A 57,671-nucleotide genomic window follows, 5' to 3' on the forward strand; every position below is an offset into this window, starting at 1 on the left:
TATTTGATTTATTATTTTCAACTAATAATAAAGACAAATATGCGTGATCACTACCTACATCTACACACACATTTGCCTTTTCAATAAAAGAAGCTATTGTTTTAATTCTCATGATTTGATTCAGTAAATCCTTTAAGAACACCAGATTTTGATGGGTGCTTAATTTTTCTTAAAGCTTTTGCTTCTATTTGTCTTACACGTTCTCTTGTTATTTTAAAATGTTGTCCTACTTCTTCTAATGTCATAGGATTAGCATATGGAGTCAATCCATATCTCATTCTAATAATTTTTTCTTCTTTTTCAGCTAAGTTCTTTTTTAGAATATCATCAATATGTTCTCCCATTAAGGCTTTTTCAACATACTGTTCTGGAGTTAAAGCATCATTATCTCTAACAAAATCTACAAATTTTGACTCTTCATCTTTACCAACAGGTTTATCTAATGAAACTGGATCAACATTTAATTTTTTAATACTTATGATTTTTTTAGGAGTAAATCCTGCTACATTACCACCCATTGCATCACTTAATTCTTCAGGTGTAGGATCTCTTCCTAAATCTTGCATTAATTGTCTTTCAGTTTTTGATAATTTATTAATTGTCTCAACCATATGAACTGGTATTCTAATTGTTCTTGCTTGATCTGCAATTGCTCTAGTAATTGCTTGTCTAATTCATCATGTTGCATATGTTGAAAACTTATTACCTAATTTATAATCAAATTTAGTAATAGCTTTCATTAACCCTAATGAACCTTCTTGAAGTAAATCTTCAAGATCAAGACCTCTATTTAAATATTTTTTTGCAATAGAAGTTACAAGTCTTAAGTTAGAAGTCATCAATTGATTAATTGCATAATCTCTAATATATTGATCTTCACTATCAAGCATTGCTCCAATTTCTTTTTCTTCATCAGCTGTTAACATTTTAGATGAACCTAAAACATTTAAAAATGATTTAATACCATCATCAACTTTATCCCTTGTTGTGCTACCATAAGTCACAGGATCATTTACCATTGAGTCAATTCTCTCAGCAACTGTATTTTTTAATGATTTTATAACTGATGAATTTTTAGATTTAAATGGATTTGAATCCAGTGTTAATCCATTAGCCTCAAATCATCTGAATAAATCATCATATTCAGAATCAGATAAACCATATTTATCAAAATGAACTAATATTTCTTCAGCAGAAACTTTCGCTCTTTTTTTCTTCTTATTTAAATGGTCTTTTATAAATTTATTTTTAGCAGCATCTATATCACTTAAATCATGCCCTCTTGAAATATTACCTTCAAGAATACCGCTGCTAATATAATCTTTATTTAAAGTCGCAGATAATTCTTTATCTTTGTTTTTCTTTCCAAAAGCCACATTTGTCTCCTAATTATAATACAAGCATTTTATTATTATAGCATTTAAAACAACAACAAAATCAATAGATTAAATAAATAAAAATATACTATTTTAACCTAGTATATTTCTTAAAACTTCATTAACTATATCTGGATTTGCTTGTCCATTTGTATCTTTCATTACCATACCAATAAAAAACTTTTCTCCTCTTTCAGGTCTTTGTTTATATTGTTCTACCATATTAGGATTATTATCAATATATTTTTGTAAAATATCTCTAATAATATTTTTGTCAGTAATTTGTTTAAAATTATTTTCTTCAATTATTTGTTCTACACTTTTATTTGTTTCATAAATAAACTTAATAATTTCTTTTGCTTGTTTACCATTTATTTTATTGGCTAATAATAAATTAATCATATTACCTATATTGTCTAATTTTTCTACTGACACACTTTTAATAGTTGAATTATTTTTAGCTAATATTCCAACAAGTTCAATACATAATCATTTTATAACTTCTTGTTTATTATTTACAATACCATCTAAATAATTAAATGCATTGTATAAATTGACATCATCTAAAAGTATATTTATAAATTCATTTGATATATTAGATAAAAGCAATTCATTTTTAATATCATTAATATTTGTGTAATAAATATTAATTGATTCATTAATAAAATCAGAACTTATATCTCTAATATATGTATTTGGTTCTGTCATATAATGATAATCTACTGCATCAGTTTTTAATCTCATAAATTCTGTTTGCATTGTTTTATCATTAAACTTTCTTGTTTCTTGCTGAACATTTTTATTAGATAAAATTAAATTAATTTGTCTATTAACTTCATACTCAATTGCTCTTTCAACATTAGAAATAGAATTGATATTTTTTATTTCAACTCTTGTACCATATTCATCTGAAAGAACATGATTAACCGAAATATTAACATCTGCTCTCATTGAACCATCTTCTAATTTTGCATCAGAAATATTATTAAATATTAATATTCTTTTTAATTCTTTTAAAAAATCACAAGCTTGTTTGGCACTTTTTATACAAGGTTTTGTAACAATTTCTATTAATGGCATTCCTGCACGATTGTAATCTAATAAAACATTATTGTTGTCATCAATAAATTGTTTAGCAGTGTCTTCTTCTAAGTGGATTCTTTCAATTTCTATAGATACATTATCATCAATTTGAATAACACCATTTCTTCCTATTGGATTATACTGTTGAGTTATTTGAAATCCTTTTGGTAAATCTTGATAAAAATAATTTTTTCTATCAAAAGATATTGTTTTTGAAATGTCCATGTTTAATGCATATGCTAATGTAATTCCCTTTTGAATACAAGTTTTGTTAGGTTGAGGCATTGTTCCAGGATGTCCTAAATCTATAGGAAAAATATTGTCATTTGGTTTACAATTATGATCAGATTTTGAACTTGAGAACATTTTTGTTTTAGAGTTAATAACAGTATGAACTTCTATTCCAATCACTGTGTTAAATAAATTTTTCATCTTATTAATCTCCATTGTTTAAAATGTAATTTATATGTTTTGCAATTGTTAATAGCTGCTTATCATTATTCATGTAACCCATTAAATTTATACCTATAAAATTATTGTTATTTTTATACATAGGTAATGTAATTGATGGATATCCACTGAAATTAGCAATTTGCAAATAATCATCAATTAATGTGTCATTATATTTTTTTGTTTCAACATCTGTTTTTGTAGGGGCTCATGTAGAACTTCCTGGCATAATTACAAAATCATATTCTTTAAATATTTCTTTAGCTTTCTCTACAATAAGTCTTCTAATTTTTTTAGAAGAAACAAAAAGATCATCATAATTTTCAACAAGTGTACAATAACTACCAAACACAAATCTTCTTTTTAATTCTTTACCAAAATATTTTGATCTAGTATGAGAAATAGTTTCCTGAAAATTTTGTTTAATATCTTTTTGTCCAAAAGGAATTCCAGTAATATTTTGATAACAACTAACAGCTTCAGAGTAACTTATTATTTTATATACTGGTGCAATTGCTTGAATTAATTCAACAGGAAAATTAATTGGTCTAATTTTAATTTTATTACCTTCAATTTTCTTAATACTATCTAAAAAGATATTTTTATTTTCAGATGGCATAAAATCTAAAATATTTTCCAAATAACATATTTTAACAATCCCTTTAATTGGATCATTTAATGATTTATAAAAATTGTGTTTTTCTTGTATTTGACTTGTGAAATCTTGCTCATCATGTTTACAAATGCAATCTGCAACTATTGCAACATCTGTAACTGATTTTGTTAAAATACCTACATGGTCAAGAGAGGGAGAATATGGGAATACTCCAAATCTTGAAATATATCCATAACTTGGTTTATAACCAATTATTCCCAAATAGCTTGCAGGTTTTCTAATTGAATCACCAGTATCTGTACCTAATGCAAATGGGACAGTATCATTTGCAACCAATACAGCAGATCCTGATGAAGAACCTGATGTTATTCTTTCTTTAAAAAATGGATTAACAACATGACCAAATCCAGAAAAAGTTCCTGTTCCTCCTAATCCAAATTCATCAAGATTTGCTTTTGCAACTGGAATTGCACCTGCTTGATTTAATAATTCTACAACATGTGCATCATAAGGACTTATATAATCTTTAAAAAATAAAGAACCACCTGTGGTAATAGTGTTTTGAACATTTATGTTATCCTTTATTGCATATGGAATACCATTTAATAATGATGTTTTATTATTTTTATTATTGCTATATTTATTTACTATATTAATGTAAGCATTAAGATTTTTATTTGATTCTAATGTTTTTAATGTTTGATTTATTAATTCCTGAGAAGTTATTTCTTGATTATTGATTTTTTTATTTAAATTAATAATTTTACTCATAATTAAACCTTAATCAAATTCTTAATAACTTCTTTTGGATGTTTTAATAATGACTCTTTATTTTTAAAATCTTTTATAATATCTTCTCTAAAACCATTACTTGTTTGAATTTCTGGAAAATCTAGTGGTTGAACATTTAATAAATTATATTTCTCAGAATGAAACACAGCCAAATGACTTAAATCATCAACTGATTTCTTTATTTCTTCCTTAATAATTTCTATTTCATCATCACTCATATTCATCATTAAATTTGAAGAAATTTTTTTCATATCAAATATAGTAATATTTTTTTTCATAGTAATTAATCCTCCTGTAATTTAATATGCAATGCTTCACTTAACTCTTTTTCGTAATCATATGTAACTAATGGAGTAACAATTGTATATACTGGATAAATAATAAACATATTTAAAAACACCATAGGAATAAATAAAACAGATCTTATTGCCAACCATTCAGTTGGACCTAAAGATGTTACCTCAGCATCAAAATGAGGCATTGCAAAAACATTAACAAACATTTCTGTTATAACAACACATGTTATTGTTGCACAAAAAGCAATAAATTTATCTGATGTTTGTTTTTTCTTTTTTCTATTTGGATTAGTATTTGAAAAATACTTTCTTTTTTCTATACTATTTCTCACTCATCTTAGATTAAGAAAATAAAAAGTTCATAGAATAATAATGGTAATTCCTGAAAAACTTACCAATATTACAATCATTGTCATCTTTGGAATTAATATATCTGCTCCAAATTTTATTTGCAAACCTGTTTCTGGTGTTTGTGTATAAAAATAATAAAAAGTAATAATACCTGTTAATAATAATGCAATTGTTGAATAAATAGCAAATCTTAATTTATTTTTTGAACTAAAAGTCACAAATGTTCTAATAAGTCCAGCTATCAAACCATATCCAATTGCAGCAACAAAATACCCATAATGAAATATACCAGCTGTCATTAATACAGACAATAAATCTGTAAGCATACCAATAAATAATCCTAAAAATGGTCCAAACAATAATCCTCCAATCTTAATTAAAATACCTTCAATTGTTACCCTGGTACCTGGGAATGCCCTAAATAATACAGAAAACAAATTAGAAGTTATTATTGTCATTAAAATTAGAACTGCAACTGATAAAGCAATAGTCATTGAAATACTTGCTATACCCTTTATACTTGGTCTGGGTATCACAAAGTATTTTTTCTTTAATCAAAATCTATAATAAATTTTTTTAATAATACTTGCAATTACAATTGAAATAAAAAAAGCACAAAATATTAAAACAATACCAATGACATTTAATTGGCCATTAGTATCAACAAACGGATTACCACTCCTAATACTGACATTTAATATATTGTTGTTATTACTCATATTTTACTTCTTTAATATTAATATATTTTACCAAAATATAATACTTTTATTCATTGATAAAAGTAGATTATTAATTTTCGAAAATACTTTTGAATTTTTAAATGATATATGACAACTAAAAGGTGATGGATGAGATGTTTTAATTATAAATTGTTTATTATTAACAATTAATGCTTCTTTACTTATTGCATTATTTCCCATCAATAAAAAAATTACATTTTTTAGATTACAATCAATTTCTTTAATTATATTATCAGTAAAAATTTCTCATCCTTTATTTGCATGAGATAATGGTTTATTTTCTAAAACTGTTAAACAAGTGTTCAAAAGCAAAACATTTTGACTTGCAATATCAGATAAATCACAATTGGTTCTTGTAATATTTAAATCTGTTTTTAACTCATTAAACATATTCATTAATGATTTTGGTTTAATATTAAGACGAGTAGAAAAAGATAATCCATCAGCCATTTGTGGCACATGATATGGATCTTGACCCAAAATTACTAATGTCGTATTTTCAAAATCAAAAAAATTAAAACATCTAAATATATCATCTTTACTTGGACAAACTTTTTTTGTTCTATATTCATTATTAATAAATGACATTAAATCTATAAAATATGGTTTTTTAAATTCATTTTCTAATATTTTTTGTCATGATGTTTTAAGTTTTACATTATTCATAATTTAAGCCTTAACTGTTGTTAAAAAACTTTTAAATTCCTTAATGTTATTAATAAATTTTGAATAATCATCAACTGTATTGATTGATGGTGTAGAAGTTATTTTTCCCATAGCTGTATTAAGTAAATTTGAATTACTAAAATCATTCATTCCATTTTTATCTTTATTTTCATTTAGAGCAAACAATAAAGGTGTAGTTTCTTTTGAAATTGATAAATTAGATACAGGTAAAAATTTTGCTTCATAAAGTCAATTAGAAAATTTATCAGAAGCACCATCTTTATTAAAATCTAATGTTGTTTCATAATGTGCTGTTCCATTATTTGTAATTTCAGTTAAATTCACCAATTTTTTTATCTCATCATCAGTAGGTTTTTGATCCTTAGACTTAATAACATATGAAGAAAATTCAAACTTTGGTCTTAGTGTAATTTGAACATTTACTTTTAAACTAAACTCAGTTTTTGAAGGTTCTACTTCTTTATTTCATGCGTTATATTTATTAACATAATTTTTAATAGGATCAATGCTTGTAATATAATCTTTAAATTTATTTTGATCTTCAGGATAATAATATCTATATGTTAACTGTAAATTCATTGTAGGAGCATCACCAATTAAATACCCTTTATTTGTAAAATATACTCCATTTTGATTTTCAGCTAATTTATATCCATTTGTTTGATCATAAATATAAATTTTTTGATCTTCTTTTAGTGTAATTGGAGTAGATAATTTTTCAACAAATATCTTACTATTAGCACCAGAATCATTATAAGGCAAATAACCATTTGATAAACCATTTATACCAATTTCTGATAAATATAATTTTATTTGATCATTTCTACCTTGATTTAATGTATTAGAAGAAGCATACATAAATTCTTTAAATAATAGGTTAGGAGCATTATTTGTAAGTGTGTCAGATGTATCAAAAACTAGATTTTTATCATATATTAAATTTTGATTTGATTTATCTTCACTAAAGTGTGATAAATTTATTAAACGATCAGCAATTGTTAAAAAAGGCAAAATACCAGTTAAATAGAATTTAACAAGATCCTTTGTTTTAGTTGCTTTTGAATCTAATTGTTCTTTTGTGTCTGCATTATAAATAACATTGTTAGAGCCATAACCAACATAGTATTTTTCAGTACCAATATTCATTTTAACAGCAGGAACATATTGACTTAATTGTCCACAAGAGGTTAATGCAAAAATTGGAACAGCAAGTAAAATTCCACATGAAGAAAATAAAACAACTTTTTTAGACATACTATTATCTCCTAATTATTTTTAAAATTTGTAAATGAAACATCTATATATTTACTTATTGATTTATTAAACACTAAATCAACACTTCCAATTGCTCCATTTCTATTTTTTGCAATAATAAATTCTACTACAACATTATTTAAATCTTGCTTAGAAGAATTATTTTCATTATTAATCATATCCTTATAATTTATAAAGCAAACTAAATCAGCATCTTGTTCAATAGCTCCTGATTCACGCAAATCTGATAGCATAGGTTTTCTTCCTTCTGCTTTTCTTTCTTCTATTTTTCTTGATAATTGAGCTATTGCAATAACTGGTATATTATATTGTCTTGCCAAGGATTTTAATGATCTAGAAATACTTGCAACCTCTTGCTGTCTATTCATATTTATATTAGTTTTTGCTCCCTTTAATAATTGAAGATAGTCAATAACCAGAAGTTTAATTTCTTTATCATTTGACATTTGTTTTATTTTTGACTGTATATCAATAATAGACAAATCACTTGAATCATCAATATATAAAGGAAGATTATATAAATTTGATATTGCATCAGTAATTAGACTTGTTTGCAAAGAATCTAATTGCCCTGTTTTGGTTGCACTTATTTCCACACCAGATTCAATAGAAACAATTCTTTGACAAACTTGCAAATTTCCCATTTCCATTGAAAACATTAATGCAATTTTATCTTTATCATTTTCCTGATTATTTTTGTTTTCTAAAATATTCTTTGTTGCATTAACTAAAAAATTAATTGCTAATGCAGTTTTCCCAACTCCAGGACGAGCAGCTAGAATAATTAAATCACCACCTTGAAATCCATTTGTAATTTTGTCAATTGAGGCATAACCTGATGTTGTTCCAGTCAACAATTCAGTTTGATTAGATATTTGCTCTAATTTTTTACTAAATTCTTGTACTATTTTTCCAATACTTTCAATTTCTTTTGATTTTTTATTATTAGTTATATTTAAAAATTCTTGCTCTAAAGATCATAACTTTTCTCTACTTGATATTATATCAATACTTGTAGAATTTAAAGTTTGAGCAAAATCAACAAATTTTCTTTTAATAGATGCATTTTTAATAATATCTATAAATTGAATAATATTTTGTTGATGAGTAAATTTTACATTAGTTTGAATAATATATTCACGATAATTATTAAATTGCATTTCACTATTATCATCATAATAATTTATTAGACTTAAAAGGTCAAAATCTTTTCCTTCAATTTTAAAATTTAAAAGATTTATAAAAATATTTCTATTTTCATATGAACCAAAATCTGATGGCTGCAATTGCAAAAATATATCTTCAATAAATTTCCCTTTATTTAAAATGTGAGAAAGGACAATTCTTTCAATTTCAAATACTGATTCTTCATTAATGTCTTCTTTAGAATCATTCTTATTTGTATTATTCATAATCCCCTCTCTTTTAAATAAAAATCACTTTAATAATTATATATAAAATAAAACTAATATCTTAAGATATTAGTTCAGTTTTATAAATTCAAATTATTTCAACTAATCACCAAATTTTATAGTATCTTGGATAGTGCCATCAACTTTTCTTATAATAATTGTAGAAGATTTTTTTCCAGCAAGTTCTTTAGCTCTTTTAATTGCTTCATCTTTAGTTTCACAAACTGCTGAAACTTTTTCACAATTTTCCATTTTTACTTCCCATCCAATTTTCTTGCCATCTTCTTTTCTTGCAGAAATATAATATATGTTTCTACCTTTTACATCTTTTTTATCAACCATAGTAAAACTCCTTAAGCAATATATTTATTATATAAAATATTAAAGAAATTTAAAAAAATAAACACCTAATTTAGGTGTTATTAATTAATCTTTTATATATGGAATCAATGCAACAAGTCTTGCTCTTTTAATTGCATTTGATATTCTTCTTTGATGAGATGTACAAGTATTTGTAGATTTCTTTGATAAAATTTTCAAATTATAACTTAAATGCTTTGATAATAATTCAACATCTTTATAATCAACATGTTCAATTCCTTTTGCACATAATTTACAAAATTTAATTCTTTTCTTAAAATGTCTATTAGAAGAATAATGCTTATTTTCATATTTTAAAGGTGCATTTGAAGATGAACCAGTTTTAAATACTTTAGTTGGTTTAACAGTTTCATTTTTTTCTTTTGAATCTGATTTTGTAGTAGAAGTTTTTGCTACTTTTTTACTTTCAACTTTCTCTTCTTTTTTAATTGTAGAAACTTTTTTTGTTGTTTCTTTTTTAACTGGTTCTTCTTTTTTTGCTTTAACTGCAACAACTTTTTTTGTTGTTTCTTTTTTAGCAGTTGTTTTCTTTGTTTCTTTTTTAACTACTGGTTTTACTTCTTTTTTAACAGCAGCTTTCTTTGTAGTAGTAGACTTTTTAGTAGTTTTAGATTCTTTTTTATCAGAACCTAAACCAGATGTAGCCTTTATACTAGTTTTTTTTGTATTAGCCATTCTTTTATTTCCTTTCTAATTAATGTCATTCATTCAATCTAAATCAATAATTTCATCAGAATCTTGATTATTTGATGAATTTTCTAAAAAATCACCATTCTCAAAATTATTGTTTTCAAATTCTTGTAATAAATCTTGAATTTCTTTATCACTAGAATCATTATTAGTTTTGTCAACAACATTTTTTGAAGAAGGAACAAAATCATTTGAATCAACATTTCTTCTTGACCCAAAAGGCTTTATTGTCTCAATAACAACTTCAATGATATATACTTTTTTACCTTCTTTTGAAATATAACTTCTTCTAATTAGTTTTCCATCAACAACAACTGCATCACCTTTTTTAAGATAAGTATTTATAAAATTTGCAGTTGATTGTCATGCAACACAAGGGAAAAAATATGCTTCATTTTTATTTCAATTATCAGCACATGCAATGCTAATTCTTGATTGAGTTATTCCATTTTGTGTAACAAATTGTTGTGGGTCACTTGCTAAACGCCCTGCTAAAAATACTTTGTTCATAATAATTTGTATCCTTTGTTTCTTCAAAATAATATTTATTAAATGTCTGTTAATTTTACACTACTTGTGTCTCTTTCAATCTTAGCTTTTTCTTGTTCTGCCAAAATTGACTCTTTAATTCTTTTATATCTATCAGCTCTAAATTTTGATCTTGCAATCTTTTTAGGGTTAATAGTTGATTTATATGCATAATCTTTTTCAAGATTAATAATTAAGTGACGAAGAACATGCTTGTTTAGAAGAGTTACTCTTCTAAATTCTGCAATTATTGATGGATCATCACAAACAAAATTAAAAACAAAATAAAAACCTTTTTTAATTTTGTTAATAGGATATGCTAAATCTCTTAAGCCCATATTAGTAACTTTAAGTTCTTTTGCATTTTTCAATAAATTTTTAGTTTCAGTAATCACTTGGTTAGATTCTGATTCTTTAATAGAACCATTTACAATAACCATAATCTCATATTTAGCCATTTTATCTCCTCTTTATGGGTATAGCCTTAACTCGGCAAAGAGTGCATTTTTTATTGAATGCATATATATTATACATTTAAGATATAATTTATAGTTACAAAATAATAAAAATCTCATATATTTCTATATGAGATTAAATAAATTTTTAATATTCTTCTCTTCTATTATTTTTTCTACCAAAAAGTCTTTTTCATCATGGAAGTTTCTTTTTAGGTTTATCATCATACTCTCTACTTAAATTAGTTGTAGGAACAGTTCTATTAATTACTGGATTTCCATTACCATATCTTTGATTATCTAAAGTTTCATCGTCATCATCTTCAAATGAATAAGATGAAGTTTTTGGTCTATTATAGTAATCATAAAAATCATTAGATGTTGATTTAATAGGAGACAATGATGAAGTGTCAGAATTTTGAGTTGGATTAGTTTTTGGTGTAGGAAAAACATCTTCTTCTTCCTCTTCACTCAAAGCATTTAAATCAATTGAAGAAGTGCCAATTGCTGGTTGAGATGAAGAAATTTCTTCTTCTTCATCAATTGCACCCAATTCAAATGAACCTGTTAATAAAACATTAATTTGAGCATTTTCATAAACATCATTATATGAAATACCATGGACAATGTTAATATTATTAACTGAAACTAATTCCTTTAATGCACTTCTTGTATTTTCTAAAATAATGCTTGGAACATTTTCATTTAATCTAAAATTAATAAGTGCTTTTTGTGATTCATTGATATTGACATCACTTAATCCCATTTTAATAGCATGTTCCAAAGACTCTTTTATTGCATCCTTTGTATAGTCTGTCAAATCTATTCTCATGAACAAAAAACCATTTTTATCTTCAAAAAAGTTTCTAACATCTGCAAAGTCAATATTAATATCACTTGGTTTTGTAATAATGTTAATAATTTCTTCTACGATTGTTTTTATATATTGATTAGCACCTTCAAATGCTTTTTTAATAGATGTTCTTTCTCTATCTAAAGAAATAATTTTATCATTATTTACTGTTGTTAAGCCATTACATAAATAAGATAATTTTTGTAAACCACTTAATGCATTTGAATATGTTCTATTACCCTCTGCACCAATTGAAGGAAGATTAAATAAACCAATTGTTAAAATTCCAAGTTCTTGAGCAATTTTTGCAATAATTGGAGTAGCACCAGTACCAGTACCTTTACCAAGACCTGCAGTTAAAATCAAAATATCTGTTCCTTTTAACATATCTTTAATTATTTCTGCATCTGCTTCAGCTGCCATTTTACCCACATTAGGATCTCCACCTGAACCATTACCATCAAGTTCTTTAGCTCCTAAAATAAAAATATCAGCTAAATCTCCCATTGCACTTAAAGCCACATAATCAGTATTTAAAGCAATAATTTGAACAAAATCAGGTCATTCTTGTGATGTTTTCATATATTTAACAATATTGTTACCTGCACCACCTATACCAACTACTTTAATGTTAAATGTCTTAGAAAATTGTGTTTTATCCTTAGACATTGTTTGAATAAATGTTCTTTTATTTATCTCTGCAAGAATAGAGTTTACATTTTTCTTTATTTTTATACCATTATTTGTAGGTTCATCAATACTACTATCAAAACCACTACCAAAGTGTTTTTCAATAGTTTTTTCTAATTCTTCAGCATTTTGACCATTAGCAAAAATTCTATCATCATCTGCTAATGAAACTTGTTTTTGTTTAACTTGTGTTTGTGCTTGTCTATAATTTGTATTATTGTCGTTTCTCATATTTTCTTCATTTCTTTGATATTTTGCTTGAGGCATCCTATTAGAATTATTTTTAAACTCTGCTTCAACTTGAGGCATTGGTCTATAGTTTGCTGCATTTGAATTACTATATGTTTTACTAGAATATTCATCTATGCTTGGTTTTTGAAAATTTGCATTTGTTTTAACTCTAGGTGTTTCATCTATTGAATTCAAAATTTTGTCAATGTTACTTTTGTTCATAATTTAACTCCCTAAAAAATTATATTAGAATTTAGCCATAATTTTTCAACATATTCACAATTATACATTTATATATCTTAATATATTTTATTCATATTTATTTATATTCTTTATATTCCTTATCAAAATGCAACATTGTTGCAATTAATGAAAGAAATTTGGACTCACTTACACCAATATATTTTGATTCTAAACATATCACATCAGAAAATTTAACTAATCTTTTCTTAATAAACTCTATTCAGCTATTAAATATATTAGTTGAAGAATAAATATATATCTCATCAATCTCAATTTTCTTTTCTAAAAAGAATTTAATATGACTATTAATGTGATTTATTAATTTTATTATTCAGCTTGTAATTAATGCACTAATATCATTAATTTTTGTTTGAGAATAATCTAAAAATCTTTCTTTAAAATGGTTTACAAGAGGTAAATCATTATCAATTGGAGAAAGATTTCTATATATTTTTAACAACTCAATGGAAGTAATTTCATCTATGTTTGCTGATTCACAAATAGTTGATGTTAGATTTTTTATTCCAAATGGGCAAGTCATTTGATAAGTTAAAATCATATTATCATACAACTCAAAAGAAGTTTCAGAATGACCAATGTTTAGCAATAGTTTTCTTTTTCTTTCAAAATTACCAAATAAGTGACTGATAACCAAACTATCACAACTAAATAGTTTTACATTTAATTTTAGTTCATTTGCAATTTTAAAATATTCTTCCATATTATCTCTATCAACCAAATAATGTCTAGATGTATAAGATATTTTTTCCACATATTTATTAAATGGTATTGGTCAGTAATTATTAGAATTTATTCTCACCAAAAAACACTTCGAATATAATTCTAATAATTTTTTAGATGATTTATTAACCATTGTATTTTTTAAAATTTCATCCCATTTTTTATGTGTAAGTGTATTTTTAAAAATTATTTCATTAGATACATTATCTTTAATATTTAGTTTTTTAATTGGTAAATTAAATATTAATATTGTCTTGTCTAAACTAATTGGAATTCTTTTAATTTGATCACTTAATATTTTTGTCAACAACTCTTTATCAACAATTACTGAGTTACTAAAACAATTTTTTGTTAAAAAACTACTTTTATACACTGGAAATATCTTTCCATTTATAAAATTTGAAATAAGAATTTTAGTTTCATAATTACCAAAAGAAATAACAGCATAAGTTTTAAACATATTAATTCCTTTCAATAACTTTTAAAAGAGAGCTTCTAGCTCTATGATTTTTTTGTATCTCATCATCTGTGGCTCATTTATCTTTAATGTTAATAATTTTATACTCATTTTTTATGTTATTAACAGGCAATTCTTTAGGGTATTCATGATTTAAAATGCTTTTAAACGCTTTCTTAACTTCTTTTTCTTCAAGAGAATGAAAAGAGATAGTAACAATTCTTCCTTTAGAGTTCAGTCTTTTTAATGCTGCAATAATTGCCTTTTGTATTTCATATAATTCATTATTTACTTCTATTCTTATTGCTTGAAAATATTGTCTTGCAAAATGCTTTTTTTTATTCAATTCTTTGATACTAACTGATTTTCTTATAATATTAACAAGATCAATTGTTGTTAAAATTGGTTTATCACTTCTTGACTTAATTATTTCTTTTACTACATAATATGGATTTTTAATATCGCCATATTTTTTAAATAACATTGCTAATTCTTTGTCACTATAGTTATTAATAATAAATTTTGCATCAATTTTTTGTCTCTGATCCATTCTCATATCCAATGGGCCTTCTGACTTATAACTAAATCCTCTAGACCCATCATCAAACATTGGACTTGAGACTCCAAAATCAAAAAGAAAACCATCTACAAAATTAATATTTAAACTGTCCAATATTTTTTCTAAATTTGAAAATGTATCATGAACAAATAAATGATTATCATGCTTTTCAAAATTACTTTTGTAATAGTTAAAAGCTTCTATGTCCTTATCAATAGATATCAATTTCCCGCTTTCATTTAATTTTTTTAATATTTCAATAGAATGTCCTCCTCTTCCAAATGTACAATCAACATATATACCATTTGGTTTAATATTTAATAATTGAATTGCATTATCTTTTTGAACTGATACATGTTTAAAATCATTCATAAATTACCTACTAAACTATTCTAATTTTGTCACTAATAGATGACAATTTAAAATCATTATTCACACATCTTATACCATTAGATAAAAGGACAACATTATAACCAAACTTCAATGCATCAAGTGCTGTTTGCTTAACACAATAATCACCAGCTAATCCTAATATATAAAGATTTACAATATTATTCTCTTTTAAGAAATTATTAAGTTTTGATTCATCATTACCATCATAAAATGCTGAATAATTATCAACATCTATGCTTGTGCCTTTTTTAATAATAATATCGGCATCTTGTTTACTGATTATTTCAACAAACTCACTACCATATTCTCCCTTAACACAATGTTTGGGCCACAATGAAAATGAGCAATGATTGGAAGGATGATAATCTTGAGAAAAAATTATTTTTAAATTTTTTATTTTAAAAAAATAAATTACATCACTTATATAATCAACAATTTCATCACTATTTTTTATCTCTAAACTTCCATTAATATAAAAATCATTTTGCAAGTCAACAACAATAAGAGCTGAATTTTTTAAATATTCTAAATTCATAAATTTCAACTTTATTCTTTTATTTTTAAAAATAAATGCAAATAATAAAAAAGCATTAATAATAATTGATAAACTAATTGCTAATATAAAAAAAATAATTGAGTTATTTCATTGCATAAACATTGATTGTAAAGAAATTAAATATGAATTATTTCCCAAAAAACTCAATATCATTGCTATTGGAGAACCACAAACCAAACCTAATGAAATACATTTAAAAAAATAATAGTATTTTTTTATTAATAAATTAATTGTAAATATACTTGTAACTATACCTAATATAATAAATAAAACAATTAATAACAATAAACCTATATTTTCTAAAGGATTCTGTAATGCAACTCAATAAACATCATCATAAGTTTGTGCCAAAAATAGTATTAAACTGCCACTTATACCAGGAATAAACATACAAAATCCAGATAAAAAACAAGTAAATAATATCAATAATACATATGGATTAAATTGTATTTTATTTCCAATATGTTTTTTTTCTAAAGAGATTCCTCCATTAAAATACAAATATATTCCAATAGAAACAATGATTAAAAAAAATACTATAGTTGTTACAGCTAGATACAATTTCTTTTTTATATTGTTATTTTTTATTTTATTTCAATCAAAATAAATATTTTTTAATATAAAAATTGGAATACAAAAAAAAGAAAAACTAAAAAATAAGATAAATAGTACTATTTGATAATTAGTTCCTTGTTTTGAAATAAAAGAGCTAAACAAAGAAAATAAAATTAGAAATATTATTCATGCAATAAAAAAAGGAAGCAAAGAAAATAGGTTTGAAAATCAAATTGATGATTTATTTTTTTTAAAAAGCAATTTAATTTTATTCATTAACACATCATAGAAATTAAAAAGTGATAGAGTTGTTCCACCTGAATATCCTGGAATACCATCACTTATTCCCATAAATATTCCTAGAAATATTTTTGACACTATATCATAAATCAATTTCTTATTATTTTTTTTTATATTACCTTTATTATTCATAACTATTATTTTAAACAAGATATAGTAAAATTATTAATAAATTGGTAATAATATGGATATCAAAAAAAGATTGGACAAATATCTTGTTGAATATTTAAATGTAAATTCAAGAAATCTTTCTCAAAAATTAATAAATAATAATTGTGTTTTGGTTAACAAAAATATCATTAACAAGCCAAATTTTTTAGTTAATGAAAATGATATTGTTGAAATATTGAAAGAAGAAAAGTATGTATCTAGAGCTGCATATAAACTTTTATTTGCATTAGAAAAATTCAATATTGATATATCAAATAAAATAGTTATGGATATTGGATCATCTACTGGAGGATTCACACAAGTATGTTTAGAAAATAATGCTGCAAAAATTTATTGCATTGATGTTGGAAAAAATCAATTATCACCAAAAGTAAAAGATAATGAAAAAGTGTATTTGTATGAACAAACAAACTTCAAAGATATAAATGCATTGGATTTTAATGATGTTAATTTTATAACTTGTGATGTTTCCTTTATTTCTATACAAAAAATACTAAATAAGATTAAAGAATTAAATTGAAAAAACATAAGTGGAATTTTTTTATTAAAACCTCAATTTGAATTGACCCCAAAAGAAATATCAAAAGGAAAAGGAAAGGTTCATCCAAAATTATTAAATCATGTAATCAATAGTTTTAAAACATTTTGCAAAAATAATAATTTTGATTTAATAAATATTTGCGAATCTCCAATAAAAGGAGCAAAAAAAAATAATATAGAATTTTTAACATACTTGAGGTGATAGAATGGAGTATATAATTTTTCATATTGATATGGATTCTTTTTTTGCATCAATTGAAGAAAATAAAAACATAAAATTTAAAAATAAACCATTAGTTGTAGGCGGAAGAGGAAAAAGAGGAGTAGTCTCATCAGCAAATTATGTTGCAAGAGAACTTGGAATAAAATCTGCAATGCCAATAAGTAAAGCATTAAAAATTTATCCTAAATTAATAATTGCTGATGCTCATTTTGAAGACTATAGTTATTATTCATTTGCAATTTATTCTTTTTTAAAAACAATTACAAAATTAGTTGAAATCGGATCAATTGATGAATGATATATTTCATTAAAGAATACTAAGTATGAATCATGAACCGAAGAAGAATTTGCATATTACATAAAAGAATACATATATAAACATTGAAAATTAAAATGTACTATTGGATGTAGTTGAAATAAATTTTTAGCTAAAATGGCCACTAATTTATCCAAACCTAATGGTTTTGGAATTTTAAACAAAAATAATTTTAAAGACAAAATATATAATTTAGATATATCTAAAATGTATTCAGTGGGAAAAACAACATCAAACACATTAAAAGAACTTGGAATAAATGTAATTGGTGATATTGTAAAAAAACAATACAATGAAAATGAAATTCAAAAAAAAATAGGTTCTCATTGAATAAGCATCAAAGGAAATGCATTAGGATTTGGCAGTCAAAAAATAGAAACATCAGCAGATCCAAAATCAATTGGAAGGAGTCATAGCATTATTGAATATTATGATTTTAATGAATATAAAAAGTTGTTTTACAATATTACAAATAGTTTAAACAAAAATTTAATTGAAGGTAATTATTCTTTTAACAATATAACATTAAAAATTAAATATATATCAAATGATATTGATACAATAAACATAAAAAATAATACAAATCAAAAGTATTTAAATGAAAATAAAATAATTTTTGAATTTGACAAAAATATACCCAATACAAAATATAATCAAATCAAAAATATTAGTGTTTCTTTATGACCAATAAAAAGAAACATATTCACCCAAGAACAGATGAATATGTTTAATGATAACTATAATGACATTGATTCTATAATTGTTAATGTTAATAATAGTCTAAGTAGTAAAGCAATATTTAAGGCTTCAGAATTAAAAAAACATTATTATAAACCATCTAAATAATCTTTACCATATTTAGTAATAGATCTCCCATTACTATCTTTAGTAACAAAATTTAATTGTATAAGATATGGTTCAATTTTATTTATTATTGTTTTTTCATCTATATTTAAAATTTGTGACAATGACTTAATTCCCATTTTTTTATTAGTATTAATTGCTTTTAAATAATTCAAATCGATAGAATTTAATCCCAACTCAAAAATTCCTATTTTTTTTAATATTATTTTTGGTTCTTCTTTTTGATATGAGTAATGATCATTAAATCTAGATAGAATTCTTTTTGAAATACGTGGTATTCCTTTTGAATGATTTGCAATAACATTTAAAATAGATTTATTCATTTTTATATCACATTTGCTTGTTGTAAATTTTAATATTTCATATATTTCTTTATTGCTATAAGGTTCTATATGTTCAACTATTCCAAATCTTTCTTCAAATGGGTCAGGCAAGTTTCCCAGTTTTGTTGTTGCTCCAATAATTGTGAATTTTGGTAATTGTAGTGACACCACTTTTGCATTAAAATCTTTACCAATATTTATATTCATAACAAAATCTTCCATTACTGAATATAACATTTCATAACACATTGGTTCTAATGAATGAATTTCATCTATAAATAAAATGTCTTTTTCTTTAATAGAATATAACAAATTTATTAGATCAACTTTTTCTTTTATTTCTGGACCCTGAATAATTTTTATATTTGTTTTCATTTCATTAGCAATTATCTTAGCAATAGTTGTTTTGCCAACTCCAGGTGGTCCATAAAATAAACAATGATCTAATGTTTTATTATTTGTAATTGCATTAGAAATATAAATTTTTAAATTATTTTTTAAACTTGTTTTACCTTGAAAATCATCAAAATTAGTTGGCCTTAATTGTAGTATGTCCATTTTTGTTTATTATTGTTTTTATTGCTTCACTTACTAAATCATTTATATCTAAACCATTATTAGTATTTGAATTATTTTCAAGTTCATTCAATGCATATTCTATATCTTGTTTTTTGTAACCTAATACTTTTAAAGAATTAACAATATCTGGAATTTTTTCCATTCAATTATTGTCCAACGAATCATTTTCTTGAGAATTTATTGTACTGTTTTTATTATCAATAATTTCATTTCTTAATTTATATCCTAGCTGATTTACAATCATAATAGATAATTTATTTGTGAAACCTGGTAAAGTTTCTAATGTTTTTATATCATTGGATTTTATTAGTTTTTTTAATAAAGAAACATCATTTTTTAAAATAGCCATTGCAGTTTTTGGACCAATGCCATTTAAAGTTAATAATAATTCAAAAAAGAATTTTTCATTAATTGTTTTGAATCCATAATACTCATAAACAAAATTGCCTTTATTATTTTGTGTTACTCTTGTATATAAATAAAGTCTATGGAAAGCATTTAAATCTAAATTATCTATTCCATTAACAAAGACTTTATAACCTATGAAGTTATTTTCTAAAATAACATAATTTGTATTTGTATAATTTATTTTTCCTACTATATATTCATACATTTTAAATATCCCCCATATATAAAAACGAAAATAATTTTGAAAATTATAATTTTTTACTTTTTTTTAAAAGAAATTAATAATATTAGTCTTTACAATATAATGAATTTATGTGTGTTATATAACATTTATAAATTTTGGAGACTATTATGAATAAAATGATAATTATTGTTGGTCCAACTGCAAGCGGAAAAAGTGATTTAGCAATGATATTGGCAAAAGAATTGAATTTGGAAATAATTAATGCCGATGCTTTTCAAATTTATAGAGAAATTAATGCAGGAATTAATAAACCAACTTCACAAGACTTAAAAGAAGTAAAACATCATTTTATTAATAATAAATCCATAAATGATGAATGAAATATAAAAGAATTTCAAAAAGAAATTAATTTATTAATAGAAAATAATCCAAACAAAAATTACATAATATGTGGTGGTTCAAATTTGTATATAGATTCTATAATTAAAAATTATGATTTAAAAGAAATAGACAGAAATATGGAATTTGGGAATATGTCAACTGTTCAATTATGAAATAAGTTGAATGAATTAGATCCTGAAGAAGCTAAAAAAATAAATATAAATAATGAAAAAAGAATAAAACAAGCATTAAGAATTATTTTATCTCTTAAGCAACTTAAATCAGAAAAGGATAAAAAAAATAAAGGATGCATTTTTAAATACATAATTATTTCTGTACACGTGGAAAGAAACAAATTATATGAAAAAATAAATAATAGAACAATAGACATGATTAATATGAATTGAAAGGGTGAGGTTGAAGATTTAATACAAGATTCAAATTACAAAAATAACAATGCATTAAAAGCTATTGGTTATAATGATGTATATGAAGCAATAATTTCAAATACAAATATAAATGTTGAAAAAATACAACAGAAGACAAGAAACTATGCAAAAAGACAAATTACATGAATAAGAAATAAATTTAATGTTGACATTATTTATGACAAAGAAAAAAACAATTTAAATGAAGTTATAAAAAAATGTAAGGATTTTTTAAATGAATAAATTTACAAAACATTTATATATTCATATTCCTTTTTGTAAATATATATGCACTTACTGTGATTTTGTTAGAAAAATTCCAAAAAATGAATTTGAAGTAGAACTATATATAAATGATTTAATTAACAAAATTAATAGAATTCAAAATAAATTCAAAACAATTTACATAGGGGGTGGAACTCCAAATTTTTTGTCTGATTCCTTGTTAAACAAACTTCTTTTATCTCTTCAAAAAAATATTTACTTTAATACTGAGTTTACAATAGAGTGTAATCCTGATTTTATAACAGAAAGTCAAATAAAAGTTTTTAAGTTAAATAATGTCAATAGAATATCATTAGGTGTTCAGACAACGAATAATAATATTTTAAAATTACTAAATAGAAAACATTCCATTCAAGATGCTGTTGATGCAATTAAAATTTTAAAAAAATTTGAAATAAATAATATATCATGTGATTTTATTTATAATTTACCATTATTAAAAAAATCAGACTTAGATGATGCTATTAATTTTTGTCTAAACAACAATATCAATCACATTTCATTTTATTCATTAGAAATTAAAGAAAATTCTATTCTAAAAAAAATGAAATATATTATTAATACAGATGAAGAAGAAAAACAATTAGAATACATAATAAAAAAATTAAAAAAAACAAAGTTTAAAAGATATGAGGTTTCTAATTGATCTATTTCTAAAAAATATAGAAGCAATCATAACCTTGCTTATTGAAATTTAAAGGACTGAATGGCAATAGGTATAGGAGCATATGGATTAGAAAATAAAAACTATTACACTAATGTAGGATCATATCAAAATTACAAAATAAAAAATAACATATTAGACGATAAAGAATACTACTTATACATACTTATGATGGGACTAAGATTAACAGATGGTATAAATTTAAATAGTAGAAATAAAAAAGCATATGAATTCTATAAAAATCAAATTAATAAATCAATGATAAAAATAAAAAACAACAAGTTAATTCTAAAAAACATTAACTTGTTGGATTCATTATTAATTAATCTTATTTAAATTTTGCTTTTTTATATTCTATTAAGTATATTAAATCTAACATTTTTTTATTCACTAAAGTAGATGATGAATTAGTTGCGATATCATCAATTAATCCTATAGAAATGAATTCTTTCATTTTTTGATTATATAAATGTCTTGTAAAATAAATTTCAAATAAATACAGTTTGGGAAAATCTATTATCAATTCGCTTGACATTAATTCTTTAAATTTATCATCATATATTAAATCAATTTTTTCAGTATTATTAATTTCATTAATAAAATTAATAATGTCATTATATATTTCTAAAGTAAAAGAAATAGTTTTAATTAAATTAGATTTAATAAAATTTGAAAAATCTAATAAATTCATTTTTTGAATTTCATTTACTTTCAAAGAATATTCAATATCATCATTAAAAATAAATGGAATTAATAACGTAAAAGAAGAATTTATATCTAAATGATATTTTTTTAATAAAAAACCAAATATTGTAAAAAGAACTTCCAATGATAAGATAGGAGTTAAATAAAAAAATTGCTTCATAATGATTGATATTTTAATTATAGGAAAATCATCTAATTCTTTTGAATTTAAGAAGTCAAAAATATCATCCATTAATTTGTAATAATCAGTGTCTCTATAATTTCTTACAAAATTACTATTGTTTAATTCTTTTCTTATATATTTTATAAACAACTTAGATGATTCAAATTTTGACAAATCAAATTTTGTAAAATTAATTCAATCATTAAATCAAGTGAAATAAGACAATTTTTTTTCAATGCCATTTATTTCTTCTTTATTCACAAGACAATCTCTAGTTATTAATGTTAATAAATCAATTTTATAATTTTGTAGTTTAGAAAAATCATATACTAACAATAGATTATTTATTATTTTTGACACTTTTCTAAATACATAATTATCAAGATAATTAATTTGATTTAAAAAAGATTTTAAATCGTAAAATTTTTCAACTAATTCAAAATCTAAATCATTAAAATAATAATTTAAATCTTTTTTCACTTTATTGGCAACATTGAATAATGATTTAAAAGTAACTCTATCCATAAAGTTTATTACATCCTTACAATCTCTAATAAATTATAATAAAAAAATACTTTTTAAATTATTAAAAAGTATTTTCAATTATAAATATATATTTTTAAGTTTATTTTTTATTTTGTTTTTTATTTGAAGCAGATTTTTTTGTAATTGATTTTTTTGTTTCTTTTGGTTTAGATACTGATTTACTATTTTTTGAAGAAGTAACAGATTTTGACTTATTATTTGTTTTTTTATTTGTTGCTACATCACCACTATTTTTAATAATAGAAATACCTGGCAAATCACTTCCTTCTAAAAATTGAATAGAAGCACCACCACCTGTTGAAATATGGCTAAAACCATTTTCATAACCAAGTTTGATAGCCGCAGATGCTGAGTCACCACCACCTATTAATGTAAAAGCGTTATTTTTACTTCCATATTTAGCAATAGCTTTACAAATGGCATTTGTTCCAGCTGAATAATTATTAAATTCACAAACTCCCAAAGGTCCATTTCAAATAATAGTTTTTGCTTTCTTAATTTCTTTGATAAAAATTTTACATGTTTTTTTACCAATATCCAATCCTTCATAAGATTTATCAAAATTTGTAACTTTAAATCTTTTAGGTTTAGTATCAGCAAATTCTAAAGATGCATTAATATCTATTGGCAATATAATTTTATCTCCATATTTTTTTAATAATTCTCTAGCAACATCAAGAGTTTCTTCTTCAAATATAGATTTTCCTATTTCATACCCTAGTGCTTTTTGAAATGTATAAGACATTCCACCACCAATTAAAATTTTGTCTGATATTCCTGCTATGTTTTCAATTGATTTAATTTTATCTGAAATCTTTGCCCCACCAAAAATTGCAACAACAGGCTTACTTGGATTATTAATAGCTTTTGATAACATTTTTAATTCTTTTTCAATTAAAAAACCAACACATGAATCAGAAATATTTGATGCTATACCAACATTAGATGCATGTGCTCTATGAGAAGTACCAAATGCATCGTTTACAAAAACGTCTCCAAGACTTGCTCAAAATTTTGCAAGTTTTTGATCATTTTTAGATTCTTTTTTAACAACTTGTCCTTTAGAATCAATATCATTGAATCTTGTATTTTCTAGTAAAATAATTGATCCAGTAGACATTTTCTTTATTTTATCAACTAATTTTGCATTAGTATTGTTTTCCTCAAATGAAATACTAACATCTGGTAATAACACTTTTAAATGATTATAAACAGGTTTTAATGTTCTTTTTTTCAAATCATCTAAATTTTTAACTCTACCAAGATGAGAAAGAAGAATTATCTTTGCATTTTTTTCCAATAAATAATTTATGGTAGGCAGCGCTTCTTTAATTCTTTTATCATCAACTACAACACCATTAGATATTGGAACATTAAAATCTACTCTTACAATTACATTTTTATTATCAACATTTATATCAGTAATATTTTTTTTATCATAAATCATAATAATAACCTTTCAAAAAAAGTAGCCTAAGCTACTTTATAATATTTAAAACTAAGTAAATTATATATTTATAAATCTAAAATTGTTATAATTTTCCAACATATTCAATAACTCTAACAAGTTGAGCAACATATGAACTTTCATTGTCATATCAAGTAAATACTTTATATGACTTTTTACCATCTACATCTAAAGCCATTGTTAAGAATGGATCAAATAATGAACCATGATCATCTCCAATAATGTCAGATGAAACTATTTCATCTTCTAAATATGCAAATGACTCATTAGCGGCTTTTTTCATTGCAGCATTTATTTCTTCAACTGTTGGTTGCTTTTTTAACTCAACTGATAAATCAACTAATGATCCAGTTATTGTTGGCACTCTGACAGCCAAACCATGTAATTTCCCTTTAAGACTAGGTAATACTAATCCTATTGCTTTAGCAGCACCTGTTGTAGAAGGAACAATTGATGCAGAAGCTGCTCTTGCTCTTCTTAAATCAGAATGTGGTGCATCTTGTAATCTTTGATCTGCAGTAAAAGCATGGATTGTATTCATCAAACCTGATACAATGCCAAATTCTTTTTCAAGCACATTTGCCATTGGGGCAAGTGCATTTGTTGTACAACTTGCAGCAGATACAATGTTATCACTTGCCTTCAAAATTGTATGATTAACATTATACACAACTGTTGGAATTTCTCCTTTTCCTGGAGCTGAAATAACAACTTTTTTTGCTCCTGCAGTTATATGTTTACTTGCTCCTTCTTTATCTGTAAATCTACCTGTAGATTCTATAACAACATCTACTCCCAATGTTTTTCATGGCAGTAGTGATGGATCTTTTTCAGCAAAAATTGGAATTCTTTTAGAATTAACTATAATCGCTTGATTATTTTTATCCTTATCATCATATGAAATGCTGGCATTAAATACTCTATGAGCAGTATCATATTTTAATAAATGTGCTAATGTCTTAGCATCAGTCAAGTCATTTATAGCAACAATTTCAAAATTTTTGTTTGCTGACATTCTTCTAAAAGTCAATCTTCCAATACGACCAAAACCATTAATTGCAACTTTAATTGCCATAATAAATTCTCCTATATATTCTATATACTTAGTGTTATTATAATGCAAAAAAATATGACAGATTTAATAAAAATCTATCATATTGAATATTTTGTATCGCTTATATTTATAATTCTATATTTTATTTTTTGGTTTAATATCCATTAAACCCAATCCACTTGCTATTGTAGCTCTTATAGCATCAATTAATAATAATCTTTGAGAAATCAATTCCTTATTTGTAGAATCCAATATTTTCACTTCATTATAATATGTGTTGAATAAGGAAGCAAAATTATATAAGAATGTTGGAATTTTTTGAGTTTCATAGTGATTTGCTATATTTTCAATAGTGTGAGGATAATAATACATCATATTAATTAATTCTCTTTCTGTACTTAAAGTCAATTTGCTTGCACTTTTTCCAAAAGAAATTTTAGATTTTTTAGCTTTTTCTAAAATCTTATTGATTCTTGCATAGGCATAAAGAACATAAAATAAATGATTATCTTGATTTTTTCCTTCAAATTGATTTATATCTATTTCAAGATGAGTATCACTTGCTTGTGATATTAAAGACCATCTAGCGCTTTCAACACCCATTGTATTAATTAAATCTCTCAATGTTAATGATTGACCAGTTCTTTTAGACATTTTAAATTCTTCACCATTTTTTGTCAATTTAACCATTTGCATAATAACAACATGTAATTTGTTTGGATTGTGTCCTAAACATCCAACTGCTGCTTTCATTGAAGTTACATATGTATTGTGATCAGCACCAAAGATATTAAATATCATATTATATCCACGACTTAACTTAATGTTATGATATGCAATATCTGGCATAAAATATGTTAATTCTTTATTTGATTTAACTATTACTCTATCTTTATCATCTCCATAGTCACTAGTTCTTAATCAAATAGCACCATCTTTTTCATAAACATTTTTACCTAATTTTTTTATTGTTGAAGGAACTATGTTTAAATCATATATTTTTGATTCAGGATAATATCTTTTAAATTTTGTTCTAAATAATGATAAATCCTTTTTAATGACCTCAAGTAAAGCTTTCTTTGAATAATTTTTAAAGAAATCATACACTTTTGGATCATCTATTTTTTCCATAGTGTATTTAACATTTTTATATTTACTACCAATTTCACTAACTAATTGTTTAGCTACTTGTTTTGGTTCTTCTCCTTGATATCAATCTTCTCCCATTTTTGCATCTTTGACACCAAGTTCTTGTAAATATCTTACAAATACAGATAAACCTAGTTTATTAATTTGAGATCCTGCATCATTTACATAATATTCTGTATCAACTTCAATACCACATTTTTTTCATACATTATTTAATGTCATCCCTAAAGCAGCATTTCTTGCATGTCCAATGTGTAAAGAACCTGTAGGATTTGCTGAAACATATTCAATATTGTATCAAAGTTTTTTTGGTACAAATTGACCATATTCTTTTTGTTCTTTTGATGCTTGACTAATTACTGCAAATTTTGCTTTGTCTGACAATATAAAATTAATAAACCCATTTAACAATTTTACATCTTTAAATAATTCATCTTTCTTAAGAGTTTTTGTTAAATACTCACCAATTTCAGTTACAGGTTTTTTTAAAATTCCAGAAACAATCATTGCAGCATTTGTAAAGAAATCACCATTATCAATGTTTTTAGCTTTATCTACAATTATTTTCTTTACATTTAATTTATACTTTTCTAAAATAATTTTTTTAACAATTTTTTCAATTTTTTTTAATAGTGTTTGTTTAATCATAAGTTTACCTTCATTTTAATATCTCATATTTTTTCCAGTTATTTCAATAAAAGAATTATTCACTAACTGTTTTATTCTTTCTACTATTCTTTCACAAATTATCATAGAATCATTACTTTTACATCTTTTAACTAATAATTGCTTAAACTGGTTTATTGAATAATTTGAATTAAATATTGTAATTTTTTTCTGGGCAACCCGAATATTCAATATGTTTAATAAATAATTTGAATAAAATCAATCTGTCGCATACTCTGCTCCTAAATCATCTAATACCAAAACATCACAACTTTTTGAAATTTCAAATATTTTGTTTCCCTTTTCTTTATCTAAATTATTATTAAAACCCAACTTAATTATATTCACGAATTCAGGCATATAAACAAAAGAAATAGTTTTGTTCTTATTTTTAGCATATGCTTTTGTAAAAGCAAAAGACATAAAAGTCTTTCCTACACCACACTTACCATATAAATATATTCCAGTATTAGCATCATTTTTAAAATTATTTTGAAACAAAATTGCAGCTTCTTTTTTTGAAGGATTAGTATTTATTTCAGTGGATTCTGGAGTTATTATTGATTCAAATAAATCACTATTATCATAATAATTGTATAAATATAATTCCTTAAATTTATTTTTATTTAAAATAATATTCATTTTTTCACATGGTTTATAATAAACATAAATATTACCCATATGTCGTTTTAAATCTAAATGCATATTAAATGAATTTATACATTCATTGCTTTTCTTTGCGCATTCTTCAGTTTCAAATAATATTTTTTTAAGATAAACGATGTTCTTATATATCTCTTCATCAGTTAAATCAAGATGTATAAAATACTCATGATATTTATAAAAATCTATTTCACGATTATTTAATACATATTTATTCTTATTAAAACTACTATTAATTATTTTTTTTAATGAATCAAGTTCTTTTTTCATTATACATACCTAAAACTACTCAAATATCTTTCAATCTATACAATCTTCTTGAACATATTTATCATTGCTATTTTCTAAAAAAGTATTAGATTCTGAAATGTTAGAATAATTTTTTTCGCATTTAAACATAGAATCATTATTCTTTGCACTTCTAAATCTTTTTGTTTTCACATCGCTATTTCCTCAATTTATTAAATGATTATATGCTTCATCTAATGAATTTATATTTTTTAACTTAAAACTTTTTGCCATCTTTTTTAAATATTTTGCATTAAGGACATGATGAGTTTTATCTAAAGAATAATCTATCATCATATTAATTAACATATCATTCAATCTATATTCTTTTCGCAACAAATTTATTGTTTCTATTTCATCAGCATTTAATTCAGTATTTGTAATTAAAAATAAATATTGTTCGCTATCAAATGATGAATAATCTTTATAAGCTTTATTCAAAGAAGACAGAGAAGTATTTTCCATAAATAAATCATTATGTCTATTTATTTCAATCACTTTATTAAAATCTTGCTTAATTCTGTCTTTAGAATTATCTTCTAAATTTTTAACAAGAACATTATATGAAATAACAAAATTATTATTAGAATTATCCATAACAATAGATTTATAAATAAATGATTCAATTTGCTCAAAGGTGAATTTCTTATCTGTATAATATTTATTAATTAACTTTTTAATATCTTCATCTATTATTAAACTTATAGATGTTGTTTTTGCTAAATTTTCATATAATGCATCAAAATTAAACTCATATATACCATCAAAATTATTTTCATAATATTCATCTATATCACTAGAAATGTCATCATAATAATTAGGAATTTCATTTTTAGAAAATAAAATTTCTAAAAACTCAAATTCTTTATTACCAATTTTATCTATTAATAAATTTCTAAGTTTTTGATTTGAACAAAATCTACTGAAATTTAATGGAGGAATTATATCAAAAATTAATTCTGATTTATTTTTAGAACAATATGTCTTTAATAAACCAACAGCTTCGAGATTCTTTCTAGAAATATCAAAATCATAAGAAGAAAAATCTAAATTTGATAATAAATCAGAAACATATTTTTTTGAAAATTTGAAAAAATTCACTGTTGATATATCAGAACATAAATGCAAAAATAATTTCATTGATTTTAAAGAAATAATAGGCATATATAATTTGTATAACTCTAAAGAATTAAAATCATAGTTATAAAAATTAACATAATTATAAACAGTATTTTTTGTATATAATGACATAAAAAAACTCCTTATGAATAACATATAAAGATCAGCAATTAATTACTTTAATTAAACGTGTCTATCTATATCACATAAAGGAGCATAAATAAAAAACAAATCTAATTTATTCATTTAGAATATTTCACAAAAAGAGTTTACTTTATTTAAGTTAATATTTTAAAAATGTTTTTTATTGATGAAAAAAAAGATTCCAAATTAACATTATTTTCCACAATATAATCTACATAAACTATATGTGTATTTTCTAGCATTTTTGAGTTTTCCACATCTTTTGTGGAAAAATTATACCCTTGATGAAATTTATTAAAATTATCATTGATGTTTTCTCTACATGAATATATAGCTATTATTTTCTTAAATAGATAATAAAATTCTATTTGATTGTATATATAGATGCCAAGTTCTACAACTATAAATCTATCTAATGAATATAATTCTTTAATTTTATTTATCATAACTTCTAACATTAAACTATCTAGTTTTTTTTTAGCTATTTTATCTTTAATAATAAGCTCTCTAAGTTTTAATCTATTTACTTCAGTTGAAGTAACAAAGTCACTGCCAAAATTTTTTTTTATTATTTCATATCCTATTTTATTTCTACTATAAATTGAATGAATGTATTTATCCATTTCAAATACTTCAAATCCTTGTTCACTTAATAGTTGAATAGCAGTAGATTTACCGGAACCCATAAAACCTGTGATACAAACTAACTTAGAATTTAGTTTTTTCTCTTTTTTAGAATAATTATTCATTTTGACATTTAGGACAAAAATATGTTCCTCTTCCATTAACTTTTATTTTTTCTATAGTTGTTTTGCATTTTGTACATGGTTTATCTTTTTTTGTATGCACTTTTAAAAAATTTTGAAACTCTCCCTTTTTTTCTCTTTTAAAAAAGTATGTAGAAATTGTTGTTCCTTTATTTTTAACAGCAAGTTGTAAAATTTTAGTAGCATTATCAGAAATTGTTTTAAATTCTTTATCTGTTATTTTATTTCCTTGCTTCAGAGGATTAATATTTGATGCATGCAATATTTCATCTGCATAAATATTTCCTATTCCTGCAACATTTGTTTGATCCAATAATAAAGTTTTTATGTGTCTTGATGACTTAGATATATTATTTTTTAAATATTTTCAATTAAAATTCTCATCTAAAGGATCTAAAGCTAATTTTGATATTTCTTTTGAATTAATATAATCATTTTCATTATATATAGTAAATGTTCCAAATCTTCTTGTGTCATTATATCTTAATTCTTTTTTATTATTAAAAATTATTCTAACTAAAGTATGTCTTTTATTATATGGAAAATCAGCATCATCATAAAATAATTTTCCTTCCATTCTCAAATGAACCACAAATACTTTTTTGTGCGATATATGAAAAATTAAATATTTTCCTATTCTTGAAATATTTTCAATCTTTTCATTGATAATGTGGTTTTCAAATTCTTTAAAATCTGAATTTTTAAATAATTTTGGCATTATTGTTTCAACACCAATTATTTTATGATTTAAACATCCATCATCTATAAGTGTATCTATCATACTTTGTACTTCTGGTAGTTCTGGCATATTATTCTCCTTTTATATATTTATTAAATCCAGAAAAATTATATTTTTTAATAACATCATTTATTTTAGGTAAATCTAATTTTTTAGTTTCAAATTCATCAATTTTACTATTAGTAAAATAATCAGTTAGAATTGTTGCTAATTTTTTACATTTTATTCCCATTTCTTTTCCACTTACAATTTTTTCTTTTACAGATTTAGATTTAATAAAATCAGCATTATTAATGATATTTTCCAAATTATTAAATTGTTTTAAAAGTTCAATTGCAGTTTTGTGACCTATTCCTTTAATTCCTGGAATATTATCTGATGAATCACCACATAAACCCTTATAATCAATAATTTGTTTTGGTTTTAACCCTTCGCTCATTGATTCAAAATTTTCTGATGTATAAGTTATATATTCTGTGATTCCTTTTTTAAATTGAATAACATTAACATTTTCATTTACAAGTTGCAATAAGTCATTATCAGATGAATAAATTTCACAAAAAATATTATGATTTGATAATAAAGTTGAAGCAGAACCTATCACATCATCAGCTTCAATACCAGAAATACAAAAAGTATTTAACCCAAATAATGGCATTATTTCTTGAATAATTGGTATTTGTTTAACTAATAATTCAGGAGTAGATTTTCTTTTCCCTTTATATTCAGTAAATTCTTCTTTTCTAAAATTTTTGTCTTTATGATCAAATGCAATTACTGCATAATCATATTTATTATTTTCTAAAATTTTAAAAATTATAAGCATCATAGTTTTTATTGCATTTGTTGGAAAAATGTTATTTTTTTCAAAAAATGCAACTTGATTTATTGTTCCATAATATGCTCTAAACATTAAAGAATTTCCATCAATTAAAATAGCCTTTTTATTCATTTTGTAATTCCTCTTTTACTTTTAGTAACTGATATCCTTTATCACCTGTTTTTAATAAAACAATATATCAAATATCACTTTTAAAATAGTCATTTAAATATAAAGAATTAAAGCAAGCTACATCCAATTTTGTAGAACTATTGTCAATAAATGAAATAAATGCCATATCTTTACCATTTTTAGTTTTTATTTTTCTTATCCCTTTTATTTTAACTAAGCATTCGACAAATTCTTTTGAATTATCAATATCATTTAAACAAACTAAATTATATTTATCAATTATATTTTGTTGTGATTCAGTAAAATTTGTTTCATTTTTATTAACATTGTTTAATATGTCATTTTCATTAAAAAAATCATACCCTATTAATTCAATAAACTTATTATTTATTGTTTCTTTTTTTATTCTATCTTTAAATGATGAAACATCTTGTAATATTGGCTCAAATAAAAATTCACCATTTTTCTTTATTTGTTTACAATCCATAATAAGTTGAGGAAGATTTAATAACATATATTCTCTCTCTAAATCAAAACAGTCAAACATTCCAGCATATATTAGTGTTTCAATGGTTGATTGCCCAACTCCTGAAATAGATAATTCTTTTACACACTCTATATAATTATTAAATTTTTTATTCTTTATTTTATCTCTAGCAGAAATTATTTTTTTTGATGTCTCTTCACCTATGCCTTTTATTGAATTAAATCCCATTAATATATCTCTTCCTTTCAGTGAGAAATTTTTTAATGACTGATTTATATTTGGAGGCAAAACTTTTATATCTAATTTCTTACATTCTTCAATAAAAATTTCAATTTTGCTACTTGTACCTTCAAAAGCTATCATTAATGTAATCATAAATTCAGTTTTGTAATAATATTTTAAATAAACCAATCAATAGCTAATTAAAGAATATGCTATTGAATGAGAATGGTTAAAACCATAATTTGCAAATGTGTAAATATAGTTATAAATTTTATCAAAATCAGCTTTTGTATAACCATTTTTTAGAGCTCTTTTTTCAAATTGTTTTTTAAAATCATCTAGCTCATCCCCATGTTTTTTAGATATAATTCTTCTAAAAATATCAGCCTCACTTGCAGTGAAATTTCCAACTCTTTGAACAATGGTAATAACTTGTTCTTGATAAACAATTATTCCATTAGTTACTTCTAAAATATCTTTTAAACTTTCATGGACATATGTTACATCTTCTAATTTATTTCTTCTCGCCAAAAAAGATGGTATATTTTGCTGCGGACCTGGTCTAAACATTGCAGAACAAAGAGAAATGTCTTCTATTGATTGAGGTTTTAATTTTTTTACTAAATTAGTCATTCCAGGAGATTCTAATTGGAATATTCCAATAGTATTACCTTTTGATAAATAATCAAAAACCTTTTTATCTTCTAAATTAATTTTATTTAAATCAATATTTTTTTTATAAATATATTTAATTAATCTTTGAATATTACTTATAGTTGATAAATTTGTTAAACCTAATAAATCCATTTTTAACAATCCAAGTTCTTCTAAATAATCCATTGAAAACTGTGTAGAATTTTCTCCATTAGCTCCAAATTGTGTTGGAACAATTTCATCAAGACTTACATCTGAAAGCACTATTCCAGCTGCATGTAAACCAGTTTGTCTAGGAGCACCAATTATTTTAGAGGAAATATCAAAAAGAACTTTATATTCATCATAATAAGGTTTTAATCCTTTTATGTTTTTAATGGCACCTAATAAATCGTCATCAAATTCTTGACTAAGCAATTTTGAAATATTATTAATTATTTTCAAATCAATATTTAATATTCTACCAATATCTCTAATTGCCATTTTTGATTTAATACGCTGAAAAGTCACAATATGCGCAACATGGTTATAGCCATATTTTTCAAATAAATATTCAATAACTTCATTTCTTCTGGTGTCCATAATATCTATATCTATATCTGGCATTGATACTCTACCTGGATTCAAAAATCTCTCAAATAAAAGATTATATTTTAAAGAATCAACTTCAGTAATTCCTAAAATGAATGCAACTAATGAACCAGATGATGATCCACGTCCTGGACCAACAATAATATCATTGTCTTTTGCATAAGATATAAAATCTTGAACAATTAAAAAATAATCATTGAAATTCATTGAATTAATTATTTCTAATTCATATTCAATTCTTGTTTCATATTCTTTTCTATTTTTTGAATCTATAATACCATCTTGTATTTTTTGATTTAATTTATCATCACATAATTTTTTTAAAAATGTTTTTGATGTATGTTTTGAATCAATAGGATACTTAATTAAATGAAATTCATTTAATGGTATATCTAAATTAACATTTAGAATTTCCTTATTTAAATTTTCTATTGATACTTTATCAAAATTATTTTCTAAAAAACTAAAATTTTTAAGTTCTAAATTTTTATACATGTCTAAATCATCTAAATTTTCTACAACTTTAGATTCTAGTACGTATTTCATAGCTGTTACTATTATATTATCAGTTTGTTTTAAATATTTTGCTGTATTTACAGCTATTCTATTATCTTTGCCCTGATCAAAAGTATATATGCTAACACCATTTGCATAATATTCAGAACCTATTTTATTGACAATAAAAACATTTGATAAATAATTTTCCAGATCAAAATCTTCAGATTTTGAAATATGAGATGAAATTTTTATCAAATTTTTATATCCATTAAAATTTTTAGCAATAATTAATAAACTAAAATTTTTATAATTAATATCTAAACCTATTACAGGTTTTAAATTGAATTTTACAGCTTTTTTATAAAATTCAATTGCACAATATAAATTTGTATCTGTTAAGCAAACATATTTTTGTTTATTATCCAAAGCAAATTTAATAATATCATCACATGACAAAGAAGATGATAATAAAGAATAATGTGAATAAGTATTAAGATTAGCAACCAAGTTTTTATTTTCTTTCATTGATAATTTTCTTAATAATATCTTTTTCTTGATTAGTTAATAATCCATGTTCTAATCTATATCTCAATTCTTTGGTTGGAAGACTAGAATATCTTTCATATGACAAATCATATTCGGATTTTGAAATATCAAAATTATGAATATCAATTTTTGTAGTTTCTTCTTGCTTATTGTCTCTTAATATTTTTTCACTATATTCTTGTCTTCTTAATTTTTCTTTTCTATTTTTGTTAAACATAAAACAATTACCATCAATACATTTAAAATTATAAATTATTTGTTGACTTTTAAGTCATTTAAATAGAGTTTTAATTTCTTTATTACTTTATGAAAATCATGTTCACTATCTAATGTGAATCCGGCTGCAAATTTATGTCCACCACCATTAAATTCAGCTGCAATATGATTTATTTGTATATCTTTACTTCTCAATGAACCCTTTCAACTTTTTGTTTGTTCATCAAAATATAATGTTGTTCAAACACTAACATTTTTGATATCACTTAATAAATGAACCATAGAAAGTTGTGGATATATGTGAAACTTCTTATGTGCACCTTTTGGAATAACAAAATATGCAATATGATCTTCAATTTTTAGTCTTTTCATCAAAAAATTAGTAAACATAATCTGAGTTTTGTCCCTTAAATAAACAGCATCATGAACATCACCTCTACTAAATCCAGTTGCCACAAGTTTACCAGTTATTTCATATGTTGATGGCAATGTATTAGTATGTAAAAATCTGCCTGTATCAGTGATTATTCCAGCATATAAATATTTTGCACACAATGCAGAAACTTTAAGTTTACTTTCAAAAAATAATTTGGCTCACATTTCACATGTTGCTGGCATCATTGGATCAATTCATTCATAATCTGCAATTGTCTCAACTTGTGGATGATGATCAACTCTTAATGTTTCCTTACATAATGTATTTCTTCTAGAATAAACACGTGATGAGTTTGCTGTATCTGAAATAATTCCTAATGATGACTTTATATAATCATCACTTGCTGCATTTATTTTTGATTCAAAAGTAAATAGTGTTGATCCATATATTGGAGACAAAGAGTCTAAACCAATAATTTTTACATTTTTTGTCGGAAAATTATCTCTAATATATTCTCTTAAAGCAAAACAACTACCTAAAGCATCAAAATCTGGTCTTTCATGAAAAAATAAAGATATATTTTCATAATTTTTTATTTTATCGATTATTATGTTTATTAATTCTTTCATAAATTCTCCAAACTATTCAAAGATTTTAACATTATTTATTGTTCTATCTTCCATTATTTCTAATAAATCTAAATCAGATTCATTTTTAATTGCTTTATCAATACTAGGTCTTGTAATCGGAAACTCAGGAGCAAACATTGAACATATATCTTCATGGTTTGTTATTGATAATTCATATGTATGAATATATTGTGCAATGTTTATTATTTCATTTTTATCATATGTTAACAAAGGTCTAAAAACAATTTTATTTTTTAAGACATTATTTATTGCATTAATACTTTCAATTGTTTGACTTGCAACTTGCCCCAAAGAATCGCCACTACACAAACAATCATAATTATTTTTTATTGCTAATTTTTCAGCTATTCTATAAAAAGATCTCCTCATTAATGTTATTCTGTAATTAACATCTTTTGCATGTGATAATTCTCTTTGTATTGCTGTAAAATCAACTATATACAATTTTGGCTTATAAATTTTTCCAGTTAAAACAATTCTATTAATTATTCCAATAATTTTTTTAATTGTTTTTTGAGTAACTTCGCTAGTTACAAATGTTAAATAATCTACTTTCATCCCCTTTTTTTGCATTAAAAAGGATGACACACAAGAATCAATTCCACCAGAAATCAATGACAAACAAGAACCATTTAATCCTATTGGTAAACCACCAATACCCTTAGTTTTATTTGAATAGATTATTGATTGATTTTTCTTAATTTCTATTCACAAATATGTATTTGGATTATGAACATTTACATGTAAATTTTCAACATTAGATAATAGATATCCAGCAACACTTTTTTTAATTTCAATTTGATCTAAAAATCCCTTATATTTTCTTTTAACTTCAATTTTAAAAGTTGAATTTGGACTAACAAAATTCAATGATGCTTTTTTTATCTCTTCAATATCTGTGTTTATTTCTACTGCTTTTATAATATACAAAACTCCAGGCATATATTTTAAAATACTGATGATATAATTAACATCTGAATTATTACAATATATTTTTAAGTTATCAAAGTTTTTAACAATGTTTATTTTCATGTTGCAAAATGCATTTTTAATATTGTTATATAAAGAATTGATAAAAGATGTTTTATTATTTCCTTTTAAAGTTAAATCAGCATACTTAATGTAAATAAATTCACACATATTACTCCTAAAACATATTATATAATTTTAATATAAATATCATATTTAAAGATAAAGTTTTTTGAGGAATGAATTATGAAAATAATTGAGGCATCACTATTAGCAGTTAGCAATAAATATTTTGAATTTCATAAAACAATTAAATCACTAATTAAAAATAAAATAAATCATATTCATTATGATGTTATGGATAATATATTTGTCCCTAATGTTGCTTTTAATGGAGAACATTTAAAATTTTTAAAAAGAAAAGGTTTTAAGATTAGCATACATTTAATGGTTGCTAACCCTAAAATATATGTAGAAAATTATATTAACAAATATAAATTTGATTATCTTACATTTCACTGTGAAACTATTAGTATTGAAAATGGCATAAAACTAATTAAATACATAAAAGAGCATAATATTAAAGCTGGTATAGCTATAAAACCAAATACTGATATTAGATTATATGAAAGTGTTATAAAAGAATGTGACATTATTACAATTATGGGTGTAGAGCCAGGATTTGGTGGACAAAAATATATAGAATCTACAACAGATAAAATAAAAAAAATAAAAAAAATGGCTAATAAAAATACTATTTTGCAAATAGATGGTGGAGTGAATTTGGATGTAATAAAACTTCTAAAAAATGATATTGATATGTTTGTAAGTGGAAGTTTCCTAATCAATAATATCAATAAAATTGAAGAAATTATGAATGCATTAAATTAAAAAAACTATAATACTTTTAAATATTATAGTTCTTAGATATTTATATTATTTTCTTTTAATCATAAAATATCTTGTTGTGATAATTCAGGACTTAACCCCTCTTTAATGTGATTGTTATATCAATTAATTCCATAATCTATTATTTGTTTAAAATTATCTTTATCTAAGTCTAACTTAACAAGTTCTATTGTTCTTTTTGATACATCAAATTTTTCTGGAAAAGCATAATCTTCCTTTTCTAGAAAAGCTATTGCAAATAATCCTTTTGTGATATTTCTTAAATATAAATACAATGATAATTGCAACTTATATTCATCTGGAATAACAATTTCATTATTAATATATCACGATTCTTTTTTTTGATTTTTTTGTTTTACTAGTGGTATATCATTTGAATCTTTTTGCATTCTTAATGTTCCATTAACTGTTCTATAAACAAAAGAATCAATAGAAGTAGTTTTAATTTCTAGCATTGGCAAATCATTTGAATAATTTACATTACCATTTTTATCCAAAGGTTCTCCATCAGGAATTCCACCAAATATTTTATCAGTTTGGAAGAGATCTCACTTAATTTCAAAAGGATTGTATTGCTTATATTTAATATTTGTTTTATCTTCAACATATTTTTTTATCTTTGGTTCAATAATATTTCCTACTTTTGATAATGTTTCATCCATCTCTTCATAATATAAATTTGTCATGATTGCTCATATTTTAGCTGGAGAAGTATACTTATTTTGATTTAAAACAGAGGCAAATCTACTTCCTGTGATTTTTTTAAACTTTAACTTATTTTTTTCAAAATAATCATCAGTTAACTTTATTCTATTATCTATAATTATAAAATCTTTATTTTGTTGTGCTTTAAATGGCATATATACCTCTAATTAAACTCATTTTTTAATAATTGCTTCAGCAATTTTTAAATCAGTTTGATATGTAATTTTAAAATTTATTTTTTCACCTAACACATTGTAGATAGGAACATTATTTAAATAGAACATCTTAACAACATCATTCAATTCATGATGATTGTCCAACTTCTTGAAATTTGCAATAATATATTTATCAAGTCTAAATGATTGAGGTGTTTGTACTTGATAATATAAACTTCTATTTGGATAATCTTTTGTGATTCTATTATCAATCACAACAACTGAATCATCAACTGGAAAAACTGTATTAACAACTAAATTAGTGTCTAAAGATTTAATATGTTCTTCAATTATTCTTCGATTTACAAAAGCACGAGCCACATCATGAGAAATTATATTTATATTATCAAACTCTTTATAAAATAATTGTTTAATATAATTTATTGCATTATCTAAGCTTTCTTTTCTTGTCTCTCCGCCAGAACAAACATGTATCTTTTTGTATTTGTTTTGAACATATTCTTTTGTTTTTTCAAATAACTCTTCATTTACTACAAGAACAATAATATCAATTAAATCAACATCTAAAAAATTGAAGATTGAGTATTCATATAAATACTTATCTTGTATTTTTATAAATTGTTTATATGTAGGCATTTTCATTCTTTCACTTTTACCACTACCCAATAAAATTGCTATATTTTTTCTTCTCATAATTATTACCCAAATAATGTCATTTGACTATCCTCTTCTAAATGTGATATTACTCCAAGATCAGTAAATTTTTTAAAATGTGTTTTTGTTATTTTTGTTCTATTTAATAAATCTTCTTTTGAAGTAAATGGTTGTTGATTTCTAGCTTCAACAATAGATTTAGCAACTGATTCTCCTAATCCATCAATTGTAGAAAAAGGAGCAATTAATGAATTTCCCTCAACAAGAAATTCATTTTCTAATGATTTATTTAAATCAATATTTTTAATGCTAAATCCTCTTGCAAGCATTTCTAATACTATTTCATATATTTGAATTAAATCAATTTCTTTATTTTTAACTAATGCTTTTGTTTTGGGGTTATTCATTCTATTTTTTATATCAACTAATTTATTGTTAATAGCATTTTTACCTTCAAGAATTGTTTCAAGATCAAAACAATCTCTTCTTATTGTTAAAAATGATGAATAAAAATGTAAAGGATAATGAATTTTAAATCAAGCAATTTTTCAAGCCATGATTACATATGCTGTTGCATGAGCTTTTGGATATAAATATGCTATTTTTAAACATGAATCAATATATCAATTTGGTAAATTTTTAGAATTAAGTATTTTAATATATTCTTCAGTTAATCCTTTTCCCTTTCTAACATCCTCCATTATTTTAAAAGCAGTTAATGATTCTACTCCTTTATTAATTAAATATACCATAATATCATCTCTACAAGAAATAACATCAGAAATATTAACACCTTGTTCTTCAATTATATTTTTTGCATTACCTGTTCATACATTTGTACCATGTGATAATCCTGAAATTCGTATTAGATCGGAAAATTTTTGAGGTCTAGTTACAAGAAGCATTTCTTTTACAAAATTTGTACCAAACTCCGGAACACCATTTGTTCCAACTTTTAATACTTCATCAACATCAACATATTTTAAATTCAAACTTTTTGTTCCACTAAATAAAGCCATAACATCTGTATCATAATTTGGTATATCATCAGAGTTCACTCCTGTTCTTTCAGTTAACATTTTAAGAACAGTTGGATTATCATGACCTAAAATATCGAATTTTAATAAACTATCATGTAATGATTCAAAAGCAAAATGAGTAGTATATCAATCTAAAGACTTATCATCAGCTGGATAGTTTATAGGTGTAAAATCATAAACACTTAACTCCTTAGGAATAACAATAATACCACCTGGATGCTGTCCAGTTGTTCTCTTTACATTCTCACACTTATGTGCAATTCTAGCAATTTCAGCATTTTTAACACCTGATCTCCCAATTGATTCAAAATAAGATTTAACATAACCAAATGCAGTTTTTGTTGCAACTGTACTTATTGTGCCTGCACGCAACACCTTATCTTTACCGAACATATTTCTAATAAATTCATGTGCTTTTGCTTGATATAATGCAGAAAAATTTAAATCAATATCTGGAATTTTATCCCCTTTAAATCCCATAAATGTTTCAAAAGGAATATTATGACCATCTCCAATTAAGGGAAAATTGCAATATGGACAATTTTGTTTAGGTAAATCAAAACCACTATCATAATCAGACATAAATTTTAAATATTTACATTTCTTACATAAATAATGAGCAGGGAGTGGATTAACCTCACTGATATTTATCAATCAAGCTGTAATAGAAGAACCAACAGAACCTCTTGATCCAACAACATATCCATCATCCATAGATTTTTTTACTAATAAATGTGAAAATCAATATATCATTGAAAAACCATTATTAATTATTGAATCAATTTCATGATTAATTCTATTTAAAATATAATCATTAATTTTTTCACCATATACTTCTTTTGCTCTATCCCAAATTTTTGATTTTAATTTATCTTCTGCACCTGGAATAGAAGGTGAATATAATTTACTTTTTATTGGTTTTATGTCTTTTTCAAACTTATTACTTATTTCAATAGTATTGTCAATAACTATTTCTTTTATCAAATCCTTATTATTTAAAAACTTAAATTCATCTAACATTTCATCTGTTGTTCTAAAATGCAAATTTGGCATAACATCATTAAAACCATCATATTTATAAAATCTATGCCTTTTTCCACCAATGGATTTTGCATAAACATAAACATTAAAAAATTGTTTGTCATTTATATCTAAATAATATGTATCTGATGAAGCAACAACTTTTATATTTAATTTTTTAGCACATTTAACAATTCTTTTAGTTGCATTTTCTAAAACTTCTTGAGAATATATTTTTCTATGAATGTCATGCAAAAAACAAGATATTGGTGCAATAGTAATAAAATCATAAAATTTTAAAGTTTCTTCTAATTCATAATCAGTTCCACAAATTGCTTTTTCAAGCACTTCTCCTTCTGTTGGTGAATTAGAAATTAAAAAATGTTTTCTATTGTCATTTAAAATATGTCTAAATATCTTAGCAGTTCCATAATAATTATCTGTTAATGATAGAGAAATTAACTCATAGAAATGTTTCATTGAATCAGCTTTTAAACAATAAACTGTTACTCAAGAACCACGATTTCTTTCCTTTAATAAGTCATTTTGAAATTTTTCATTAATTTCACTAAGATTAAATATACTTTCCATTTCAAGTTTATTAGCCATTTTGTTTCACACTTGTAATAAAAATTCTGAATCCACATCAGCTCTATGTGCTTCATCTTCATTATATTCAATTTTCATTTTTCTACATATACCACCCAATGAATGACTATAAATATTTTCATTAAGTGCTCTAGATAACTGCATAGTGTCAATTAAAGGATTTCTTATTATAGGCATATTATTTTCTACTAACTTACAATTTAAAAAAGGTAAATCAAAACGTATACCATTATGTGCTATTAATATAGAATCGCCTATAAAATCTAATATTTTTATAAGTGCATCTTTTATTTTTGGTGCACCTTCAACATCTTTATTAAATATTTTTGTAATTGAAGATATATTATCTGGAATATTAATTTCAGGATCAATAAAAAATTGAACTTTATCTACAATTTTACCTTTTTCATATTTTATTGCTCCAAATTCAATTATTTTGTCATAATACATTGATAAACCTGTGGTTTCCAAGTCAAATATTACAAAAGAACATTTCGATAATAAAATATCTTTTGAATTAACAACTATATCTATTGGGTTGTTAATCATTTCAAATTGTGCACCATAAATTACATCAATATTATATTTTTTTGACAAATGCATTGTTTCAGGAAATGACTGACAATTTAGTTTGTCAGTTATTGCAACAGTTTTATAACCTAAATCATTCATCTGTTTAAATAATTCTTCAACATTTACAAGACCCTCAAATGCTGTCATATTTGTATGTGTAATAAGTTCAATTCTTTTTTGTAAGCTATTGTCACTTTTTAAATATTTACTAGGTTTTTCAATAAGCATTAAACTAGAAATTATTCCAGACAAAGAATTATCATCATAGATATCTACTTGGACATTGATTTTGGTTCTTATTCAATCTCCTTCTTTTAATGAATTTAAAATTTCTTTTGATAATCCTTTTTCCTTTGGAAAGCCTTTAACAATTATTGAATCTGTATAATCTGTAATATATATTTTATATATTAAAAAATTGTTTCTTGTATTAATGGATTCTATTTTAAATATTTCACCTTCTATTATTGCTACACTTTGTTCTGGTATTAAATCAAAAATATTTGTAACATTTCCATCAATTTTATTTATGTTTTTATATTCTTTATAAAATTTAGTATTTGATTTATTACCAATATTATTTTTAAATTTACTAATAATATTAGCTGTTGTATTTTCTTGTTCTTTTTTATAATTTTGTATATCTTTTGTTTTTACATCTAATTCAAAATCAATATCATCAATATCAAAATCACAAATATCTAAAAAAGATTTTAATTTATTTACATTCTTTTTTAAAATAAACAATTCATTCTGATTTAAGTATGTGAAATACAAAATGTGATTTTTAATATTTAAAGTTTTTCGTTTTATAATATTAGTTAAAATTACTTTATCATCTAAAGAATTATTTTTTAGATAATAAAGTAAATAATCTACAACATTTTCAGAATCAAATTCCACAAATCTATTTTTTATTATAAAATTCAAAGAATTATCTAATGATTTAATATTTTCAAGAAGATTTAAATATATTTTAGGTGATATAGGTTTAACAAAAATTATTTCTAAAGTAATATCTCCATTTTTTGATTTAGTGATTTTAATATCACTACATTCTTTGTATAATTCAAAGTCTTTATTATCAACTAAGTTTATTTTTTCCAAAAAATTTAATACTTTATCCATATTAACTCCGTTAAATAATATCAGCTATAATTGATGTAATAAATATATAGATTAAAATTAAAAAACCAATTATAGTAATAATAGTTTCAGCTTTTTTGCTTATTTTGAATTTAAATCATTTTTGCAGTGTTTCTATCATAATTTTGTATCCATCTAATGGAGGAATTGGTAGCAAATTATAAATAAATAACATTATGCTAAATAGTGTCAAAAAATTAAAAATTATTTTAAAAAAATCAAATCCACTTATTCCTTGAAAACCATTTGATGATTGACTAACATTTGCAATGCTACCAAAGACTGTTCCTATTCCATTACCCATGAAAACCATATTCTTCAAAAGTGTTAGAAGTGATTGACCAACTTGTACAAATGGATTATCATGTACATTAAATCCAAAATATTGAATTAATCAAAAAATAAAAAATGATATTAAATTAAAAAAAACACCACCAAAAAAAATTATATTTTTTTTCCATAATTGAACATCATCCAATAATAAACTATTTTCTTGCACAGATGACATATACTCATAGTTTGATAAATCTGAATAATATTTTTTATATCTAAAATTCATATATGATTTTGAAAAAAAATTCCCACTTTTTGATACTAAATTATATCTTTTATCAATACTATCTTTTTGAGATAAATGTTCTACTAATATTTCATTATATAATGTCACAGTTTTTTGGTTATCAATTAATACATAAGCCATTAATGGTATTAATCTTAAAGAAACTCTAGTACCTTTTTTGGTTTTCCATTGAAATAATTTTGGTCCAATTCCAATAGAAAACTCTTTTACATTTACTTTAAAAATTTTTGCAAATGTAAAATGCCCTAATTCATGGATAGTCATTCCAATTAATATAGATATTAAAATTAATACAACTAAAATAAATGTAATCATTTAAAAATTTCCTAAAACTTAGATAATATATATTGTTTAATTATACTATTCAATATAAATATATCTTTTATATTATTTATTTTTTGATTACTAAAATCATTAATAGCCAAAGAAATGATAGGTATAATTTGATTAAACTTAATTTTTTTATTTTTAAATAATTCAATTGCAGCATCATTTGCAGCATTAATAATTACAGGCAAAACTCTATCATCATTCTTAATAATATATTTTGCTCATTTAATAGGTAGTCACTTATTTTCATCAATATAATCAAAAGAAAGATTTAGTTTTTCAAAAGATAATTTTTCAATAATTGGAACTTTAGATTTAAATTTCGATATAGCCAATTCAATAGCTAATTTCATGTCAGCAATTGACATTTGTGCATGTACACTATTGTCTGAAAATTCTATCATTGAATGAACAATTGACTGTGGATGATAAATAGCTTCAATATTTTTAATATTAAACATATAATATGCTTCAATCATTTCAAAGCACTTATTCATTAATGTTGCAGAATCAATTGAAATTTTGTATCCCATCTTTCAATTAGGATGATTTTTTGCTTCATAAAAAGAAACATTATTTAGCTCATGAATTTCTTTATTATAAAAAGGTCCACCACTTGCAGTTAATAATAATTTATTAATTCTTTTATTCTTCATTAAGTCATAAATAGCACAGTGTTCAGAATCTATTGGAAAAATATTAACTCCTTGTGCTTTTGCTATTTCTTTTATTTTTCAACCTGCTAGAACATATGACTCTTTATTTGCTAAAGCTAAATCAATTTTATTTAATATTGTTTTTAAAGTGATTTCTAGTCCAGCAAATCCAGATATAGCATTTATTACTAAATCTGGTTTAGTTTTTTCAAATAATTGATCAATAGTTTTTACAGTATTTAAAGCTGTTACTTTACTACTAAAAACATCAATATCATATTTTAATGATTTAATAATTTTTTGCATTTGAGAAATGTTGCTATGAAATGAACAACCAACAATTTTATGCCCCAATTTTCTTACAACATTAATTGATTGAATACCAATTGATCCAGTTGCTCCAAATATTAATATATTCATTTCTATTAACCTCTAACCATTTTTAGTTCATTATACTTCTTTGTCAAAAATATGTTATTTGATAATCTATAATATGTATTTTGTTTTTTAGAAAATATAAAATCAATTATTTGATTAATTTTATTTCTATTTATTCTAGAAATAAAATTATTAGAAAGGTATTTATACACCATGTGATATTGATAAAAATAAGCCTTTTCTAAAATATAACTTAAATCAAAATTTTTACTCTTTCAAAGCAAATAATATTTATTAATTTCTAAATCATATGGTGCATTTAACTCATTATATGAATTTATATAATTAACTAATTTTCTAAATGTATTTTCATCTAAAATTCCTAATAATTTTCTATGTATATTTCGTTGATATATATCTTTTGAATTTGTAGAATCAATCATATATTGGATTGAATTTGCATCACAATATTTTTGAAGTAATGCTTTTGGAAAATTAATTAAAGGTCTTATAATTCTAATATTTTTGTAATAACTTATTTTTTTTATTCCTAAAAACATATTTTTTTTATTGGATAAAATTTGAGAATATGCTGTTTCAAGAAAATCATTATAATTATGCGCAACAATAACATCAATTAATCCATAAATTTTTGCTATTTGATTAAAAAAATTATATCTAATTCTTCTACATTGATCTTGATAATTATTATAAGGATATTTACTATAAATTTCTTCAGTAACATCAAGAATGTGTAATTTTACATTGTGCTTTTTACAATATTCTTTAACAATTTTTTGATCAATATGTGTATCATCCCTATCATGGTAATTTACAAAACAAACAGCTTTTATCCTATCACGATAAATATCCAACATACACATAGAATCTGGACCGCCTGAAACTGCAGCAATAAATAATTTTTCCTTCATAACAAACACCTTATATTAAATTATATTTACTTATCACATTGTCAAAATTACTAGTCTCAACAAAATCTATTGCAGCTTGTGATGCATTATCAATAGACTTTTCTACAAATGCTAAATCTTTAATATCAAATTTTGATAAAACATAATTTGCTAAATTTTTATTTGTGGGTTTTCCAATACCAATTCTTATTCTTTTTATATTCTCAGTACCCAATAAACTAATAATATTTTTCATACCATTTTGTCCACCAGAACTTCCTTTTGATTTAACTCTTATTAATCCAATGTTTGTATCTATATCATCATAAATTATTATTATATTATCAATACTAATTTTAAAAAAATTAACAATATTTTTTACACATTCTCCAGATAAGTTCATATATGTTAGTGGTTTACATAAAATAATTTCTTTATTATTTTTATATGATATTTTTGTAAATAATCCATTAAACTTTTCTTTATCTAATTTAACTTGCATTTTATTGCAAATTTTATCTATAGTTCTAAAACCAACATTATGTTTGGTCATCTCATATTCAAAACCAGGATTTCCCAAACCAACTATTAAATAAACATTATTCATTGTTGCTCTTTAGATTTAACCCAAACATTTTAATTGCAACCAAAAACAAGTTTTGTGCTCTTGTCACAGATATTGGAAAATTTTCTGTATTTAATATTTTTGTATTATATTTATTAACTAAATAATCTAAATTTGTTTTCTTAAAATGTAAATCAACAGCACCTTGTGAAACATCATATATATGATTATTAAAATCTTCATTAAAATATTCTTGATAATATTTTTTTAATAATGCAACATCATATCCATTATCATTTTTTAAAATAATTTTCTTATCCTTTAATATTGGATAAAACGCTTTTAATGCATCATATAAACTTACAGAATTTCAAGATTCTTTTATATCATTTTTTACATATCTTGTTAAAAATTTAAATTTATTTTTATATCAAAATACAGCAGATATTTGCTGAATAACTATGTTGTTGCCGACAATTGTTTTTACCATGTACAAAGAAACTGTATCCTTCATTTTACTATACCTCTATCCTTTTAATTAACATTTTAATAATTATAAAATATGCAATGGAATTTAAATTACAAAAACAAAAAAACAACGAAAGATATTCCACTAGGGCGATCATCCCAGCTTCATAAAATCCGTTGTTAGAAAAATCTCGAAGATTTTTTGCCCCCAATGTTAGCTACGCATTGAAGGTTTGTTCTACCACAACAGTGATATCCAATATGATCAAATCTTGAATAAACACCATTGTTTAAAAACAGGTGGATTAATTCCATTGCATAACTTTATATAAAGAGCGATCGAGTACAATTTAGTTTAAAGTTATTTAACTTGCTAACCCTACATATAAGTATACTATAAAAATTAAAATGTGTAAAATTTTTTTAATTTTTTTTCTTTTAAATTTAAAAATTTTATATTTTATAAAAAATTTATACCTTTATTCTTTAATTCTTCTAATATATCATCTGGTCAAATTGATACTTGAACTTCTGAAATATGTTTTTTATTTAACATAAAATAACATAATCTACTTTGTCCAATTCCACCACCAATTGAAAAAGGCAATAAATCTTTTGATAGATCTGAATGAAAGTCATATGATAATTTACTAATTTGATTTTTTATTTCCAATTGTTTAATTAAACTTAATGAGTCAACTCTTATACCCATTGAACTAAGTTCTAATGATGCATTATTTTGATAATCTCAAACTATAATGTCACCATTTAAGTTTCAATCATCATAATCTGGAGCTCTATTATCATGTTGTTCTCCATTAGATAGATTATGTCCAATACCTATAATAAAAACTGCTTTATGCTCTTTTGTTATTAGATCTTCTCTCTCTTTTGCAGTATTATTTGGATATTTATCTAATAATTCTTGAGATGTAATAAAAACAATATCCTTTGGCAAAAGATTATTAGTAGGTCAATTATATTTTTTATAAACAAGTTTTTGGCACTCAACAATTACCTCATATATTTTTGAAACTACCTTTTTAAGAACTAATAAATTTCTTTCATTTTTATTTATTCTTAATTCTCAATCTCATTGGTCAACATAAATAGAGTGTTTATATGATAAAGTTTCATCTTTTCTAATTGCATTCATATCTACATAAATCCCTTGATGAACTGGAACATCATATTTTTTTAATACATATCTTTTTCATTTAGCTAAAGATTGAGGAACCTCACCCTTTAATCCATTAACATTGGATTCAAATCTTACTGGTGATTCAACTCCATTTAAATCATCATTCATACCTTTATTTTGAGATAAAATAATTGGACCACTAATTCTTTGTAAATTTAAAGCATCTGATAATAATTTTTGAAAGTTATCTTTAATATATTTGATTGCTTTTTGTGTTTCAAATAAACTTAATTTGTACATAAATACTCCTTTTTTTATAATTTTTTGATTTAGTGTCTATTAGATAAAATTATACAAAAAGATGAAATATAAATTAAAAAAACTCACATATCATAAAGATATATGAGTTGATATAAACTGTAATTGGTGCACTTAAAGGGACTCGAACCCCCACGCCAAAGGCATTAGATCCTAAGTCTAACGCGTCTGCCAATTCCGCCATAAGTGCATTTGGTGCTTTGTGAGGGGCTCGAACCCCCGACCCAGTGATTAAGAGTCACTTGCTCTACCAACTGAGCTAACAAAGCAAAGTATAGTATTTGTTATAAAAATGGTGCCGTCTATAGGAATCGAACCTACAACCTACTGATTACAAGTCAGTTGCTCTGCCTGTTGAGCTAAGACGGCAACAATGGTGGAGTGTGAGGGGCTCGAACCCCCGACCCTATGCTTGTAAGGCATATGCTCTCCCAACTGAGCTAACACTCCAGAAAAAGATTAGAGATTCGCAGCTCTAAACTTTAGTTCATTTTATTTAATTGGTGACCTGTACGGGATTCAAACCCGTGAATGCACGCGTGAAAGGCGTGTGTGTTAAGTCGCTTCACCAACAGGCCATATGGCGGATACAGTAGGGATCGAACCTACGACCAACCGGTTAACAGCCGGTTGCTCTACCGCTGAGCTATGTATCCATAATCATCAATAAACATATCTATTATATCACTAAGTTACTTTTTATAAGAAATACTTTTAACAAATAGTTAATTTATTGATATAAAAATAATTTTATCCAAGAATGCTTTTATTTCTAAAAGCTATATCTCTTCTTTTCATTTCTCTTTTTTTCTTATTTTTAATTTTATTTTCAATATCTATAACTCTATTAAATTCATCTTCTTCACGAGTCATTTTTTGCTCTTGCATCTCTATGAATATTTTCTTTTTTTCTATTTCAGCTTCTTTTTCACGTTTTAAAATTTCTTGCTCTAAAATTACACTACTAACTTCATTTTCATGTATTTTTTTAATTTCATCTCATTGAGATGAAGAATCTTGTAATTTCATTTCTTTTTGTAGAGATTCACCTCTATTACTATGAGATGATATAAGATCACTTTGTTTTTTTTCTTTTTTTGTTACTTTCATAAAATTACCTTAACATCACTATTATTAATTATAGAAAATTAAAATTCAAAATTCAAATAGGGAAATAATTGATAAAAGCAATTTTAACCAAGTCTAATAGGTTGTTCAATATAATTTGGATTATTTCTTTTAGGCACTTTTCTTGCAAATAATAATAATGTGGCACCAATACCCATTTGTCCAATAAACATTAGTATAATTGAAGGTATTTTTGATCATCAACCTAATTTATCAGCATTAAGAACTCCTGATGATAAACCACAAGTACCAAATGATGATGCCATATCAAACATAAAATCACTAAAAGTTAAAGTTACAGAATTTTTTTGCTTTAAATATTGAATAAGATTTATATTTTCTCCATTGTAATCAATATGCGGTATCAATGTAAAAGAATATGTAGCAAATGAAAACAATACCAACATAACAAAACAAAGTGTTGAAATTAAAAATGATCCAATAACATCATTATTTGGTATATTTCTTTTATATAATGATGATTTTGTTAAACCTCTTAATCAATTTATCATTGATTTAAACATTACTGCCAATGTTGTAATACGTATACCTCCTCCAGTTGATGATGGAGATGTACCTATAAACATTAAAATGATAAATAATCATTTTGTGTTCTCTCCTAAAGATGACATACTAATGGTTGAAAAACCAGCAGATCTTGTACTCATGCTATTAAAGAAAAGAGTAAAATTAACATTTAAAGAATAATTATTTCCAAAAGGCTTTACTTGAACAATGTTATTGTTTATATCATATCCATAAGCAATTTTTGGAATTTTATGTAGTGGCAATGTAAGACTTTTAACATCAAGCATTTCAACATAACTATATTGAGCAAAATGTTCTGTAAGATAAACTAATGATGTTGAAATAATAATTATTATAAAAGTAGTTGTAATACATATTTTTGAAAATGAACTTATTTTATTTTTTGCTATTGATGCATACTTATTCATTCCACAAATCTTATATAAGAACCTATATTTTCAAATGTATTCAATTCTTAACATAAGATCAAAAATAATTTGATACCCAATTCCACCTATAAAAAATAAAGAAATTACAAAAAATTGAATAATAATTCCTATATCATTTCTAAAAATGGCAAGTGAACTAGTTCCAAATAAATCAAATCCTGCATTATTAATTGCTGAACCACATAAAAATAAAGCATGTCATAAGGCAATGCCATAATTTTTATATCCTGAATAAATTACATCACTATCACTTGTGACTCCATTTATTGGAATAAGTTGATTATTAAGATACATATAAACATTTTGTTGCACTTTAAATGGTGTTACAACAAAAATAATACTTATTATTAAAGAAAAACATATTTGAATACTCACTATAAGTAAAAATATTCTTAATAACATTTTTGGTGAGTCTGTAATTTTTGTTCCTCCTCTTTCAATATTTGATAAAGCAGAGGAAAAAAATTGTCTATGAAAGACCTTTTGCAAAAATCTTCCAAAAAGATATAAAAGTGATGCATAACCAAAACCACCAATTTGTAATAAAACAAACATTACAAATTGACCAAAATAACTCATGTGAGAACCTATGTCTAATTTTCCACTAATACCAGTAGTTGTAAAAGCTGATACTGCCAAAAATAATGAATCTATAAAATTAAAGTTAAGCTCTTTGGTATTATATAAATCTGTTGGGGTATCCATAAAATAAAAAATATATTCATTATTTACATATTTATATCCATTGTTATTGCTATAATCCAAATCATATGAAATTGGTAGATACAATAAAATAGCACCTAAAAGAACAATTATAAACATTCCTAAAAATACTTTTTTTGGCCATGTTCAATGCATTAAAATTGCATGTCTAACCTTTATTTTGAAATTATTGATTTTCTTTTTATTATCAATTGATTGAATCTTCTTATATTTTCTATATTTTTTTACTAAATTATTTATTTTATTTGATAACATAAATTAACCAAATCATGTAGTTAATTATATATCAATAGAGAAAAAAATAATATTTTTTTAATTAATTGTATATTACAATAATAATCAGCTAGTATTTTTACAAATAGGAAAGTTATGGCCTTAAAATCAAAATCTGAAAAGAAAAAAGACAACTATTTAATTATAGGATATGGTAAATTTGGGCAAGGTTTTGCACAAAGGCTACTTGATGAAAGAGTAAAAGAAAATAGAATTTATATTGTAGACAGAAATCAAGAATTACTAAACTCTGCAATAAATACGTTTTCAAATGTAATTAATGCAAGTATTGTAGATTTTGATTCAATTAATTCATTTGATATAAATGACATTTCAATAGTTGTTATTGGTATGGCAGACATTGAAGAATCACTAATGATTGCTGCAAATTGTAAAAAATATAATGACAAAATATATTTTGCAAAGGCAAAAAACTCTATTCATAGTAAATTATTAAAAACATTAGGAGTAGATGAAGTTGTTGTTCCAGAATATGAAGTAGGATCAAAACTTGCATACAAGTCATTATTTAAGATGGATATTGACATTAATGACATTAGTTTAAATTATAATATTGTACATTTTAAAGTTAATAATGATAAAGTTGTTGGTAAAAAAATTGTTGAATTAAATTTAAGAGAGAAATTTGATTGTAGTATTTTTGGAATAAGACGTGATAATAAATTTTTTGTTCCAAATGCAAATGAAATAATTAAAAAAAATGACAAAGTTAGTATTGTCTGCAAAAAAGAAGATTCAAATGAAATCATAAAATTTTTTGTAGAATAACAATGTCATTTTTTTTTTTAAAATGGCAGGGGTAGCAGGACTCGAACCCACAACACGCGGATTTGAAGTCCGCCGTTCTACCATTGAACTATACCCCTACTAGTTCAATAACATTAATTATTGTACAATATTTTCTATTATTTAATAAATTTATAAGGAACTTAATTTAAAAAATAAAAAAAAGACACATTAACTTTGTGTCCTAAAAATGTTATTTTTTATTTATTTAAAGTACTTTCTACTAATTTTATTAAATCATTTGGTGTTTTTAAATTTACTAATTTTTCATCATCTAATGTTATTTTAAATTCTTCTTCTATTTGAACTATAATTTCCATTAACTCTAAAGAATCTAAACCTAATTCTTTTATAGTCTTATCCATATTTGATTTGTTCAACTTCAAATTACTTGTGCTTTTGGCTAAAACTTTGTTAATTTTTTCTATCATTGACATAAATACATCCTTTAATTAAATTATGTACAATCTATAAAAAGTTTTAAACTTTTTATTTTTGATTAATTTATTATACATAAAAATATTTATTTTTAAGTCATTGAATTCATCATTCAAAAAGTACCTTAATCTTATTTCATAATCATTAATATTTTCTGATTTAAAATCATTGGAATTATCTATTGAATTTCTAGAAATTCTCATAATATTATTTCTTATTTTATTTTGTGAAAATTTTTGAACATTACTATCTTCTAGTAAAGAATTTAAATTTTGTTGCTTTATTTCATTTTCAATAGATATGAAAATAAATTCATCATATTCACTATTATCATAGTAATTATTAGAAGAGTTATTTTCATTTAAAAAAATTGAAGCTATACCAAATATACTACCTATTACTAGCGCAGAAAAACATACAATAGTTATGTATTTTATTCTATTCTTTGTAAGTAATTTCTTCATATTCAACTAATTCATCAAAAAAAGGTTCAACAATAAAATTTGCTTTATTTTGTTGATATATATAAGAAAAATCATTTTTTAGATTGTAAGTTATTGGTTTATTATTAATTATTAATATAAAACTTATTTCATAGAATCCATTTGTGTTAAATGGAAAAAATATTCCTTTATTTCCATTTTGAAATATTATTTCATTTTTTGATTTATCAAAATAAGTTTCATATTTATTTAACACAAAAGATAAATTATTAGACAAATAATCTGACTCAGTATCAAATTTTAATTCTGCCATTTTATCTATTTCATCATACTTGTAATGTAGCTTAAGATGCACATTTGATATTGTTAAATTATTTTCACCATCAATAACTTCAAAATTAAAAAGTTTTTTTATAGAATAATCTACACCTGAAAAGTTTTGAAAATCAAATTTAACTTTTTTAAAATGAACAAAACTATTATTTAAATTATCATTTTCATAAGCAAAAACATGATTATAAATTCCCTTATTAGGAATAAATATATATGAAGTGTTCATTATTCTTATATCAAAAGAACTATTTAGTAATTCAGATATAAATGTTTCAAATGTTTGAGATTCAATTGATGAGTTTTCTTTATTTAACTGACTAGTATCAAAATCAAATGATATATTTAAATTAAATGATTTATTTGATGTGCCTTGAAAAAAGGGATCATTTGATATATCAATTTCAAATATTGTTTTATAAACACTTATTGTATCATATTGTAAATTTTCAATTGAATTATTAACAGTATCATTAGACTTAATTAAAGGAATATCATTTACTTCAAATGTTGGGCCTACTATTTTAGTAGTTATGCTATTTGCAGGAAGAAAAAAATTATTTGATATATAAAAAACTAAATTAAACCTAAGTTTATAATAATTTTGTTGTAAATAAACTTTGCAATATTGAATATCAACATATTGATTTCTAACAAAATATTTTGAATCAATTTTTTGTATTCAATATGAATCAGTGTTTGAATACAAATTCTTAGCAATTATCATGTTAAAAATTAAAAAATTCTAAAAACTCATTTACTGCATGTCTATGTTTTCAATAAAATGTTGTAGTAGAATAATACAATTCTTCAGCAGTCTTATATTCTATATAAACAGCTTTTAATAATTCTGCATATTCTTGGTTCATACTATCAAAAATACTATTAACCAAGCTTATATAATTTTTTCAATCTTTTACCCTATCATCAAGATTTTTTATTGAATTATCATCTATCACTTCTAACTTATCAAGATTATTAATTCATAAAACATTCATTTTATATCTATCTAATTTATTTTTAACTAAAATATTTCTTTTCATTGTTCCTCACTATTTTTTGTTATTTTTCATATGAATTCTCGGTTAACCATTTCAATTGTATTCATCAATTTTTTTGTAGTCAATAATAAAAAAATAACCAAAAATGGTTAAATTTTAAATATAATTTAAAATTTAAATTTTTGATTATTTTTTAAATAAATTAGTTTGATAGAATAAATAACCTATCATTGCTGCATTATCACAACTAAATTCTTTCAAAGGAACAAAACTACTTTTAAATGTTTTTTTAATTTCTGATTTAAATAGACTATTTGATGCAACCCCACCACCAATACAAATATTATTAATATCATATTTTGTTTTAAAATAATTTAATTTCTCTATTAAAGTATTAATAGCTCAATTCATAAATGATGATGCTATTGTCACAACATCAAGTGTATTAGATTTAATTTGCTGATCAATTATTCTTAAAACATGACTTTTTATTCCAGAGAATGAAAAATTATCAAGTACTGATTGCTTTGGGAACATTAATGATGTTTTTGTCTTATCGAAAAGAGAATCTATCTTAGGACCACCTGGATAACCTAATCCTAATTTTTTTGCAATTTTATCAAATGTTTCACCAATAGCATCATCATTTGTTTTGATTAACTCTAAAATTTTTGTAGGACCTTCTATCAAGAATATACTTGTAGTTTTACCAGATGCAATTAATGATAAAAAAGGATAATCTATATCTTTAGTATTTATAAATGCACTAAATATATGAGCATGTATGTGATTAATAGGATAAGCTTCAATATCTAAAAAATATGCAAGAGATTTAGCGAATATTTCTCCTACATGCAATGAACCAGGTAATCCTGGTTCATTTGTATAACAAATATATCCTATTTCTTTTGGGTTAATTTTAGATTCGTACAAACATTGTTTGTATATATCAATTATATATTCTTCATGTTTCCTACTTGCTATTTCTGGTACAATTCCCCCATAATGATTTAATTCTTTAGTTGAATCTTTTGTAACACAACTTATCACTGTATAATCATCTAAAATAGCAATACTTGTGTCATCACAACTTGTTTCAATTGCTAATATGTATTTTTTTAGCATATTTATAACCTTAATTTAATATTTGAATATCCATAGAACATATTTGACTTATTTAATTCAGATAAATTTTTTTCAATCATATTATCAGGTGTTGGGTGAGTTTGTATATTAAAAATTTCCTTACACATTTCAACAAAAGAAGAAGAAAAACCATAATCAAATAAATAATCAAAATATCTATAATTATTATTTGGATCAGAAGGATTATCTCCATTCATTACATAATTATGTATTTTTTGTAATGGTGATGTATATAATATGTAATCAAAATTAACCATTGGCCCATAAACATAATTACCATTATTATCTTCTTCTCAAATATTATCACTACTTGATACACCTTCAAGTGCAACTTTATTTATTAAATCATATGCAGTATCTAAGTGTTTAGTATTTTTATTTATAACCATCATATCTAATGCCACTAATGTTTGCTTGGGTCTAATATAATGAGATTTTAGCTCTTCATTTTCAGAAACATAAAAAGGAGAACTTGTTAAATCTTCAGAATACTCATCTCCTCCTAACATTGCATATAA

55 protein-coding genes and 7 tRNA genes (2 of these 62 cut by a window edge) are annotated in these 57,671 nt (G+C 23.5%); 6 read left to right on the forward strand and 56 right to left on the reverse strand.

Going from position 1 to position 57,671, the window contains the following annotated elements; genetic code table 4:
* The 17 genes from ACLFO7_RS03540 to ACLFO7_RS03620 form a co-directional block, all read right to left on the reverse strand.
* Window positions 1–112: the beginning of a class I SAM-dependent methyltransferase gene (locus ACLFO7_RS03540; protein ID WP_412032132.1), read on the reverse strand. Its footprint begins 536 nt before the window's first position; 112 of the gene's 648 nt are visible here — the first part of the coding sequence; the start codon lies at window positions 110–112; its stop codon lies off the left edge, out of view.
* On the reverse strand, window positions 102–1,376 hold the full coding sequence (locus tag ACLFO7_RS03545; protein WP_412032133.1) for an RNA polymerase sigma factor: 1,275 nt from the start codon (window positions 1,374–1,376) through the stop codon (window positions 102–104). Before ACLFO7_RS03545 ends, ACLFO7_RS03540 begins: the two co-directional genes overlap by 11 nt.
* A gap of 93 nt (window positions 1,377–1,469) precedes the next feature.
* Window positions 1,470–2,891, reverse strand: a complete 1,422-nt coding sequence (gatB, locus tag ACLFO7_RS03550; protein WP_412032134.1) for an Asp-tRNA(Asn)/Glu-tRNA(Gln) amidotransferase subunit GatB — start codon at window positions 2,889–2,891, stop codon at window positions 1,470–1,472.
* A gap of 4 nt (window positions 2,892–2,895) precedes the next feature.
* On the reverse strand, window positions 2,896–4,296 hold the full coding sequence (locus tag ACLFO7_RS03555) for an amidase family protein (protein WP_412032135.1): 1,401 nt from the start codon (window positions 4,294–4,296) through the stop codon (window positions 2,896–2,898).
* Window positions 4,297–4,298: 2 nt separating this feature from the next.
* Entirely contained in the window at window positions 4,299–4,595 is a 297-nt protein-coding gene (locus tag ACLFO7_RS03560; RefSeq protein WP_412032136.1) for a hypothetical protein, read from the reverse strand.
* Between the two features lie 5 nt (window positions 4,596–4,600).
* The gene (locus ACLFO7_RS03565; RefSeq protein WP_412032137.1) at window positions 4,601–5,683 is read right to left on the reverse strand and encodes a hypothetical protein; all 1,083 of its coding nucleotides are present in this window, start codon (window positions 5,681–5,683) and stop codon (window positions 4,601–4,603) included.
* A gap of 27 nt (window positions 5,684–5,710) precedes the next feature.
* Complete coding sequence (locus ACLFO7_RS03570; protein ID WP_412032138.1) at window positions 5,711–6,370, reverse strand: uracil-DNA glycosylase; 660 nt, start codon at window positions 6,368–6,370, stop codon at window positions 5,711–5,713.
* 3 nt (window positions 6,371–6,373) lie between these two features.
* Window positions 6,374–7,645 (reverse strand): hypothetical protein, encoded by a 1,272-nt coding sequence (locus ACLFO7_RS03575; protein WP_412032139.1) that lies wholly within the window; start codon window positions 7,643–7,645, stop codon window positions 6,374–6,376.
* Window positions 7,646–7,656: 11 nt separating this feature from the next.
* Window positions 7,657–9,078 carry a replicative DNA helicase gene (dnaB, locus tag ACLFO7_RS03580; protein WP_412032140.1) on the reverse strand — a complete coding sequence of 474 codons (1,422 nt, stop codon included), beginning with the start codon at window positions 9,076–9,078 and terminating at the stop codon, window positions 7,657–7,659.
* A 102-nt stretch (window positions 9,079–9,180) separates the two neighbouring features.
* Window positions 9,181–9,420, reverse strand: coding sequence for a DUF2188 domain-containing protein (locus tag ACLFO7_RS03585; RefSeq protein WP_412032141.1), 240 nt, complete (start codon window positions 9,418–9,420; stop codon window positions 9,181–9,183).
* Between the two features lie 84 nt (window positions 9,421–9,504).
* The gene (gene rpsR, locus ACLFO7_RS03590; protein WP_412032707.1) at window positions 9,505–9,756 is read right to left on the reverse strand and encodes a 30S ribosomal protein S18; all 252 of its coding nucleotides are present in this window, start codon (window positions 9,754–9,756) and stop codon (window positions 9,505–9,507) included.
* A gap of 393 nt (window positions 9,757–10,149) precedes the next feature.
* Window positions 10,150–10,659: a single-stranded DNA-binding protein gene (locus tag ACLFO7_RS03595; RefSeq protein ID WP_412032142.1), complete on the reverse strand. Its 510-nt coding sequence runs from the start codon at window positions 10,657–10,659 to the stop codon at window positions 10,150–10,152.
* A 38-nt stretch (window positions 10,660–10,697) separates the two neighbouring features.
* Window positions 10,698–11,135: a 30S ribosomal protein S6 gene (gene rpsF / locus ACLFO7_RS03600; RefSeq protein ID WP_412032143.1), complete on the reverse strand. Its 438-nt coding sequence runs from the start codon at window positions 11,133–11,135 to the stop codon at window positions 10,698–10,700.
* Between the two features lie 145 nt (window positions 11,136–11,280).
* On the reverse strand, window positions 11,281–13,128 hold the full coding sequence (locus ACLFO7_RS03605) for a cell division protein FtsZ (RefSeq protein ID WP_412032144.1): 1,848 nt from the start codon (window positions 13,126–13,128) through the stop codon (window positions 11,281–11,283).
* 97 nt (window positions 13,129–13,225) lie between these two features.
* Window positions 13,226–14,350 carry a hypothetical protein gene (locus ACLFO7_RS03610; RefSeq protein ID WP_412032145.1) on the reverse strand — a complete coding sequence of 375 codons (1,125 nt, stop codon included), beginning with the start codon at window positions 14,348–14,350 and terminating at the stop codon, window positions 13,226–13,228.
* A gap of 1 nt (window position 14,351) precedes the next feature.
* Window positions 14,352–15,278, reverse strand: a complete 927-nt coding sequence (gene rsmH, locus ACLFO7_RS03615) for a 16S rRNA (cytosine(1402)-N(4))-methyltransferase RsmH (RefSeq protein WP_412032146.1) — start codon at window positions 15,276–15,278, stop codon at window positions 14,352–14,354.
* 10 nt (window positions 15,279–15,288) lie between these two features.
* Window positions 15,289–16,761 carry an isochorismatase family protein gene (locus ACLFO7_RS03620; RefSeq protein ID WP_412032147.1) on the reverse strand — a complete coding sequence of 491 codons (1,473 nt, stop codon included), beginning with the start codon at window positions 16,759–16,761 and terminating at the stop codon, window positions 15,289–15,291.
* A gap of 133 nt (window positions 16,762–16,894) precedes the next feature.
* Here ACLFO7_RS03620 and ACLFO7_RS03625 point away from each other — a divergent pair, with 133 nt between their 5' ends.
* Both ACLFO7_RS03625 and ACLFO7_RS03630 read left to right on the forward strand, forming a co-directional pair.
* Window positions 16,895–17,626 carry a TlyA family RNA methyltransferase gene (locus ACLFO7_RS03625; protein WP_412032148.1) on the forward strand — a complete coding sequence of 244 codons (732 nt, stop codon included), beginning with the start codon at window positions 16,895–16,897 and terminating at the stop codon, window positions 17,624–17,626.
* Between the two features lies 1 nt (window position 17,627).
* Complete coding sequence (locus ACLFO7_RS03630; protein ID WP_412032149.1) at window positions 17,628–18,806, forward strand: Y-family DNA polymerase; 1,179 nt, start codon at window positions 17,628–17,630, stop codon at window positions 18,804–18,806.
* Here the strand turns inward: ACLFO7_RS03630 and ruvB are convergent.
* A complete protein-coding gene (gene ruvB, locus ACLFO7_RS03635; RefSeq protein WP_412032150.1) occupies window positions 18,788–19,705 on the reverse strand; it encodes a Holliday junction branch migration DNA helicase RuvB in 918 nt (305 codons plus the stop codon). The genes ACLFO7_RS03630 and ruvB overlap by 19 nt on opposite strands.
* Window positions 19,677–20,339, reverse strand: a complete 663-nt coding sequence (ruvA, locus tag ACLFO7_RS03640) for a Holliday junction branch migration protein RuvA (protein ID WP_412032151.1) — start codon at window positions 20,337–20,339, stop codon at window positions 19,677–19,679. The genes ruvB and ruvA overlap by 29 nt, the downstream gene beginning before the upstream one ends.
* Window positions 20,340–20,485: 146 nt before the next feature.
* Here ruvA and miaA point away from each other — a divergent pair, with 146 nt between their 5' ends.
* Both miaA and hemW read left to right on the forward strand, forming a co-directional pair.
* The gene (gene miaA / locus ACLFO7_RS03645) at window positions 20,486–21,370 is read left to right on the forward strand and encodes a tRNA (adenosine(37)-N6)-dimethylallyltransferase MiaA (RefSeq protein WP_412032152.1); all 885 of its coding nucleotides are present in this window, start codon (window positions 20,486–20,488) and stop codon (window positions 21,368–21,370) included.
* A complete protein-coding gene (hemW, locus tag ACLFO7_RS03650; RefSeq protein ID WP_412032153.1) occupies window positions 21,363–22,412 on the forward strand; it encodes a radical SAM family heme chaperone HemW in 1,050 nt (349 codons plus the stop codon). The genes miaA and hemW overlap by 8 nt, the downstream gene beginning before the upstream one ends.
* On the opposite strand, the gene ACLFO7_RS03655 is transcribed toward hemW, so the two are convergent.
* From ACLFO7_RS03655 to thiI, 13 genes are all read right to left on the reverse strand, one after another.
* Entirely contained in the window at window positions 22,405–23,469 is a 1,065-nt protein-coding gene (locus ACLFO7_RS03655; protein WP_412032154.1) for a hypothetical protein, read from the reverse strand. The genes hemW and ACLFO7_RS03655 overlap by 8 nt on opposite strands.
* Window positions 23,470–23,569: 100 nt before the next feature.
* Window positions 23,570–24,937, reverse strand: a complete 1,368-nt coding sequence (locus ACLFO7_RS03660) for a phosphoglycerate kinase (protein WP_412032155.1) — start codon at window positions 24,935–24,937, stop codon at window positions 23,570–23,572.
* Between the two features lie 85 nt (window positions 24,938–25,022).
* Window positions 25,023–26,033: a type I glyceraldehyde-3-phosphate dehydrogenase gene (gap, locus tag ACLFO7_RS03665; RefSeq protein WP_412032156.1), complete on the reverse strand. Its 1,011-nt coding sequence runs from the start codon at window positions 26,031–26,033 to the stop codon at window positions 25,023–25,025.
* Between the two features lie 114 nt (window positions 26,034–26,147).
* Complete coding sequence (gene argS / locus ACLFO7_RS03670; RefSeq protein WP_412032157.1) at window positions 26,148–27,809, reverse strand: arginine--tRNA ligase; 1,662 nt, start codon at window positions 27,807–27,809, stop codon at window positions 26,148–26,150.
* 15 nt (window positions 27,810–27,824) lie between these two features.
* Entirely contained in the window at window positions 27,825–28,760 is a 936-nt protein-coding gene (locus ACLFO7_RS03675) for an ATP-binding protein (protein ID WP_412032158.1), read from the reverse strand.
* Window positions 28,761–28,775: 15 nt separating this feature from the next.
* Window positions 28,776–30,029 carry a DnaD domain protein gene (locus ACLFO7_RS03680; protein WP_412032159.1) on the reverse strand — a complete coding sequence of 418 codons (1,254 nt, stop codon included), beginning with the start codon at window positions 30,027–30,029 and terminating at the stop codon, window positions 28,776–28,778.
* A gap of 146 nt (window positions 30,030–30,175) precedes the next feature.
* Complete coding sequence (gene coaE / locus ACLFO7_RS03685) at window positions 30,176–30,790, reverse strand: dephospho-CoA kinase (RefSeq protein WP_412032160.1); 615 nt, start codon at window positions 30,788–30,790, stop codon at window positions 30,176–30,178.
* Window positions 30,783–31,616: a DNA-formamidopyrimidine glycosylase gene (mutM, locus tag ACLFO7_RS03690; RefSeq protein ID WP_412032161.1), complete on the reverse strand. Its 834-nt coding sequence runs from the start codon at window positions 31,614–31,616 to the stop codon at window positions 30,783–30,785. Before mutM ends, coaE begins: the two co-directional genes overlap by 8 nt.
* 1 nt (window position 31,617) lies before the next feature.
* On the reverse strand, window positions 31,618–32,499 hold the full coding sequence (locus ACLFO7_RS03695) for a 5'-3' exonuclease (RefSeq protein WP_412032162.1): 882 nt from the start codon (window positions 32,497–32,499) through the stop codon (window positions 31,618–31,620).
* Window positions 32,492–35,476 carry a DNA polymerase III subunit alpha gene (gene dnaE / locus ACLFO7_RS03700; RefSeq protein WP_412032163.1) on the reverse strand — a complete coding sequence of 995 codons (2,985 nt, stop codon included), beginning with the start codon at window positions 35,474–35,476 and terminating at the stop codon, window positions 32,492–32,494. The genes ACLFO7_RS03695 and dnaE overlap by 8 nt, the downstream gene beginning before the upstream one ends.
* Entirely contained in the window at window positions 35,463–35,714 is a 252-nt protein-coding gene (locus ACLFO7_RS03705; protein ID WP_412032164.1) for a hypothetical protein, read from the reverse strand. The genes dnaE and ACLFO7_RS03705 overlap by 14 nt, the downstream gene beginning before the upstream one ends.
* A 35-nt stretch (window positions 35,715–35,749) precedes the next feature.
* Entirely contained in the window at window positions 35,750–36,718 is a 969-nt protein-coding gene (locus tag ACLFO7_RS03710) for a DHH family phosphoesterase (protein WP_412032165.1), read from the reverse strand.
* 12 nt (window positions 36,719–36,730) lie between these two features.
* A complete protein-coding gene (gene thiI / locus ACLFO7_RS03715; protein ID WP_412032166.1) occupies window positions 36,731–37,879 on the reverse strand; it encodes a tRNA uracil 4-sulfurtransferase ThiI in 1,149 nt (382 codons plus the stop codon).
* A 75-nt stretch (window positions 37,880–37,954) separates the two neighbouring features.
* Between thiI and ACLFO7_RS03720 the strand changes: the two genes are divergently transcribed.
* The gene (locus ACLFO7_RS03720; protein ID WP_412032167.1) at window positions 37,955–38,599 is read left to right on the forward strand and encodes a ribulose-phosphate 3-epimerase; all 645 of its coding nucleotides are present in this window, start codon (window positions 37,955–37,957) and stop codon (window positions 38,597–38,599) included.
* Window positions 38,600–38,631: 32 nt separating this feature from the next.
* Here ACLFO7_RS03720 and ACLFO7_RS03725 read toward each other — a convergent pair whose 3' ends face one another.
* The 17 genes from ACLFO7_RS03725 to ACLFO7_RS03805 all read right to left on the reverse strand — a co-directional run bounded on the left by ACLFO7_RS03725 (window position 38,632) and on the right by ACLFO7_RS03805 (window position 52,970).
* Window positions 38,632–39,477, reverse strand: coding sequence for an MPN551 family DNA-binding protein (locus ACLFO7_RS03725; RefSeq protein ID WP_412032168.1), 846 nt, complete (start codon window positions 39,475–39,477; stop codon window positions 38,632–38,634).
* A 12-nt stretch (window positions 39,478–39,489) separates the two neighbouring features.
* Window positions 39,490–40,191 carry a 2-C-methyl-D-erythritol 4-phosphate cytidylyltransferase gene (locus tag ACLFO7_RS03730; protein ID WP_412032169.1) on the reverse strand — a complete coding sequence of 234 codons (702 nt, stop codon included), beginning with the start codon at window positions 40,189–40,191 and terminating at the stop codon, window positions 39,490–39,492.
* A 5-nt stretch (window positions 40,192–40,196) separates the two neighbouring features.
* Complete coding sequence (locus ACLFO7_RS03735) at window positions 40,197–44,522, reverse strand: PolC-type DNA polymerase III (RefSeq protein ID WP_412032170.1); 4,326 nt, start codon at window positions 44,520–44,522, stop codon at window positions 40,197–40,199.
* A 10-nt stretch (window positions 44,523–44,532) separates the two neighbouring features.
* Window positions 44,533–45,435, reverse strand: a complete 903-nt coding sequence (locus ACLFO7_RS03740; protein ID WP_412032171.1) for a site-2 protease family protein — start codon at window positions 45,433–45,435, stop codon at window positions 44,533–44,535.
* 11 nt (window positions 45,436–45,446) lie between these two features.
* Window positions 45,447–46,526 carry a 1-deoxy-D-xylulose 5-phosphate reductoisomerase gene (locus tag ACLFO7_RS03745; RefSeq protein ID WP_412032172.1) on the reverse strand — a complete coding sequence of 360 codons (1,080 nt, stop codon included), beginning with the start codon at window positions 46,524–46,526 and terminating at the stop codon, window positions 45,447–45,449.
* Window positions 46,527–46,531: 5 nt separating this feature from the next.
* Window positions 46,532–47,416: a tRNA lysidine(34) synthetase TilS gene (gene tilS, locus ACLFO7_RS03750; protein WP_412032173.1), complete on the reverse strand. Its 885-nt coding sequence runs from the start codon at window positions 47,414–47,416 to the stop codon at window positions 46,532–46,534.
* Between the two features lie 10 nt (window positions 47,417–47,426).
* Window positions 47,427–48,002, reverse strand: a complete 576-nt coding sequence (gene pth, locus ACLFO7_RS03755; RefSeq protein ID WP_412032174.1) for an aminoacyl-tRNA hydrolase — start codon at window positions 48,000–48,002, stop codon at window positions 47,427–47,429.
* A complete protein-coding gene (locus ACLFO7_RS03760) occupies window positions 47,995–48,474 on the reverse strand; it encodes a hypothetical protein (protein WP_412032175.1) in 480 nt (159 codons plus the stop codon). The genes pth and ACLFO7_RS03760 overlap by 8 nt, the downstream gene beginning before the upstream one ends.
* Before the next feature lie 414 nt (window positions 48,475–48,888).
* The gene (gene asnA / locus ACLFO7_RS03765; protein ID WP_412032176.1) at window positions 48,889–49,869 is read right to left on the reverse strand and encodes an aspartate--ammonia ligase; all 981 of its coding nucleotides are present in this window, start codon (window positions 49,867–49,869) and stop codon (window positions 48,889–48,891) included.
* Window positions 49,870–49,993: 124 nt separating this feature from the next.
* A tRNA-Leu gene (locus tag ACLFO7_RS03770) sits at window positions 49,994–50,077 on the reverse strand.
* Between the two features lie 3 nt (window positions 50,078–50,080).
* A tRNA-Lys gene (locus ACLFO7_RS03775) sits at window positions 50,081–50,156 on the reverse strand.
* Window positions 50,157–50,180: 24 nt separating this feature from the next.
* Window positions 50,181–50,256, reverse strand: a tRNA-Thr gene (locus ACLFO7_RS03780).
* Window positions 50,257–50,261: 5 nt separating this feature from the next.
* Window positions 50,262–50,337 (reverse strand) — tRNA-Val (locus ACLFO7_RS03785).
* A gap of 51 nt (window positions 50,338–50,388) precedes the next feature.
* Window positions 50,389–50,465: transfer RNA gene (locus ACLFO7_RS03790), tRNA-Glu, on the reverse strand.
* A gap of 3 nt (window positions 50,466–50,468) precedes the next feature.
* A tRNA-Asn gene (locus ACLFO7_RS03795) sits at window positions 50,469–50,543 on the reverse strand.
* A gap of 94 nt (window positions 50,544–50,637) precedes the next feature.
* On the reverse strand, window positions 50,638–50,997 hold the full coding sequence (locus ACLFO7_RS03800; protein WP_412032177.1) for a hypothetical protein: 360 nt from the start codon (window positions 50,995–50,997) through the stop codon (window positions 50,638–50,640).
* Between the two features lie 83 nt (window positions 50,998–51,080).
* Window positions 51,081–52,970, reverse strand: coding sequence for a potassium transporter TrkG (locus ACLFO7_RS03805; protein ID WP_412032178.1), 1,890 nt, complete (start codon window positions 52,968–52,970; stop codon window positions 51,081–51,083).
* Between the two features lie 114 nt (window positions 52,971–53,084).
* On the opposite strand from ACLFO7_RS03805, the gene ACLFO7_RS03810 reads away from it, so the two are divergent.
* Window positions 53,085–53,777, forward strand: a complete 693-nt coding sequence (locus tag ACLFO7_RS03810) for a potassium channel family protein (RefSeq protein WP_412032179.1) — start codon at window positions 53,085–53,087, stop codon at window positions 53,775–53,777.
* A 23-nt stretch (window positions 53,778–53,800) separates the two neighbouring features.
* On the opposite strand, the gene ACLFO7_RS03815 is transcribed toward ACLFO7_RS03810, so the two are convergent.
* The 7 genes from ACLFO7_RS03815 to ACLFO7_RS03845 form a co-directional block, all read right to left on the reverse strand.
* A tRNA-Trp gene (locus tag ACLFO7_RS03815) sits at window positions 53,801–53,875 on the reverse strand.
* A 120-nt stretch (window positions 53,876–53,995) separates the two neighbouring features.
* Window positions 53,996–54,232, reverse strand: a complete 237-nt coding sequence (locus tag ACLFO7_RS03820; RefSeq protein ID WP_412032180.1) for an acyl carrier protein — start codon at window positions 54,230–54,232, stop codon at window positions 53,996–53,998.
* Window positions 54,233–54,247: 15 nt separating this feature from the next.
* On the reverse strand, window positions 54,248–54,697 hold the full coding sequence (locus ACLFO7_RS03825; RefSeq protein ID WP_412032181.1) for a hypothetical protein: 450 nt from the start codon (window positions 54,695–54,697) through the stop codon (window positions 54,248–54,250).
* On the reverse strand, window positions 54,672–55,715 hold the full coding sequence (locus tag ACLFO7_RS03830) for a DUF5443 family protein (RefSeq protein ID WP_412032182.1): 1,044 nt from the start codon (window positions 55,713–55,715) through the stop codon (window positions 54,672–54,674). The genes ACLFO7_RS03825 and ACLFO7_RS03830 overlap by 26 nt, the downstream gene beginning before the upstream one ends.
* Before the next feature lie 19 nt (window positions 55,716–55,734).
* Window positions 55,735–56,049 carry an MG284/MPN403 family protein gene (locus ACLFO7_RS03835; RefSeq protein WP_412032183.1) on the reverse strand — a complete coding sequence of 105 codons (315 nt, stop codon included), beginning with the start codon at window positions 56,047–56,049 and terminating at the stop codon, window positions 55,735–55,737.
* Between the two features lie 144 nt (window positions 56,050–56,193).
* Entirely contained in the window at window positions 56,194–57,132 is a 939-nt protein-coding gene (tsaD, locus tag ACLFO7_RS03840; RefSeq protein ID WP_412032184.1) for a tRNA (adenosine(37)-N6)-threonylcarbamoyltransferase complex transferase subunit TsaD, read from the reverse strand.
* 2 nt (window positions 57,133–57,134) lie between these two features.
* Window positions 57,135–57,671, reverse strand: the final stretch of a protein-coding gene (locus tag ACLFO7_RS03845) for a hypothetical protein (RefSeq protein WP_412032185.1). Its footprint extends 873 nt past the window's final position; only the last 537 of its 1,410 coding nucleotides appear in the window; its start codon lies beyond the right edge, outside the window; its stop codon occupies window positions 57,135–57,137.

It is taken from the genome of Malacoplasma muris (assembly GCF_046774425.1).
GTDB classification, from domain to species: Bacteria; Bacillota_I; Bacilli_A; order Mycoplasmatales; family Mycoplasmoidaceae; genus Malacoplasma; species Malacoplasma muris.